Annotated in this window: 53 protein-coding genes and 1 riboswitch (1 of these 54 only partly in view); of the genes, 30 read left to right on the plus strand and 23 right to left on the minus strand. The window is 71.5% G+C overall.

Features of this window, described 5'->3' with window-relative positions; translation table 11 throughout:
• The 13 genes from Apa02nite_RS08580 to Apa02nite_RS08640 form a co-directional block, all read left to right on the plus strand.
• Window positions 1–741, plus strand: the 3' end of a protein-coding gene (locus tag Apa02nite_RS08580) for an AAA family ATPase (RefSeq protein ID WP_203824581.1). Its footprint begins 1,767 nt before the window's first position; only the last 741 of its 2,508 coding nucleotides appear in the window; its start codon lies beyond the left edge, outside the window; it ends in the stop codon at window positions 739–741.
• Window positions 738–1,706 (plus strand): hypothetical protein, encoded by a 969-nt coding sequence (locus Apa02nite_RS08585; RefSeq protein WP_203824582.1) that lies wholly within the window; start codon window positions 738–740, stop codon window positions 1,704–1,706. Before Apa02nite_RS08580 ends, Apa02nite_RS08585 begins: the two co-directional genes overlap by 4 nt.
• A gap of 599 nt (window positions 1,707–2,305) precedes the next feature.
• Complete coding sequence (locus tag Apa02nite_RS08590) at window positions 2,306–2,986, plus strand: sigma-70 family RNA polymerase sigma factor (RefSeq protein WP_067689633.1); 681 nt, start codon at window positions 2,306–2,308, stop codon at window positions 2,984–2,986.
• A complete protein-coding gene (locus Apa02nite_RS08595; protein WP_203824583.1) occupies window positions 2,983–3,765 on the plus strand; it encodes a zf-HC2 domain-containing protein in 783 nt (260 codons plus the stop codon). The genes Apa02nite_RS08590 and Apa02nite_RS08595 overlap by 4 nt, the downstream gene beginning before the upstream one ends.
• 226 nt (window positions 3,766–3,991) lie before the next feature.
• Window positions 3,992–4,678, plus strand: coding sequence for a COG4315 family predicted lipoprotein (locus Apa02nite_RS08600; RefSeq protein ID WP_067689625.1), 687 nt, complete (start codon window positions 3,992–3,994; stop codon window positions 4,676–4,678).
• A 13-nt stretch (window positions 4,679–4,691) separates the two neighbouring features.
• Complete coding sequence (locus Apa02nite_RS08605) at window positions 4,692–5,462, plus strand: DUF4142 domain-containing protein (protein WP_203824584.1); 771 nt, start codon at window positions 4,692–4,694, stop codon at window positions 5,460–5,462.
• A gap of 46 nt (window positions 5,463–5,508) precedes the next feature.
• On the plus strand, window positions 5,509–6,684 hold the full coding sequence (locus Apa02nite_RS08610) for a Pecanex-like protein 1 (protein ID WP_203824585.1): 1,176 nt from the start codon (window positions 5,509–5,511) through the stop codon (window positions 6,682–6,684).
• 321 nt (window positions 6,685–7,005) lie between these two features.
• Complete coding sequence (locus Apa02nite_RS08615; RefSeq protein ID WP_203824586.1) at window positions 7,006–7,902, plus strand: DNA-3-methyladenine glycosylase family protein; 897 nt, start codon at window positions 7,006–7,008, stop codon at window positions 7,900–7,902.
• Between the two features lie 18 nt (window positions 7,903–7,920).
• Entirely contained in the window at window positions 7,921–9,192 is a 1,272-nt protein-coding gene (locus Apa02nite_RS08620) for a hemolysin family protein (RefSeq protein ID WP_203824587.1), read from the plus strand.
• Window positions 9,193–9,202: 10 nt separating this feature from the next.
• Window positions 9,203–9,769 (plus strand): GAF domain-containing protein, encoded by a 567-nt coding sequence (locus tag Apa02nite_RS08625; RefSeq protein ID WP_067689610.1) that lies wholly within the window; start codon window positions 9,203–9,205, stop codon window positions 9,767–9,769.
• A gap of 58 nt (window positions 9,770–9,827) precedes the next feature.
• The gene (locus Apa02nite_RS08630; RefSeq protein WP_067689607.1) at window positions 9,828–10,721 is read left to right on the plus strand and encodes a diacylglycerol/lipid kinase family protein; all 894 of its coding nucleotides are present in this window, start codon (window positions 9,828–9,830) and stop codon (window positions 10,719–10,721) included.
• Window positions 10,722–10,857: 136 nt separating this feature from the next.
• On the plus strand, window positions 10,858–11,079 hold the full coding sequence (locus Apa02nite_RS08635) for a hypothetical protein (RefSeq protein WP_203824623.1): 222 nt from the start codon (window positions 10,858–10,860) through the stop codon (window positions 11,077–11,079).
• A 17-nt stretch (window positions 11,080–11,096) separates the two neighbouring features.
• On the plus strand, window positions 11,097–11,642 hold the full coding sequence (locus Apa02nite_RS08640; protein ID WP_239164198.1) for a nucleotidyltransferase domain-containing protein: 546 nt from the start codon (window positions 11,097–11,099) through the stop codon (window positions 11,640–11,642).
• A 384-nt stretch (window positions 11,643–12,026) separates the two neighbouring features.
• On the opposite strand, the gene Apa02nite_RS08645 is transcribed toward Apa02nite_RS08640, so the two are convergent.
• A complete protein-coding gene (locus Apa02nite_RS08645) occupies window positions 12,027–13,127 on the minus strand; it encodes an MBL fold metallo-hydrolase (RefSeq protein ID WP_203824588.1) in 1,101 nt (366 codons plus the stop codon).
• Between the two features lie 149 nt (window positions 13,128–13,276).
• On the opposite strand from Apa02nite_RS08645, the gene Apa02nite_RS08650 reads away from it, so the two are divergent.
• Both Apa02nite_RS08650 and Apa02nite_RS08655 read left to right on the plus strand, forming a co-directional pair.
• Window positions 13,277–13,795: an LURP-one-related family protein gene (locus Apa02nite_RS08650; protein ID WP_373872874.1), complete on the plus strand. Its 519-nt coding sequence runs from the start codon at window positions 13,277–13,279 to the stop codon at window positions 13,793–13,795.
• Between the two features lie 10 nt (window positions 13,796–13,805).
• On the plus strand, window positions 13,806–15,272 hold the full coding sequence (locus tag Apa02nite_RS08655; protein WP_203824590.1) for a deoxyguanosinetriphosphate triphosphohydrolase family protein: 1,467 nt from the start codon (window positions 13,806–13,808) through the stop codon (window positions 15,270–15,272).
• 22 nt (window positions 15,273–15,294) lie between these two features.
• Here Apa02nite_RS08655 and Apa02nite_RS08660 read toward each other — a convergent pair whose 3' ends face one another.
• Entirely contained in the window at window positions 15,295–15,924 is a 630-nt protein-coding gene (locus Apa02nite_RS08660) for a TetR/AcrR family transcriptional regulator (protein ID WP_203824591.1), read from the minus strand.
• 161 nt (window positions 15,925–16,085) lie between these two features.
• Here Apa02nite_RS08660 and abmR point away from each other — a divergent pair, with 161 nt between their 5' ends.
• From abmR to Apa02nite_RS08675, 3 genes are read left to right on the plus strand one after another with little or no spacing between them, the layout of a single operon-like run.
• Window positions 16,086–16,640 (plus strand): ATP-binding transcription factor AbmR, encoded by a 555-nt coding sequence (gene abmR / locus Apa02nite_RS08665; protein WP_067689593.1) that lies wholly within the window; start codon window positions 16,086–16,088, stop codon window positions 16,638–16,640.
• A gap of 56 nt (window positions 16,641–16,696) precedes the next feature.
• Window positions 16,697–17,419, plus strand: coding sequence for a HipA family kinase (locus tag Apa02nite_RS08670; RefSeq protein WP_067689590.1), 723 nt, complete (start codon window positions 16,697–16,699; stop codon window positions 17,417–17,419).
• Window positions 17,416–17,784 carry a DUF3037 domain-containing protein gene (locus Apa02nite_RS08675; protein WP_083971241.1) on the plus strand — a complete coding sequence of 123 codons (369 nt, stop codon included), beginning with the start codon at window positions 17,416–17,418 and terminating at the stop codon, window positions 17,782–17,784. Before Apa02nite_RS08670 ends, Apa02nite_RS08675 begins: the two co-directional genes overlap by 4 nt.
• Here Apa02nite_RS08675 and Apa02nite_RS08680 read toward each other — a convergent pair.
• Both Apa02nite_RS08680 and Apa02nite_RS08685 read right to left on the minus strand, forming a co-directional pair.
• Window positions 17,781–17,921: a hypothetical protein gene (locus tag Apa02nite_RS08680; RefSeq protein WP_203824592.1), complete on the minus strand. Its 141-nt coding sequence runs from the start codon at window positions 17,919–17,921 to the stop codon at window positions 17,781–17,783. The two genes, Apa02nite_RS08675 and Apa02nite_RS08680, sit on opposite strands and share 4 nt — an antisense overlap.
• Window positions 17,896–18,708, minus strand: a complete 813-nt coding sequence (locus Apa02nite_RS08685; protein WP_239164199.1) for a MerR family transcriptional regulator — start codon at window positions 18,706–18,708, stop codon at window positions 17,896–17,898. Before Apa02nite_RS08685 ends, Apa02nite_RS08680 begins: the two co-directional genes overlap by 26 nt.
• A 76-nt stretch (window positions 18,709–18,784) precedes the next feature.
• Between Apa02nite_RS08685 and Apa02nite_RS08690 the strand changes: the two genes are divergently transcribed.
• The 3 genes from Apa02nite_RS08690 to Apa02nite_RS08700 all read left to right on the plus strand — a co-directional run bounded on the left by Apa02nite_RS08690 (window position 18,785) and on the right by Apa02nite_RS08700 (window position 21,954).
• Window positions 18,785–19,852, plus strand: a complete 1,068-nt coding sequence (locus Apa02nite_RS08690) for an ATP-dependent DNA ligase (RefSeq protein WP_203824593.1) — start codon at window positions 18,785–18,787, stop codon at window positions 19,850–19,852.
• Between the two features lie 111 nt (window positions 19,853–19,963).
• A complete protein-coding gene (locus tag Apa02nite_RS08695) occupies window positions 19,964–21,502 on the plus strand; it encodes an alpha/beta hydrolase (protein WP_203824620.1) in 1,539 nt (512 codons plus the stop codon).
• The gene (locus Apa02nite_RS08700) at window positions 21,487–21,954 is read left to right on the plus strand and encodes a GNAT family N-acetyltransferase (protein WP_239164200.1); all 468 of its coding nucleotides are present in this window, start codon (window positions 21,487–21,489) and stop codon (window positions 21,952–21,954) included. Before Apa02nite_RS08695 ends, Apa02nite_RS08700 begins: the two co-directional genes overlap by 16 nt.
• Here the strand turns inward: Apa02nite_RS08700 and ligD are convergent.
• The 3 genes from ligD to Apa02nite_RS08715 form a co-directional block, all read right to left on the minus strand.
• The gene (gene ligD / locus Apa02nite_RS08705) at window positions 21,951–22,979 is read right to left on the minus strand and encodes a non-homologous end-joining DNA ligase (RefSeq protein ID WP_203824594.1); all 1,029 of its coding nucleotides are present in this window, start codon (window positions 22,977–22,979) and stop codon (window positions 21,951–21,953) included. The two genes, Apa02nite_RS08700 and ligD, sit on opposite strands and share 4 nt — an antisense overlap.
• 123 nt (window positions 22,980–23,102) lie before the next feature.
• A complete protein-coding gene (locus Apa02nite_RS08710; protein ID WP_203824595.1) occupies window positions 23,103–23,651 on the minus strand; it encodes a hypothetical protein in 549 nt (182 codons plus the stop codon).
• 100 nt (window positions 23,652–23,751) lie between these two features.
• Window positions 23,752–24,240, minus strand: coding sequence for a hypothetical protein (locus Apa02nite_RS08715; RefSeq protein WP_067689570.1), 489 nt, complete (start codon window positions 24,238–24,240; stop codon window positions 23,752–23,754).
• 73 nt (window positions 24,241–24,313) lie between these two features.
• Between Apa02nite_RS08715 and msrB the strand changes: the two genes are divergently transcribed.
• A complete protein-coding gene (gene msrB / locus Apa02nite_RS08720) occupies window positions 24,314–24,718 on the plus strand; it encodes a peptide-methionine (R)-S-oxide reductase MsrB (protein ID WP_203824596.1) in 405 nt (134 codons plus the stop codon).
• On the opposite strand, the gene Apa02nite_RS08725 is transcribed toward msrB, so the two are convergent.
• The 5 genes from Apa02nite_RS08725 to Apa02nite_RS08745 form a co-directional block, all read right to left on the minus strand.
• Complete coding sequence (locus Apa02nite_RS08725; RefSeq protein ID WP_203824597.1) at window positions 24,699–25,670, minus strand: glycosyltransferase family 2 protein; 972 nt, start codon at window positions 25,668–25,670, stop codon at window positions 24,699–24,701. The two genes, msrB and Apa02nite_RS08725, sit on opposite strands and share 20 nt — an antisense overlap.
• A gap of 67 nt (window positions 25,671–25,737) precedes the next feature.
• The gene (locus tag Apa02nite_RS08730; RefSeq protein WP_203824621.1) at window positions 25,738–26,217 is read right to left on the minus strand and encodes a dihydrofolate reductase; all 480 of its coding nucleotides are present in this window, start codon (window positions 26,215–26,217) and stop codon (window positions 25,738–25,740) included.
• Window positions 26,218–26,314: 97 nt separating this feature from the next.
• Window positions 26,315–27,112: a thymidylate synthase gene (locus tag Apa02nite_RS08735; RefSeq protein ID WP_067689561.1), complete on the minus strand. Its 798-nt coding sequence runs from the start codon at window positions 27,110–27,112 to the stop codon at window positions 26,315–26,317.
• Between the two features lie 12 nt (window positions 27,113–27,124).
• On the minus strand, window positions 27,125–27,730 hold the full coding sequence (gene wrbA, locus Apa02nite_RS08740) for an NAD(P)H:quinone oxidoreductase (protein ID WP_203824598.1): 606 nt from the start codon (window positions 27,728–27,730) through the stop codon (window positions 27,125–27,127).
• A 65-nt stretch (window positions 27,731–27,795) separates the two neighbouring features.
• Entirely contained in the window at window positions 27,796–28,050 is a 255-nt protein-coding gene (locus tag Apa02nite_RS08745) for an isoamylase early set domain-containing protein (RefSeq protein ID WP_203824599.1), read from the minus strand.
• Window positions 28,051–28,132: 82 nt separating this feature from the next.
• On the opposite strand from Apa02nite_RS08745, the gene Apa02nite_RS08750 reads away from it, so the two are divergent.
• Entirely contained in the window at window positions 28,133–28,588 is a 456-nt protein-coding gene (locus Apa02nite_RS08750; RefSeq protein WP_203824600.1) for a GNAT family N-acetyltransferase, read from the plus strand.
• A gap of 133 nt (window positions 28,589–28,721) precedes the next feature.
• Here Apa02nite_RS08750 and hemQ read toward each other — a convergent pair whose 3' ends face one another.
• From hemQ to hemE, 3 genes are all read right to left on the minus strand, one after another.
• Window positions 28,722–29,423 (minus strand): hydrogen peroxide-dependent heme synthase, encoded by a 702-nt coding sequence (gene hemQ / locus Apa02nite_RS08755; protein ID WP_203824601.1) that lies wholly within the window; start codon window positions 29,421–29,423, stop codon window positions 28,722–28,724.
• Entirely contained in the window at window positions 29,420–30,811 is a 1,392-nt protein-coding gene (gene hemG / locus Apa02nite_RS08760; RefSeq protein ID WP_203824602.1) for a protoporphyrinogen oxidase, read from the minus strand. Before hemG ends, hemQ begins: the two co-directional genes overlap by 4 nt.
• A gap of 175 nt (window positions 30,812–30,986) precedes the next feature.
• On the minus strand, window positions 30,987–32,105 hold the full coding sequence (gene hemE / locus Apa02nite_RS08765; protein WP_083971230.1) for a uroporphyrinogen decarboxylase: 1,119 nt from the start codon (window positions 32,103–32,105) through the stop codon (window positions 30,987–30,989).
• Here hemE and Apa02nite_RS08770 point away from each other — a divergent pair.
• On the plus strand, window positions 32,104–32,676 hold the full coding sequence (locus tag Apa02nite_RS08770; protein ID WP_203824603.1) for a DUF3000 domain-containing protein: 573 nt from the start codon (window positions 32,104–32,106) through the stop codon (window positions 32,674–32,676). The genes hemE and Apa02nite_RS08770 overlap by 2 nt on opposite strands.
• A gap of 380 nt (window positions 32,677–33,056) precedes the next feature.
• On the opposite strand, the gene Apa02nite_RS08775 is transcribed toward Apa02nite_RS08770, so the two are convergent.
• Window positions 33,057–34,256 carry a S1C family serine protease gene (locus Apa02nite_RS08775; protein WP_203824604.1) on the minus strand — a complete coding sequence of 400 codons (1,200 nt, stop codon included), beginning with the start codon at window positions 34,254–34,256 and terminating at the stop codon, window positions 33,057–33,059.
• Between the two features lie 147 nt (window positions 34,257–34,403).
• On the opposite strand from Apa02nite_RS08775, the gene Apa02nite_RS08780 reads away from it, so the two are divergent.
• Window positions 34,404–35,705: an HRDC domain-containing protein gene (locus Apa02nite_RS08780; protein ID WP_203824605.1), complete on the plus strand. Its 1,302-nt coding sequence runs from the start codon at window positions 34,404–34,406 to the stop codon at window positions 35,703–35,705.
• A 131-nt stretch (window positions 35,706–35,836) separates the two neighbouring features.
• Here Apa02nite_RS08780 and Apa02nite_RS08785 read toward each other — a convergent pair whose 3' ends face one another.
• Complete coding sequence (locus tag Apa02nite_RS08785) at window positions 35,837–35,983, minus strand: hypothetical protein (RefSeq protein WP_203824606.1); 147 nt, start codon at window positions 35,981–35,983, stop codon at window positions 35,837–35,839.
• Between the two features lie 327 nt (window positions 35,984–36,310).
• Here Apa02nite_RS08785 and Apa02nite_RS08790 point away from each other — a divergent pair, with 327 nt between their 5' ends.
• Both Apa02nite_RS08790 and Apa02nite_RS08795 read left to right on the plus strand, forming a co-directional pair.
• Window positions 36,311–37,507, plus strand: a complete 1,197-nt coding sequence (locus tag Apa02nite_RS08790; RefSeq protein ID WP_203824607.1) for a thiolase family protein — start codon at window positions 36,311–36,313, stop codon at window positions 37,505–37,507.
• The gene (locus tag Apa02nite_RS08795; protein WP_203824608.1) at window positions 37,504–39,567 is read left to right on the plus strand and encodes a 3-hydroxyacyl-CoA dehydrogenase NAD-binding domain-containing protein; all 2,064 of its coding nucleotides are present in this window, start codon (window positions 37,504–37,506) and stop codon (window positions 39,565–39,567) included. The genes Apa02nite_RS08790 and Apa02nite_RS08795 overlap by 4 nt, the downstream gene beginning before the upstream one ends.
• A 29-nt stretch (window positions 39,568–39,596) precedes the next feature.
• Here Apa02nite_RS08795 and Apa02nite_RS08800 read toward each other — a convergent pair whose 3' ends face one another.
• From Apa02nite_RS08800 to dxs, 5 genes are all read right to left on the minus strand, one after another.
• The gene (locus Apa02nite_RS08800; RefSeq protein ID WP_203824622.1) at window positions 39,597–40,790 is read right to left on the minus strand and encodes a sensor histidine kinase; all 1,194 of its coding nucleotides are present in this window, start codon (window positions 40,788–40,790) and stop codon (window positions 39,597–39,599) included.
• Between the two features lie 50 nt (window positions 40,791–40,840).
• Window positions 40,841–41,515: a response regulator transcription factor gene (locus Apa02nite_RS08805; RefSeq protein WP_067689518.1), complete on the minus strand. Its 675-nt coding sequence runs from the start codon at window positions 41,513–41,515 to the stop codon at window positions 40,841–40,843.
• 68 nt (window positions 41,516–41,583) lie between these two features.
• Entirely contained in the window at window positions 41,584–42,933 is a 1,350-nt protein-coding gene (locus tag Apa02nite_RS08810) for an outer membrane protein assembly factor BamB family protein (RefSeq protein ID WP_203824609.1), read from the minus strand.
• Window positions 42,934–42,972: 39 nt separating this feature from the next.
• Window positions 42,973–44,295 carry an outer membrane protein assembly factor BamB family protein gene (locus Apa02nite_RS08815; protein WP_203824610.1) on the minus strand — a complete coding sequence of 441 codons (1,323 nt, stop codon included), beginning with the start codon at window positions 44,293–44,295 and terminating at the stop codon, window positions 42,973–42,975.
• An 86-nt stretch (window positions 44,296–44,381) separates the two neighbouring features.
• The gene (dxs, locus tag Apa02nite_RS08820; RefSeq protein ID WP_203824611.1) at window positions 44,382–46,307 is read right to left on the minus strand and encodes a 1-deoxy-D-xylulose-5-phosphate synthase; all 1,926 of its coding nucleotides are present in this window, start codon (window positions 46,305–46,307) and stop codon (window positions 44,382–44,384) included.
• 138 nt (window positions 46,308–46,445) lie between these two features.
• Here dxs and Apa02nite_RS08825 point away from each other — a divergent pair, with 138 nt between their 5' ends.
• Both Apa02nite_RS08825 and Apa02nite_RS08830 read left to right on the plus strand, forming a co-directional pair.
• Window positions 46,446–47,810 (plus strand): cation:dicarboxylate symporter family transporter, encoded by a 1,365-nt coding sequence (locus Apa02nite_RS08825; RefSeq protein ID WP_203824612.1) that lies wholly within the window; start codon window positions 46,446–46,448, stop codon window positions 47,808–47,810.
• A 411-nt stretch (window positions 47,811–48,221) separates the two neighbouring features.
• Window positions 48,222–48,303, plus strand: a riboswitch (ZMP/ZTP riboswitch).
• An 18-nt stretch (window positions 48,304–48,321) separates the two neighbouring features.
• The gene (locus Apa02nite_RS08830) at window positions 48,322–49,194 is read left to right on the plus strand and encodes a bifunctional 5,10-methylenetetrahydrofolate dehydrogenase/5,10-methenyltetrahydrofolate cyclohydrolase (RefSeq protein WP_203824613.1); all 873 of its coding nucleotides are present in this window, start codon (window positions 48,322–48,324) and stop codon (window positions 49,192–49,194) included.
• A gap of 19 nt (window positions 49,195–49,213) precedes the next feature.
• Here Apa02nite_RS08830 and Apa02nite_RS08835 read toward each other — a convergent pair whose 3' ends face one another.
• Window positions 49,214–50,287, minus strand: a complete 1,074-nt coding sequence (locus tag Apa02nite_RS08835; protein WP_203824614.1) for an alkene reductase — start codon at window positions 50,285–50,287, stop codon at window positions 49,214–49,216.
• A 101-nt stretch (window positions 50,288–50,388) separates the two neighbouring features.
• Between Apa02nite_RS08835 and Apa02nite_RS08840 the strand changes: the two genes are divergently transcribed.
• Window positions 50,389–50,757: a MerR family transcriptional regulator gene (locus Apa02nite_RS08840; RefSeq protein WP_203824615.1), complete on the plus strand. Its 369-nt coding sequence runs from the start codon at window positions 50,389–50,391 to the stop codon at window positions 50,755–50,757.
• The last annotated feature ends 644 nt before the right edge of the window (window positions 50,758–51,401 follow it).

The raw sequence follows: 51,401 nt of genomic DNA on the forward strand, positions 1-51,401 counted from the left end.
ACCGCGGCGCACCAGGCCACCGCCGGGGCGCACGCGGCGATCGTGGCGCTGTTCACCGCGGCCGAGGTGCAGCCGCCGGCCACGCCACCGACGGTCACCGCCGACGCCGAGGCCACCCTGATCCGGGCGGCCGCGGTCACCGCGGAACGCGCCGAGGCGGCCTGGCAGCGGATGACCGAGCGGTTCGAGCAGGCTCGAGAGCAGCAGGACCAGCGGATGGTGCTGCAGCAGGAGAGCCGGGTGGCGAAGTCGCTCGCCGGGCACCTGCGGGCCAACAACTTCGAGCGCTGGCTGCTCGAGGAGGCCCTGGACCTGCTGGTCGACGGCGCGTCCGGGATCCTGCGCGAGCTCACCGGCGGGCAGTACGAGCTGATGCACGACAAGGGCGAGTTCTTCGTGGTCGACCACCACGACGCGGGCCTGCGCCGGGGCGTGCGCACGCTCTCCGGCGGCGAGACGTTCCAGGCGTCCCTGGCCCTCGCGCTGGCCCTCTCCGAGCAGCTCGCCGGGATGAGCACCACCGCGGCCAGCCTGGAGTCGATCGTGCTGGACGAGGGCTTCGGCACCCTGGACGCGGCGACGCTCGACGTGGTCGCGGCGACGCTGGAGAACCTGGCGGCCCGCGGCGACCGGATGGTCGGTCTGGTCACCCACGTGCACGCGCTGGCCGAGCGGGTGCCGGTCCGCTTCGAGGTGCACAAGGACGCGCGAACCGCGTACGTGGAGAGGGTCGGCCTGTGACACGGATGTTCGTCGACGCGTGGGACCCCTCCTACGGGACGTCGTTCGAGGGCGGTGACCCGGAGGGGCCGGCCTCGCCGTCGAGCGCCCAGGTGGACACGGATGTCGAGGTGCCGGCCGCCGAGTGGGCGCCGATCGGGGTGCCGCCCGGCGCCCGCCCGCCGGACGTGGTGTTCCTGGTCGACGGGGTGCGGCGCAACGACGCCGGACTGTGGACGGCCGAGGAGGACGGCACCTCCTATCCCGGGCTGGCCGCGTCGTACGCCGCCGGGGTGGTCCGCTGCGACCTGGCCCGGGGCGCCGCCGAGCTGGTCGGCGCCCGGGTCGGCCGGGGCCTGTTCACCGCCAGCCCGAGCGCCGGGGACCTGCAGGCCGGCACGGTCCGCTACCAGGTCCACCGGATCAGCGGGACCGGCGAGGCGAGCAAGCTGCCGCCCGCCGTGCAGGCGCCGCTCACCGCGCTGGAGATCGACATCTCGAGCGCGGCCCGGGACGGCGGCTCGGACGGCGCCGACCTGTTGATCGTGGACGGTCCGCTGCGCAACCGGCGGCAGCTGCCCCGCACCATCGGGTACATCAAGACCCAGCAGAAGCAGTACCTGCCGGCCGCGCTGACCACTGTGGTGACCACGCTGAAGCCCGGCGAGCGGACCCCGGTCTTCCACCTCGGCACGGTCTGGGGCGGCTGGTCGTGGTACCTGCGACTGCCCGGGGCGACCGGGGCGCCGTGGTCCGGGATCGTCCGGGTGGAGTGCTCGCCGGATCTGACCGTGGACCAGGCCGTCGAGCTGGCCGGGTTGTCGTCGGCGACGCTGCCGAGGTTCGCGTCGGCGTCGTACAAGGATCCGCGGGCGCCGCAGAACCTGGTGCCGATCGCCGGCCTGGAGCGCCGGTTGCGCGGAATGCTCGGCGACGCGCGGGTGCTGCACCGCGCGCTCGCTCTGGCGACCGCCCGCACGCGCTGACTCTTCCGGCATGCGGGCACCCATCTCACTTATCGGGACGGGTGCCCGTATACCGGAACAAGTGACCCGGTTGTGCGAATTTGATCGAATTCTGCGGTCACTCGATCGGGTCTTTCCCGAATGACCACACAGCGGGCGAACAGGTAAACAGCCGCTTACAAGACCGATAGGCGCGCGAGCAGCAAGATCAGAAAATGGGAGCGCTCCCCACCGGGTGTCGCCCGAAAGGGTCCAAGAGATAACCGGGCATCCTCCGAACGGCCCGCGGACCCCGTCATTCACCACACATTACTCATCCGTGCACACCCAGCGGAATCGGTTGTTCACGGAGCGAGATCACGCTCTCCCGGACCCCGAGAATTATTTCCAGAGGCATGTCTCGGGCCCGATGTCACTGAGTATCATTCCGCCTTACCTGGCGTCCGAATCGGCGTAGATCAATCCCCCCATGATCCGCGGCCCGGCACGCCCTCGATCGTCACCACCTGCGGAGGACCCTTGAGACCGAGTGTCCCGGAAATTCTCGAGCCAGCTTTGATCCCAGCCGGGCATCCCAGCCGTATCTCAGGCGACGGGGAAGTGTCCGGGTGGAGGTATCGATGCATGCGGTGGCCGAGAAGCGGCTCACGCCGGAGAGGGTGCGTGTGATGGCGCGACACTCCGGAAGTAGGTGGCAAGCACTCGACGGAGGCCGTGGTGATGCCCAGGATGACGGTTCGGTGATCCCCCGACAGTCGGCTCGGCACGAAGCGCCGAAGACCGGTGCGAGCCACGAGGACACTCTCGTCAAGCTGCTGTACGAGGAGCACGCCGGCCCCCTGCTGATGTTCGTCCTCCGGCTGACCGGCGGTGACCGCCAGCGGGCCGAGGACATCGTGCAGGAGACCCTGCTGCGGGCCTGGCGCAACGCCCACCGGCTCGGCGCACAGGGCCAGCAGTCGCTGCGCCCGTGGCTGGTCACGGTGGCCCGGCGGATCGCCATCGACGAGCACCGCAGCGCCAACGCCCGACCGGCCGAGACGTACGACCGCGAGCTGGAGAGCTTCCCCAGCACCGCGGACGACACCGATCGCGTGCTGCAGTCCATGACGGTGTCGGATGCGCTCCGCCAGCTGAGTCATTCCCACCGGGAGATCCTGATCGAGACGTACTTCCGGGGCCGTACCGTGCCCGAGGCGGCCGAGCAGCTCAACCTTCCGTTGGGTACCGCGAAGTCCCGGGTGTATTACGCTCTGCGTGCGCTGCGTACCGCTCTGCAGCAGCGGGGGGTGACATCATGACCCAGGAAGATCACTACGACGTCGCGTCGTACGCGCTGGGCGTGCTCGGCGACCACGACGCGTCACGCTTCGAGGACCACCTGATCGAGTGCCCGCAGTGCGCCTTCGAGCTGGAGTCCTTCGTACAGGTGGCGGACGTCCTCGCCGACGTCGACGCGGAAGCGCTGCTGGCCGCGGAGAAGGCGGAGCAGGACGGCGCGCTGCTGAACAAGATGATCCGCGAGGTGCGCACCGACCGGCGCAAGGCGAACAGCCGCCGGCTGTACTCGCTCGCCGCTGCGGTGGTCGTCTTCGCCATGCTGTCGATCGGCGCGCTCTTCGCCGGCGGCAAGTGGCTCGGCACCGACGCCACCACTCCGGGCAACGGCAACCAGGTCGCCCAGCGGGACAGCCGCCAGCTCGACCCGCTGCCGGACAGCGACGGCGTCGGCATCGGCGGCACCCAGCTTCCCGGCCAGAACTACGACGGCACCGACTCCCGGACCGGAGTGAGCGCCGCCGTGGGCCTGGAGAAGAAGGACTGGGGCACCCAGATCTCCTTCGCGGTCTCCAACCTCAAGGGACCGAAGACCTGTGGTCTGGTCCTGGTGCGCACCGACGGCACGTCCGAGCGGGTGGCCACCTGGACGATCGGCGACAAGGGCTGGGGCACCGCGGCCAACCCGGCCCCGCTGATGCTGCAGGCGGTGACCGGCACGGCACGGGAGGACATCGCCCACGTGCAGGTCCAGGAACTCACCGCCAACGGGACCGGCGAGACGCTTATCAGCGTTCCGTAATCGTACGAACACTAAAAGGGTCCAGCCGGTATCGGCTGGGCCCTTTTTCGCCGTGTGAGCCTTTCCCATACGTACGCGGCCGGGCGCAGGGTTCAAACAAAAATTCCCCAATTTGATCGAGCCGAATATTCATCCGCCACCGCACGGGTCCCGTACTACTGCGCGGAAATGGCAGAGGGTTTCGATCAGCTGGAGGGGCCACGTGGTTCCGGAGAAGCGTAAGTTGATGGTCGTCAGCGCAGCGCTGGCGGCAGTGTTTGCACTGCCCGGCTGCGCTCCCGCCGGATACGACCCGGCTGACTACGGCAACGCCGCTGAACCTGCCGCGGCCGACGTCGCCGCCACCCCGGGTGCGGAAGCGACCGACGGTGCGGTCGACCCGAACGTCGCACCGACCACCGAGGCCACCGGCCCGGCCGAGGCGGGTGACGCCAACGCCGCCGAGGTCAGCGACGACCTGGTGACCAAGTCACTCACCGGCACGTCGGTGGCGAAGATGGGCAAGGTCGTCGAGGACCAGGACGGCTTCGTGCTCTACCGGTTCGACAGCGACGGCGACGACCCGTCGAAGTCCAACTGCAACGGCGAGTGCGCGAAGATCTGGCCGCCCGCGACCACGAACGACGGCGAGCCGACCCTCAAGGGCGTCAGCGCCAGCCTGGTCGGCACGGTCACCCGCGCGGACGGCACGAAGCAGCTCACCCTCAAGGGCTGGCCGCTCTACCGCTACGTCGGCGACAAGAAGCCGGGGCAGTGGAAGGGCCAGAACGTCAACGGCAAGTGGTTCGTGATCACGCCGACCGGCACCAAGAACCTCACCTGCCTCCCCAAGATCTCGAAGCCGGTGGCTCCGCCCGCGGACGCGACCGGCGGCGACGCCGGTGGCGACTCCGGCAGCGACTACAGCTACTGAGGTTGGAGTAGAGATGAAGTCCGCCCCTATCCCCCGCTGGCTGATGGGTGCCGCGGCCGTGACGTTGGCCTTCATGCTGACGCCGGCCTCGGCCGCCCGAGCTGACGACGCGGTTCCGGTACCCCCGAACACCGGGCTCTCCGACTCCGCGAAGGGTTCGGTCAGCGCCGCTGACCAAGACTTCGTGATCAAGGTACGACTGGCCGGCCTCTGGGAGATCCCGGCCAGCAACATGGCCCAGGAGAAGTCGGACGACCCGAACGTCGTCAAGATCGGCAAGTCGATCGCGGCGCAGCACGTGGCTCTCGACAACCTGGACCGCGCGGCGGCCAAGAAACTCGGTATCGATCTCCCGGCCAAGCCCAATGACGATCAGCAGGGCTGGCTGAACGAGATGGAGAACGCCAAGGGCGCCCAGTTCGACCAGATCTTCATCGACCGGCTCCGTGCCGCGCACGGCAAGATCTTCCCGGCCATCGCCACGATCCGGGCGACGACCCGGAACGACACGGTCCGGAAGCTGGCCCAGCAGGCCAACCAGTTCGTCATGACCCACATGACGCTGCTGGAGAGCAGCGGGATCGTCGACTACGCCGCGCTGCCCACCGCGGCCGCCCCGGCGACCGGCCAGAAGGGCCCCGTCCCGATCGACAACCAGATGCTTGCCGCCGCGTCCACCGGTGGCGGGATCCCGGGACTCAGCAACACCGTAATCCTGCTCGTCCTTGCCGCCGCGCTGGTGGTCGGTGTCATCACGACCATGCGCATCTTCCGAGCGCGGTAGCCCGAGAGAACTCGCCCCGACGGCGACGAAGAAAGGTGTCACCCAAATGCGAAGGTCCAAGTACCGGCGCGCTAGTACCTCCACCTCCCCGTGGTTCAGCGGGCGTCGCCGCATCATCGCTGTCGCCGCCACTCTGGCTGCGTTCGGCGGCATCGTGACGGTCACGCAGATCTCGAGCGCCAGCACCAACGACAACACCAAGTCGGCGCTGGCCGCGTGCGACAACCTGAAGTCCGGCGGGCAGACCAAGCTCTCCACGAACACCCGGCGCACCACGTACACCACGAACAACGGCCAGGTCACCCAGCACCCGGACGACGGTTCGGCGGAAGTGGCGACCACCGAACAGGTCCGGGCCCGCTGCCGGGACTGGGTGATGAACAACGTCGCGGCCACCAACGCGCAGACCACCCGTCGCCGTGGCAACGGCAACAACAACGGTGGCAACAACAACGGCGGTAACAACAACGGTGGGAACAACGGCGGTGCCGCGAGCAGCGCGCCGACCGCCGCTCCGTCCGGCGACCAGAGCAGTGCTCCGGCCGACGACCAGAGCAGCGCCCCCGCCGAGGAGCAGACCAGCGCGCCGGCCGACGACCAGAACAACGGCGGCGGTAACAACAACGGCGGCGACAACGGCGGTGCCACCACGGCGCCGGCCACCCCGCCGCCCGGCGCCGGCCTCGGCATCCTGACGAACAGCTGCGACACCTCCAACCTGGAGGCGCACGACGGCTTCCAGAAGGGTGACCGCTGCGTCTCCACCGAGTTCGGTGAGGTCGGTTCGGCCGCCAACAACCCGTCGCTGCTGATCACCGCGGCGCCGCGGCAGGTCAACCGGAACACCCCGTTCACCCTGCAGATCAGCACCCGCAACCTGATCCGGGACCGCTTCCTCGCGGCCGGCCAGGGCGGGTACTACGTGGAGTCCAGCGTCCTGCAGAACGGCCTGGTCCGCGGTCACTTCCACACCGCCTGCCGGATGCTCGCCAACCTCAACGAGGCTCCGGCCCCGGAGCCGGTGCCGGCGTTCTTCGTGGCGACCGAGGACAGCAAGGGTGGCGCCACCCCGGACACCGTCGCCATCCAGGTGCCGGGTCTGCCGCAGGCCGGTACCGCACAGTGCGCCTCGTGGGCCGGTGACGGCTCGCACCGCATCCCGATGATGGAGCGCGCCAACCAGACCCCGGCGTTCGACGTGGTCAAGATCCGGGTGCGCTGAAAGACAGCGCCGCCCCTACGGCGCTGAGTACTACTGCTCGCGGAGCACAGCCGCTCGGCGGGCCCGAACCGGAGAGTCGCAAGCTCACCGGGACCCCCCTTCGGGCCCGCCGTCCGTCCTTCCCCCTGCCGGACGCGAACCGCGGCTGCCCGGCCTCCACCCGGGGCACCTGCTCCGCACCCGGGTGATCGAGCCTTCTCGGGTGTTCGATCACCGCCCGATGGCCCTGACCCCAGCACCGGGGACAGGGCCATCGGCTTGTCCCCGCCCTGTTCAGGTGGCACAGTTCCACCGGTGACCGCTTCACCGGCGACTGCCGAGGTGAGACGCGTTCTGACGCCGCCCGAGCGGTATCAGTTCGGCGCCTCGGTGCGACCGCTGCTGGTCCCCGGGCACGATCCCTGCGGGCACTTCCGGAACGACGAGCTGTGGCTGGCGCTGCGTACCCCGGAGGGTCCTGCGACCCTGCATCTGGCCCGCTCCGGCGGGGAGCTGCTGGCCACCGGCCACGGGCCCGGGGCGGCCTGGGTCGCCGAGCGGGCGGACGCGATCGCCGGGCTCCGCGACGACCTCACCGCGTTCGCCGAGCTGGCCGCGGGGCATCCGGTGGTCGCCCGGCTGGCCAGGACGTTCGCCGGGGTGCGGATGCCGGCCACCGGGCAGGTCTTCCCGCGCCTGCTGCGGGCGATCCTCGAGCAGAAGGTGACCGGCAAGGAAGCGCACCGGTCGTACCGGGAGATCTGCCGCCGTTTCGGCGAGCCGGCGCCCGGGCCGGCCGGTCTGGTCCTGCCGCCCGACCCGGCCGCCGTGGCGGCCACCCCCTACTGGGAGTTCCATCCGTTCGGCGTGGAGCAGCGCCGCACCCAGACCCTGGTGCGCGCCGCACAGGTGGCCGGCCGTCTGGAGCGGTGCGCCGGCTCGGCCGAGGCGGTCCGGCGGATGACCGCGCTGCCCGGGATCGGACCGTGGACCGCGGCCGAGGTGGTCCGGGTCGCCTACGGCGACGCCGACGCGGTGAGTGTCGGCGATTTTCACATTCCCAACACCGTGGCGTACGCCCTGGCCGGCGAGCCCCGCGGCACCGACGAGCGGATGCTCACCCTGCTCGCGCCGTTCCCGGGGCACCGCGGCCGGGTCTGTGACCTGCTCGCCATGGGCGGGCTGACCGCGCCCAAATACGGTCCCCGGATGCCCGTGCGGTCCTTCGCCCGCTTCTGAAACCGCTACCGTGTCCGGGTGGATGGTACGGGCGGTGAAATCCTTCTCGTCCTGATTCTGGTGCTGATCAACGCCGTGTTCTCGGGCAGCGAGATGGCCCTGGTCTCGCTGCGGGACAGCCAGGTGCAGCGGCTGGAGCGGCAGACCCGCCGCGGCCGGGTGCTGGCCCGGCTCGCCCGTGACCCGAACCGGTTCCTCGGCACCATCCAGATCGGCATCACCCTGGCCGGGTTCCTGGCCTCGGCGACCGCCGCGGTGGCGCTCTCCGCGCCGCTGATCGAGCCGCTCGGCTTCCTCGGCCCGGCCGCCCGGCCGGTCGCGGTCATGCTGGTCACCGTGGCGCTGGCGTTCGTCACGCTGGTCCTCGGCGAGCTGGCGCCGAAACGGATCGCGATGCAGCGCGCCGAGAGCTGGTCGCTGGCCGTGGCCCGGCCGATCGACCTGCTCTCCACCGCGTCCCGGCCGCTGGTGTGGCTGCTCGGCAAGGCCACCGACGGGGTGGTCCGGCTGGCCGGTGGCGACCCGGACGCGCAGCGCGAGGAGGTCACCACCGAGGAGATCCGCGAGCTGGTCGCCGCACAGCAGGACTTCTCCGCCGAGCAGCGGAGCATCATCTCCGGCGCCTTCGAGATCGCCGACCGGAGCCTCCGGGAGATCATGGTCCCCCGCCGGGACGTGCTCACCCTGCCCAGCGGCACGCCGGCGGCCGTGGCGCTGCGGCTGCTGATCGACGGCGGGCACTCCCGGGCGCCGGTGACCGGGCCGGCCGGGCTGGACGACGCGACCGGCGTGGTGCACCTGCGCGACCTGATCGGCACCGACGCGCCGCTGGACGAGCTGGCCCGGCAGTGTGTCTACCTGCCGGACACGCTGCGGGTGTCGGACGCGCTGCGCCAGCTCCGGGCCGAACGCCGGCAGCTGGCCCTGGTCGTCGACGAGCGGGGTTCGGTGGACGGCATCGTGACCATGGAGGACCTGGTCGAGGAGATCGTCGGGGAGATCTACGACGAGACCGACCGGGACGCGGCCGCGGCGGTCCGGGAACCGGACGGCGCCCTGCTGGTGCCGGGCTCGCACCCGCTGCACGCGCTCGGGCTGGAGGGGCACGGCGACTACACCACGATCGCCGGGATGGTGCTGGCCTCGCTCGGGCACATCCCGACCGCGCCCGGCGAGGTGGTGACGCTGCCCAGCCTCACCGCGGAGGTGGTCGAGGTGACCGGCCGGGCGATAACCAAGGTGCGGCTGACTGACCGGTTGTGTGACGCCGACCACCCCGGACCGGCATAGGCTCGCATCCATGACAGTGGAATCGCAGGCCTATGAATACCTGGACAATGTGGACCCGCAGGAGCAGGCCCGGCTCGCGGCGGTGCGCCGCTACCGGCTGGTGGACCAACCGGTCGAGGATGCGTACGACCGGATCGCGTTCGTGGCCGGCGCCATCTTCGACACTCCGATCGCGACGGTGTCGCTGGTCGAGCAGGATCGGGTCTGGCTGGCCGCCTGCCAGGGCCTGACCGGGGTACGCCAGCTCGGCAAGGAACCCGGCCTGTGCGCGTCGGTGATCGCCCAGGACGACGTCTACGTGATCAACAACGCCGCGGTCGACCCGCGCACGCTGGAGCATCCGCTGGTCCGGGGCGAGCTGGGGCTGCGCTTCTACGCCGCGGCGCCGATCCGCACCCACGACGGGTACCGCCTGGGCACGGTCAACGTGATCGACAGCCGGCCCCGGGAGGCCTCGGCTCGCCAGCTCAAGGCCCTGGAACACCTGGCCGCGCTGGTCTCCGACGAGCTGGAACTGCGGCTCATGGTGGTCCGCAGCGCGGTCGCCGAGCAACGGATGCGGGAAACCGTCAATTGATCCCGGCCGCTGGGCGACCAGTGGTTGGAAGCGCGCCGGTCCGGGTAACGGCGGCGATATGCGAACCCCCCGCACGATCGCCGTCGTTGCCCACCAAGGAAAGACCCTCGGCGGTGGACTCGACGAGCTCCGCCGCCGGCTCACCGACCGCGAGATCAAAAACCTGATCTGGTACGAGGTGCCGAAGAGCCGCAAGGCACCCGCCAAGATACGCAAGGCGCTCGCCGAGAAGCCGGACCTGCTCGTGGTCTGGGGCGGTGACGGGATGGTGCAGCGCGCCCTGGACGTGGTGGCCACCGACGGCGCGAAGGTCCCCGTCGCGATCATGCCGGCCGGCACCGGCAACCTGCTCGCCGGCAACCTGGGCATCCCCACCGATCTGGAGAAGGCCGTGGAGATCGCGTTCGAGGGCTCGCGGCGCCGGCTCGACCTGGGCCTGGTGAACGACGAGCACTTCGCGGTGATGGCCGGGGTCGGCTTCGACGGCGCGATGATCAAAGACGCGGACGGCGCGCTGAAGGACCGGCTGGGCAAGCTCGCCTACGTCTGGACCGGCATCCGGCACGTCGAGGGCGAGGCACCGCGCACGAAGATCAAGGTGGACGGCACGACCTGGTTCGACGACGACGCGACCTGCGTGCTGATCGGCAACGTCGGGACGATCACCGGCGGGATCCAGGCGTTCGACGACGCGTCGCCGGACGACGGCTGGCTCGACGTCGGGGTGACGACCGCGCAGGGCGCGCTGCAGTGGGCGCGGGCGCTGGGCACGATGGCGGTGGGCCGGTCGGACAGCTCACCGTTCGTCCGGATGACCAGGGCCCGGAAGGTCGACGTCAAGCTCGGCTCGAAGCTGGAGTACGAGCTGGACGGCGGCGCCCGGAACCGGACGAAGAAGTTCTCGGTGTCGGTCGTGCCCGGTGCGGTCGAGGTGTGCGTCCCGGCGAGCTGACCGGAATACGACAGAAAAGTTCGTCACGGTCCGTGCCGGGGCGGCGGGTTGTCCGCCCTATTCACCCGAGTATCCCCTGGATTGCGCCGGTCGGTGACGTACAGACTGGCGGCTCACCCAACCGAGGGGAACCGCCATGACACCGCAGATCGTCGGCACCCTGCTGGCCGCCGGGGCCGTCCCGGTGATCGCCTACCGCGTCGGCCGCGCCCAGGCGGCCTGGCGGGACGTCCGCGACGCCCGGCGCTCGGCACGCCGCAACCGCCGCATCGCCTGGGCACACACGCTCCGATTAGCCGTCGGCGCGCTCGTCGCCCTGATCAGCCTGACCGTCGCCGCCTACGACCTGGCCCGCTGATCGGGTTAGCTGGCCCGGTGGACCAACACATCAGTACGGCTGCGGACGTCGTGACAGTGCTCGACGCGCTGGAGGCGCGCGGGGTGACGGTGTGCCTCAGCGGGGGCTGGGCGGTGGACGCGTTGCTCGGCGAGCAGACCCGGGAGCACTCCGACCTGGATCTGTGGCTGCCGGCCGCGGAACTGGGCGCGGCGTTCCAGGGGTTCACCGGGCTCGGCGTCGACCGGGTGTTCCCGTGGCCGGGCGACCGGCCGTGGAACTTCGTCCTGCACGACGGCGGACGGCTCCGCGTCGACCTGCACCTCTACGAGGTACGGGCGGACGGTCAGATCCACTACGGCTCGGTGCTGGGCGGGCACACGTTCCCGGCGGAGGCGCTGGCCGGCCGGGGCGAGATCGCGGGGCGCCCGGTCCGCTGCGAGGCGGCGGCCTGGTCGGTGCGCTGGCACACCGGGTACCCGCCCCGCGCGGCCGACCACCACGACGTGCCGCTGCTCTGCGCCCGCTTCCACCTCCCCCTGCCCGACACCTTCACCCCGCAAAGCCCCCACCCAAGCGTGTGAAGTTACGGCGCGCACCGCACCCAAACTCCCCACGCAACCCGGGGTGACCCCGAGCGTGGGGACTTTCGGCGCGCACCGCACCCAAACTTCACACGCAACCCGGGGGGACTCCGAGCGTGGGGACTTTCGGTGCGGAGCGCGCCCGAACTTCACACGCAACCCGGGGGGACTCCGAGTGTGGGGACTTTTGGTCCGGAACTTCACGCGCGGGGTTGGGGTGACCGGGACCAGACGCGGACGTCGCCCCGGAGGGCTTGGCGTTCTGGACGCGTAGCGGCCAGCCGAGCCCGGAGGGGTCCCGGCGGGAGCGGCGGTCTGTACCCCGGCGGACGCACGACATCTTGATCTTGAATTTGATCTTCGTGCGTGCGTCGCCGGGGACGATCACGCGATCTGCTGCCACCAGCCGTCGACCGGGGGCGGGTTGTCGACGTCGACGCGCTCGCCCGGGCGCGGGATCGCCAGGCGCACGTCGCGGGCCTTCGCCTCGCGCCAGGTGCGGTCGGCGGGCTCCGGCCAGTCGTGCAGGGCCAGGTTGAACGTCGCCCAGTGCACCGGGATCATCAGCCCGCCGCGGACGTCGAGGTGGACCGAGACGCCGTCCTCCGGGAACATGTGGATGTCGGGCCAGGCGTCGCCATACGCCCCGACCTGCACCAACGTCACGTCGAACGGGCCGTGCTGGGCGCCGATCTCGGCGAAGCCGGGGAAATAGCCGGTGTCGCCGGAGTAGAACGCCCGGCGGGTCGGGCCCTTGATCACCCAGCTGGCCCAGAGGGTCTCGTCGCGGTTGAAGCCGCGGCCGGAGAAGTGCCGGGCCGGGGTCGCGATCAGCTCGAGCGTGCCGATCGTGTGGGACTCGTTCCAGTCCAGCTCGACGATCCGGGACTCCGGGACGCCCCAGCGCTCCAGGTGGGCGCCGACGCCGAGCGGCACCAGGAACGGCGCGGCCTGCAGGTCGACCAGGTTCTGGATGCTGACCATGTCGAGGTGGTCGTAGTGGTCGTGGGAGATCACGATCGCGTCCAGCGGGGGCAGCTCGCGCAGCGGGACCGGCGGCTCGTGCAGCCGGCGCGGGCCGGCCAGCCGGGACGGGGAGCAGCGGTCGCTCCAGACCGGGTCGAGCAGCACCCGGCGGCCCTCGATCTCGACCAGGGCGGACGAGTGGCCGTACCAGGTGACGTGCAGGCCGTCGGCCGAGGCCGGGCCGGGGTTGACCACCGGGACCGGCAGGTGCGGCTTGCGGGACTCGGTGTCGGTGACCGCGGAGATGAACAGCCGCGGCATGGAGGCAGCGGCCACCTCGGTGGCCGGCACGGTATTGCGGAACTTTCCGCCGGAGAACTGCGGTGAGGACTCCATCCGGGCGCGGCGTGCGCCGCGCGCTCTCGCGCCGATCTGCGCGGGCAGGTCGCGAGCGGCCCAGACCGCCGCGGCCCCGAGAGCCAGAGCCATCACCGTACGGGTACGAACACGCTTCGCCATGCCCCCCAGTCTGACCCGATCCGGCTCTTCTCGCCCACCGCCTCCCTGAGCTGGCACTCAGCAAGTGACGCGTATGACACACTGCCGCCGTGACGATCGATATCCTTCAGGCGCAGCAACAGCTCATCGTGCGCCAGCGCATCCGTTTGATGGTCAACCAGTACGAGGTACACGGTGTCACGCCGGACGGCCAGGAGGCCGGTGTCCTCGCCTTCGCCCAGCAGAAGCGGCTGGCGTTCAAAGAGCAGGTCACGCTCTACACCGACGACACCAAGCAGGTGCCGGTCCTGGGCTTCAAGGCCCGTCAGGTGATCGACCTGGGCGCGACCTACGACATCTTCGACGCGATCGGCAACCCGATCGGCCTGTTCCGCAAGAAGTTCGGCGCCTCGCTGCTCCGCTCCACCTGGGTGCTCGAGCAGCCCGGCTACTACGAGGCCGTCGGCCAGGAGCGGAACCTGTTCGTGGCCCTGCTGCGCCGGTTCGTGGACTACCTGTCCTGGCTGCCGTACCACTTCGACTTCCAGGTCAACGGCAACACGGTGTTCTCGGTGGAGCGCAAGTGGGGCCTGCGGGACACCTACAACGTCACCATCCTGGACCCGAACCTGGACCGTCGCCTGGTCATCGCCATGGCCGTCGCGCTGGACGCTCTGCAGTCCCGGTAACCTCCGGTGGATGGACGATCCACGGGCCCGACGGCTCTTCGGCGACAGCACCGTCGCACCAGGTGACCTAGCGTTCAGCCCGTTCCGGGTGGACCGGGACCGGATCGTCAGTTCACCCTTCTTCGCCCGCCTCGCCGGGGTCACCCAGGTGATCAGCCCCGGCGGGGCCGGACTGCTGGTGCACAACCGGCTCACCCACAGCCTCAAGGTCGCCCAGGTGGCCCGGGCCATCGCCGAGCGGATCCAGGCCCGTGAGCCGGATCTGAGCGAGAAGCTGGGCGGCTGCGACCCGGACGTGGTCGAGGCCGCGGCGCTCGCCCACGACCTCGGCCACCCGCCGTTCGGCCACCTCGGCGAGCGGGTGCTGGACCGGCTGGCCCGGCAGCGGCTCGGCCTGGCGGACGGCTTCGAGGGCAACGCCCAGTCGTACCGGATCGTGACCAGCACCGAGATCCGCGGGCAGGCCACCATCGGGCTGAACCTGACGAACGCCACCCGCGCCGCGATCCTGAAGTACCCGTGGACCCGGCACGGGCACCCGGAGCCGCACCCCCGGTTCATGGACCCGCCGCCACGCGGGGCGGCCGCGCACGCCGACGACGAGGAGGGCGGCTCGGCGAAGTTCGGGGCGTACTCCACCGAGGTCGCCGACGTACGGGCAGCCCGGGCGCCGTTCGCCGGCCGGGTCGCCGACTGGCAGCAGACCGTCGAGGCCTCGGTGATGGACACCGCTGACGACATCGCGTACGCCATCCACGACCTCGAGGACGTGCACCGGGTCGGCGTGCTCCAGCAGGGCGCGGTCGCCGCCGAGCTGCTCGCCTGGCAGCGCTGGGGCCCCACCACCGACCTGAAGCGGGCCGGCGGGGCGATCGAGTCGCTGCGCCTGAGCCTGCACCGCAAGGAGGACTGGATCGCCGACGACAGCGCGTTCGCCGACGCGGTCGAGCTGGTCCGGGCCGAGCTGGTGGACGGGTTGCTGGCCCAGCCGTTCGACGGGTCGGTGGCCGCCGAGGCGCGGGTCGCGGCGTTCTCGGCGACCTGGACCCGGCGGCTCGTCGACTCGGTGGGGCTGACCGAGCAGGCGGCGATCCGCAGCGGGCACGCGCAGCTGGCCGTGGCCCAGTGGCACGAGGTGCAGGTCCTCAAGTTCGTGCAGAACCGGTTCGTGCTGGCCCGGCCGGACCTGGCCCTGCACCAGCGCGGTCAGGGCCGGCTGCTGTCGTCGCTGGTCGAGGCGCTGCTGAGCTGGCTCGGCGACCCGGACGAGGAGGACCGGCTGCCGCGGCGGCTGCGGGACCTGGTCGAGCTGGCCGAGGCGGAGCTGCCGGACGGCACGCCACAACGGCTGAGCCGGGCACGCGGGCGCGCGGTGATCGACTTCGTGGCCGGGCTGACCGACGGGCAGGCGGTCGGGCTGATGGAGGCGCTGTCCGGGCGGTCGCGGCAGCTGTGGACGGACGCGTTCGTGCTCTGAGTTTCTCCTTCTTGCCGCTTTTCTACTTCTTGCCGACTTTCTTGATTCTCGAGCGCAGCACCCGGGTGGCCAGCGGGCCCAGCTCGTCGAGCACCTCGACCAGCACCGCGAGCTGGTCGATGGCGTCCAGCGCGCGCTGCCCGCCGACCGGGTCGATGCCCTCGAACAGCTCCAGGCCGACGAACGCCGAGGAGATCGCCTGGGCCAGGCCGGGCAGGTCGGCGACCTCGGCGATCGGCGAGCCGGCCAGCACCCGGCGCAGCACCGCCTCGATCTCGCCGGTCCAGAGCTGGAACGTCGCCCGGATCGGCTCGGCCAGCCGCTCGTTGTTCTGTGCCGCGGCGAGGGTCTGCGCGAGCACCGAGACGTTGCCCTCGGCCAGCTCGGCGGTGTGCAGGTCGCGGCCCACCTGGAGCAGGTCGCGCAGCGAGGTGACCGCGGCGAACCGGCCGGCGTAGAGCGCCACCCGCTGCTCGGTGGCCTGCCGGCAGGCCGCGCCGAGCAGCTCGTCGACCGAGCCGAAGTGGTAGAAGACCAGCGCCTGGTTCACTCCGGCGGCGGCCGCGATGGTCCGGGCCGAGGTGCCGGTCACGCCGTGTTCGCGGACGGCGGCCAGGGCGCCGTCGAGCAGGCGCTGCTTGGTGTCGCTCACCGATTTCCTCTCGCGGACGCCAATGTTCGGGAGCGGTCACCCCCCGTTTGAGCGACCGCTCAAACAGCACCTTAGCCGGAAGATCGTGGAGATGTCGACCACTGGCCACTTACGCGATTGCGGTGTAAGCATGTAATCACTGCAAGACCGAGGAGGTCGTCATGCGTTTCCGACCCGCCCCGCCCGGGGCACGCACCGAACCGCCGCCCGCTGACGACGCTGCCGCCTGGATCACCGGGGCGGTGCCGGACGGGTGGTTCATCGAGCCGCCCGAGGTCGTCGTGGACCGCGACGAGATCATCATCTGGGGCCGGCTGCCCGAGCCGGACCTGGCCGCCGAGTCCACCGAGGCGGACCGGGCCGCCGCGCACGGCGGGCGGATCACCCAGTTCCGGGAGAACACCCGCGACGACCGGATCCGGGTCGCCCGGCAGGTCGAGCACCGCTATCAGCGCAAGGTCGCCTGGGGTGCCCGCTGCGGGGACACCGCGGAGCTCTACACGCACCTGGCCGCACCGGTGATGACCCGGCTGCGCCAGCCCGAGCGGCAGGTGCTGGACACCCTGGTGGACGCGGGGGTGGCCCGGTCCCGCTCGGACGCGCTGGCCTGGTGCGTCCGGCTGGTCGGCCAGCACACCGAGGACTGGCTGTCCGAGCTGCGCACGGCGATGACGAAGGTCGACGAACTGCGCCGCCAGGGCCCGCCCACCACGTGATGCGCACGGCGGATGCCGGGGCGGGACCCCGGCATCCGCTGGCCTAGGCTCGGGGCGTGCTGCGTCAGGTCACCGCCATTCGTTATGTCACCCCACTGCGCGAGGGCGGGTCGCTGCCCGGCGTGGTCGAGGCCGACGATTTCGGTACGTACGTGGTGAAGTTCCGCGGCGCCGGCCAGGGCCCGAAAGCGCTCGTCGCCGAGGTGATCTCCGGGGAGCTCGCGCGGCGGCTCGGGCTCCCGATGCCGGAGCTGGCCCGGGTCGAACTCGACCCGGTGGTGGCCCGCGCCGAGCCGGACGAAGAGGTCCAGGAGCTGATCAAGGCGAGCGCCGGCGGCAACCTGGGAATGGACTTCCTGCCCGGTGCGCTGGGCTACGACCCGAACGCGCACCCGGTCGAGGCCGGGCTGGCCAGCCGGGTGCTGGCCTTCGACGCGTTCGTGGAGAACGTGGACCGCAGCTGGCGCAACCCGAACCTGCTGATCTGGCACGGCGGCCTGTGGCTGATCGACCACGGCGCCACGCTCTACTTCCACCACGACTGGGCCCGGGCCGAGAAGGTCGTGCACCGCGCGTACCGCTGGGACGATCACGTGCTGAAGCCCTACGCCACCGCGCTCGCCGCCGAGGGTCCGGCGCTGGCCGCCCGGCTCACCCCGGAGCTGCTCGCCGAGGTGGTCGCGCTGGTGCCGGAGGACTGGCTGGACGACGGGGACCGCAACGCCTATCTCGACCACCTCACCCGCCGGGCCGCGAAGCCGGAGGCGTGGCTGCCGTGAGGGTTCCCTACGAGTACGCCGTCATCCAGGCCGTCCCCCGGATCGAACGCGGCGAGCTGATCAACGTCGGGGTGCTGCTCTACTGCCACCGCCACGACTTCCTGGCCGCCCGCACCCACCTCGACGAGACCCGGCTGCTCGCCCTGGACCCGGCCGCCGACGTGCCCGCCGTCCAGGGGTCGCTGGACTCCTGGGAGGCGACCTGCCTCGGCGGCGGCGCGTCGGCCGGGATGAAACTGGGCGAGCGTTTCCGCTGGCTGGTCGCCCCGCGCAGCACGATCCTGCGGGCGAGCCCGGTCCACATGGGCCTGGCCGTCGACCCGGGCGCCGAGCTGGACCGGCTCGTGGGACTCCTGGTCCGCTAGAGCTGCACGGCATACCGCAGGCCCCGCGGCGAGACGCAGACGACGGACTCGCCGGGGTGCAGGCGGGCGTCCTCCGCATACCGGAGGGCCAGCTTGTCCTCGGCGGCCGGGTCACCGGCGTCCGCGGCGACCAGCAACTCGGCGATCTCGTCCAGGTGCCCGAGGTCGTCCGGCAGACCGGCGGGCAGGTCGGCCCAGGGCAGGCTCGCGTACGGGATGCCCTGCCCGAAGATGTCCCAGAGCAGCAGTTCGTCGCCCGTCGCGCAGCACCGTGGCGAGCGCCACGAGATGCTCCGGCTCGCGGCGCAGCGTGATGTCCCGGATCGGCTCGACCACCCCGGAACACGGCACGCAGACCTCGACGGTCGCCGCGGTGTCCGGGGTGACCACGCCGTGGTAGATCACCCAGTGCTCCGGGCCGTGCGTGGCGCCCTGCTCGTCGAGGTGCGCCCGGATCGCCCACTGCGCGGCGCCGATCGCCGGCACCAGGGCCTGCTGATCGACGACCGTGCGGATGGTGGCGACCTTGCGCTCCGGGCGCCGCTCCACGCGTACGGAATAGGGCTTTTCTGGCTCGTCGCCGTGAGCGAGCGCGGTCCGCAACCAGAGGTAACCGGAGCGGCGGGCCGCCGTGGCCGCGTCCTCCCCCGCCCACCAGCGGTCCAGACGGGTCACCGCCTCGGCGTCGGGCAGCGCGAGCATCTCGCCGATCACCGCGAGCGGCGCCCCGAGCCTGCGCAGCACACCGATCCGGCGGGCCCGGTCGAGTTGCCCGGCGGTGTAGCGGCGATAACCGCTGAGGTCATCGACCTCGGCGGGCGGCAGCAGGCCGGAGACGTCGTAGAGCCGGAGCGCCTTGATCGAGAGCCCGGTCAGGCGGCCGAACTCCCCGATGGACATGCTCACCGCGGGCTGCGATCCCATGAGTCAGATCGTGGAGTCTGCCCCAGGGGCAGAGTAAAGGGCTTCCTTGTACGTTTTTTCGCGGCAGACTGGGCGGATGCAGCTGCCGATCCATCCGCCGGTCAAGCCGATGCTCGCCAAGCCCGTCCCGGAGATCCCACCGGGGCAGATCTACGAGCCGAAGTGGGACGGCTTCCGGTCGATCATCTTCCGGGACGGCGACGAGGTGGAGATCGGCAGCCGCAACGAGAAGCCGATGACGCGGTACTTCCCCGAGGTGGTCGCGGCGGTGCTGGCCAACTTCCCGGAGCGGGCGGTGATCGACGGCGAGATCATCGTGGCCGACACCGGGCGCAACACCCTCGACTTCGAGGCGCTGCAGCAGCGGATCCACCCCGCGGCCAGCCGGGTCGCGCTGCTCGCCGAGCAGACCCCGGCCAGTTTCGTCGCCTTCGACCTGCTGGCGCTCGGCGACGAGGACCTCACCGAGCTGCCCTTCGCGCAGCGGCGGGACCGCCTGGTCCAGGCCCTTTCCCAGGCAAAACCTCCGGTGTACGTCACGCCGGCCACCGATGACGTCACCACCGCGCAACGGTGGTTCGAGGAGTTCGAGGGCGCCGGGCTGGACGGGCTGATCGCCAAGCCCCGGGACATCACCTACCTGCCGGACAAGCGGGTGATGTTCAAGATCAAGCACAAGCGCACCGCGGACTGCGTGGTGGCCGGCTACCGGGTGCACAAGTCGGCCGAGAACCGGATCGGCTCGCTGCTGCTCGGCCTCTACGACGAGCGCGAGGTGCTGGTCTCGGTCGGGGTGATCGGCTCGTTCCCGCTGACCGTCCGCGAGGAGCTGTTCCAGGAGCTGCAGCCGCTGGTCACCGAGTTCGAGGGCCACCCGTGGAACTGGGCGGCGCACCAGCAGGGCGAGCGCACCCCGCGCAAGAACGAGGTGAGCCGCTGGAACAACGGCAAGGACCTGTCGTTCATCCCGCTGCGCCCGGAGCGGGTGGTCGAGGTGCGCTACGACTACATGGAGGGGCTGCGCTTCCGGCACACCGCCCAGTTCGAGCGCTGGCGCACCGACCGCGAGCCCCGGACCTGCACGTACGAGCAGCTGGAGCACCCGGTCCGCTTCGACCTCGCCGAGGTGCTGACCAGCCGCTGATCGCGGGCGTCGTACCGACCGGCTAGCCTCGTGGCGGCAAAGGTCCCCGGAACTCGAAAGGGTCGCGTCGTGCGCCGTCGCTCGCGTTCGGTCATCGCTCTGCTCACCGCGATGGTCATGACCACCGGGGGCTGCACCCTGCCCGCGTTCGCGCCCGAGGGCGCCGCCGACCCGGCCAAGCCGGCCGACGGCGGTGGCGGGGTGCCCACCACCGGCTCCACGCCCGGCGCGGCCGCGCAGTGGTCCCCCTGCACCGACGTCCCGGAGAAGCTGGTCGGCCGGGCCGCCGCCGGGATGAGCTACGACTGCGCCACCGTCGCGGTGCCCCGGGACTGGTCCAAGCCGGTCGCCGGCGAGACGTACGACGTCGCGATGATCCGGATCCGGTCCGCGACGCAGAAGGACCGGATCGGCTCGCTGCTGCTCAACCCGGGCGGCCCGGGCGGCTCGGGCATCGACCTCGCGGTCTACCTCTCGTTCGGCGAGGCGCTCGGCGGCCTGCCCGAGGCGGTCACCGACAAGTTCGACCTGGTCGGCTTCGACCCGCGCGGGGTGAGCCGGTCCAGCCCGCTCAAGTGCATCAGCAACGACGACCAGGACGCCAGCTTCGCCGCCGACCCGGACCCGGTCAGCCAGGCCGAGTTCGACGAGGTCACCGCGCTGAACAAGAAGATCGCCGACGGTTGCGGCGCGAAGTACGGCGACCAGCTGCCGTATTTCTCCACAGTCCAGGCGGCCCGCGACATGGACGCGCTGCGCGCCGCGGTCGGCGACCCCAAGCTGACCTACCTGGGCTTCTCCTACGGCACGCTGCTCGGTGCGACGTACGCGCAGCTGTTCCCGCAGAACGTCCGGGCCCTGGTGCTCGACGGCGCGGTCGACCCGACGGAGAACTACGTGCAGGGCTCGGAGACCCAGGCCAAGGGCTTCGAGCGGGCGTTCACCAACTTCACCGCGTGGTGCAAGCAGAACGCCGCCGACTGCCCGATCGCGGCCGACCCGCGCGGCGCGGTGACCGACGCGATGGCCAAGGCGGAGAACTCCCCGGTGGCGTACAAGGACGGCAGGCAGGCCACCGCCGGCTGGATCTTCGTGGGGCTGATCTCGTCGCTCTACACCAAGACCGGCTGGACCAGCCTGGCCCAGGCGATCGACGAGCTGCAGGGCGGCGACGCCAAGGGCATCATGGACCTCGCCGACCAGTACGCCGAGCGCGAGACCACCGGCAGCTACTCCAACCTGTTCGACGCGAACCTCGCGGTGAACTGCGCGGACACCGACGACGCGCCGACCGTCGCGAAGGTGCGCGCCCTGCAGTCCGAGTGGCGCAAGAAGTACCCGCTGTTCGGGGCGCCGCTGGCGATGGGGATGCTGCCGTGCGCGTACTGGCCGGGCAAGCGGGACCCGTACCCGGCCGGCAAGGCGACCGGCGCGCCGCCGATCGTGGTGGTGGGCACCACCGGTGACCCGGCCACGCCGTACGAGAACACCGCGGACCTGGCGAAGATGCTCGGCACCGGGCACGTGGTGACCTGGGAGGGCGAGGGACACACCGCGTACCCGTCGACGCCCTGCATCGTGAGGGCGGTCGACAACTATCTGATCGACCTGACCGTCCCGCAGGAGGGCCTGCGGTGCCCGGCGAAGTGACGTTCCGGCTCGCCACCGCGGCCGACGTGCCGGCCGTGCTGGCGCTGCTGGCCGACGACGCGATCACCCACCAGCGCGGGTTCGGTGACGTGCCGGCCACGGTGGACCCGGCGGTCCGGGCGGCGTTCGCGGCGATCGAGGCCGACCCGAACAACGAGCTGATCGTCGCGGTCGCGGACGACGCGGTGATCGGGACCTGCCAGCTCACCTTCATCCCGGGGCTGAGCCGTGGCGGCGCGCTGCGGATGCTGGTCGAGGCGGTCCGGATCAGCTCGGACCGGCGTGGGCAGGGCCTGGGCGCCGAGCTGATGCGCTGGACGATCGAGCGGGCCCGCGGGCGGGGCTGCCGGATGGTCCAGCTCACCACGGACAAGCGGCGCACCGACGCGCACCGCTTCTACGAACGGCTCGGCTTCACCGCCTCGCACGAGGGCATGAAGCTGGCTCTTTAGGACCGCTGCGCTTTCCGGTCGCGGTCCTTCGACGGCTGGACCCGCTTCGGCTCGCCCGGCATCTTCGGGTGGTCCGGCGGGTAGGGCATGTCGCCCAAGCCGGCCTTCTCGTCCCGCTCCACCCACTCCAGCAGCACACCGAGGTCGTGCGCCACGTCGTCGATCGCGGCGTGCGGGTCACCGATCTCGGCGATCCGTTTCGGCACCGTCCGCAGGTCGAAGTCGTCCGGCTCGACCCGGGTCAGTTCCTCCCAGGTCACCGGCGTGGACACGGTGGCCCGGGCGTTGGCGCGCAACGAGTACGCGCACGCGATCGTCCGGTCCCGCGCCATCTGGTTGAAGTCGAGGAACACCTTGTCGCCGCGCTCCTCCTTCCACCACGCCGTGGTGATCGCGTCCGGGCGGCGGCGCTCCACCTCCCGGGCCAGCGCGATCGCGGCCCGGCGCACCTGCACGAAGTCCCACTGCGCGGCGATCCGGACGTAGACGTGCACGCCACGGCCACCGGACGTCTTCGGGTACCCGACCCAGCCCATGTCGTCGAGCACCTCGCGGACCACGCCGGCGGCCGCGACCACGTCGCCGAAACCGAGGCCGGGTTGCGGGTCGAGGTCGATGCGCAGCTCGTCGGGCTGGTCCGGCGCGGCGCCTCGGACCGGCCAGGGGTGGAACACCACGGTGCCCATCTGCGCGGCCCACGCGACGTGCGCGAGGTCGGCCGGGCAGAGCTCGTCCGCCGTACGCATGCTGGGGAACGTGATCTGCGCGGTCTGGATCCAGTCGGGCACACCGCGCCCGGGGATGCGTTTCTGGAAGAACGCCTCGCCGTCGAGGCCGTCCGGGAAGCGTTGCAGGGTGGTGGGCCGGTCGCGCAGCGCGCGCAGGATGCCGTCGCCGGCCGCGAGGTAATACTCGAAGACGTCGCGCTTGGTGAAGCCGCGCTCGGCGAAGACGACCTTGTCGGGGCTGCTCAGGCGCACGGTGTGGCCGGCGATCTGGTGTTCTTCCGCGGCGGCTTTCGGCATGCCCCGACGATATGACGGATCCGGCTGGGTGGCTGCCCGGTGGGCCACCCGATCAGCCCCGGAAAGGGCACGAGGGCCACCCGACAAACTTGGGTGACCCTCACAAATTGGACACAGGGTGCGTCAGGCGGTCTTCCGCTTACGCGCGTACCACATCGCGCCCGCACCACCGGCGACCAGAACGGCGCCGATGCCGATGGTCGCACCGACCGGCCCACCGGTCAGCGGCAGCGAGTCGTCGCTGACGCCGCTGCCCTTGGTGGTGACGGACCCGGACGGCGCCGGGGCGGTCTCCGAGCTGACGCCGCCCGGCGGCACCGACTGCACGTCGCCGGTCGGCTGGACCGAACTCGGGGTCGCGGTCGGGCTCTCGCCCCCGTAGCCGGAGTTTCCGCGGGTGCCGCCGGTGGCGTCCGGGCTGACCGTGGCCGCCGTGGTGGCGGTCGCGGTCACCGGCGGGCCGACCGTCGCGGTCGAGGTCGCGGTGGGCTCGGTGGTGGCCGGGAGCTCGGCGCCGTACCCGGCGCTCCCCCGGTCCGGACTCACCATGACGGCCGGGTACGCCGCCTGGGCAGCGTCAGCCGCGAGGGCCGGCGACGAGATGGCGAGCGCGGCGAAGGCGGTGACGCCGGCCGCGGGCAGCCCCAGGGCCAGCCGACGAACAAAGCTCATGAGGAGTATCCGTTCTGTTGCTGAAAGGTACGGTTGCATGGTCGCACGGGAGCTTAGCGGGAATTGCCCGTTTTACCCGAAATATTGTCCCGGCGCGTCATCAGCCCGGAAGTCCACCAAAACGGTGACTACGCCACAAATGGGACAAAGCGAACACCTTGAGCTCGAACTGCGGGTCGGCAGCGAACAGCCCCCCGCTGTACGGCGCCTGGAGCTGCACGCTGTCCCCGGAGTCCAGGTAGACCGAGACCACGTTGCGGCGACCACGGCGCTCGGCCCGCAGGTCGACCACCCGGCTCCAGGGCGCCTCGTCGTCGCCGAGCAGCGACGACGTACGCAGGCCGCCGGCCACCACCTCGACACCGGTCCGCCGGCCGGTCATGATCCCGACCGCGGTGCCGAGCAGCAGCGGCGCCAGCACGAGCACCACCCACGACCACAACGGCGGGCTGTCCGGACCGGGCCAGAAGATCGTGGCGATCACCCCCGTCGTGACACTCGCCACGGCGCTCAACGCGCCGAGGTAGAGGCCGTGGCCGAGAGCCTGCTGGAAGGTCGGCCGGAACGTCGGAGATGCAGCAGCTTCCATATAGGGCTCAACGGCCGGTCGGCGCGCATCGGCGCACCGGCGGTGCGACGGGAGCCGACGTACCGTTGTCGGCATGGCAACCGAAGAGACCACGCTGCCGACCACCGAGGACGAGTGGCGGATCCGGCTCGACCCGGACGAGTTCCGGGTGCTCCGTCAGGCCGGCACCGAGCCGGCCTGGAGCGGTGAGTACGTCAGCACCAAGGACGAGGGGATGTACCGGTGTCGCGGCTGCGGCACGGAGCTCTACCCCAGCGACACCAAGTTCGACAGCCACTGCGGCTGGCCGTCCTTCGACGACGCCATCCCGGGTGCGGTCAAGGAGATCGAGGACCGCAGCCACGGGATGACGCGCGTCGAGATCCGGTGCGCGAACTGTGACGGGCACCTGGGCCACGTGTTCAAGGGCGAGGGCTTCACCCCGAAGAACACCCGGCACTGCGTGAACAGCCTGTCGATCAGGCTCGACCCGAAGTAACGAGAGGCACGTCGACCTCACCGGTGGCGTCACCGGTGTCGAAGGCCACCAGATAGCGCGGCCGGCTCTGCGTCGAGGCGTAGATCCGGCCGACGTACTCGCCCAGCATCCCCAGACAGATCAGCTGGACCGCGCCGAGCAGCAGCATCGCCAGGTAGAGCGACGTCCAGCCGGGCACGACCACCCCGAACGCCCAGGCGGCCAGGCCGCTCACCACCAGGCCCAGGCAGATCACGAACGTGACGAGCCCCAGCCAGGTGGCGATCTTCAGCGGCGCCGCCGAGAAGCTGGTCACGCTGTCCAGGCTCAATTTGATCATCTTGCCGAGCGGGTACTTGGTCTCACCGGCCACCCGCTCGGCCCGGACGTAGGTGACCTCGCCGCTCGGGAACCCCAGCGACGGCACCACCAGGCGGTAGACCGGCTGCTGCTCGGGCAGGTCGTTGAGGGTGTCGACGACCGGACGGCTCATCAGCCGGAAGTCACCGGCCTGACCGCTCACCCACGGTCCGACCAGGCGCCGCATCAGCCAGTAGTAGACGCCCGCGGTCTTCCGTTTGAACGGCGTGTCGGTGCTGCGGTCGCTGCGGACCCCGTAGACCACGTCCAGGTCCTCGTCGCGGGCCTTGGCCAGCATCTCGCCGATCGCCTCGGGCGGATCCTGCAGATCGGCGTCGATGCTGACGACGTACGCGCCGCGGGCCGCGCGCAGGCCGGCCCCCAGCGCGGACTGGTGACCGACGTTGCGGCGCAGCTTCACCACCCGCAACTGGTCCCAGCCGTCCCGCAGCTCGAGCAGACGTGGCACGGTGCCGTCCGAGCTGCCGTCGTCGACGGCCACGACCTCGTAGGTGACGCCAAGGCCGTCGAGCACCGGGCGCAGCCGGGCGACGAAGTGGTCCACCGCCGCACGCTCGTTGAACATCGGCGTCACGACGGACAGAGTGACCATCAAGCGCCCCCAGGTAGCGATATGCACGAATGTGTCGGCAAACGACGCTAGTCACCGGGGGTGAATCTCACGTGTCCTGGTGTTGTGCCCCAACGGAACAGACGAGATCTTCGACGATGAATCGGACACCGTTGGTCGCGGTCCGCCACTCGGCGCCCGCGGTCACCGCCCATTCCGGGCCGAGCTGCGGCGCGAAGGTGTCGCCGGGCACGTCCAGGTCGATGGTGGTCCGGACCAGATGCCGGGCCCGGGGCAGGAAGGCCGCGTAGACCGCGGCGCCGCCGATCACCCAGAAATCGTCTTCGACGATCAGATCCGGATCGTGTACGACCTGAGCACCCTCCGCCGCCCAGGAACGATCGCGGGTGAGCACCACGTTGCGGCGGCCGGGCAGCGGGCGGCGGGGCAGCGACTCCCAGGTGGACCGGCCCATCACGATGGTGGCGCCCATCGTCCGTTCCTTGAAGATCTGCTGCTCGCCGGGGACCCGCCAGGGGATCTCTCCCCCGGCGCCGATCACCCGGTTCCGGGCCTCCGCCCAGATCATGTGCACCGTCACACCGTGCCTGCGTTCGGCATGCTCTCCTGGCCCTCGCCTACAACATCGTCTTCAGGTGCGGCTGGGTGCCGCTCGGTGCAGTCGCTCATACCGCTACCGGCGCCTTGATCGCCGGGTGGTGCTGGTAGTCCACCACCGAGAAGTCGGCGTACTCGTAGTCGAACAGGCTCGGCTTGGCGGCGAGCTCCAGCGACGGGAACGGGTACGCGTCCCGGGTCAGCTGCTCGCGCACCTGGTCGACGTGGTTGTCGTAGATGTGGCAGTCGCCGCCGACCCAGATGAAGTCACCCGGGAGCAGGCCGGCCTGGTCGGCGACCATCCGGGTGAGCAGGGCGTACGAGGCGATGTTGAACGGCACGCCGAGGAACAGGTCGGCACTGCGCTGGTAGAGCTGGCAGGAGAGCTTGCCGTCGGCCACGTAGAACTGGAACAGCGCGTGGCACGGCATCAACGCCATCTGGTCCAGCTCGCCCACGTTCCACGCCGAGACGATCATGCGGCGCGAGTCGGGGTTCTTCCGGAGCGTGTCCAGGATCTCGGCGATCTGGTCGACGTGACCGCCGGGCGTGGGCCAGGAGCGCCACTGGGAGCCGTAGACCGGGCCGAGCTCACCGGTCTCCGACGCCCACTCGTCCCAGATCGTCACGCCCTGATCGCGCAGCCACTGCACGTTCGTCTCGCCACGCAGGAACCAGAGCAGCTCCACCGCGATCGACTTGAAGTGCACCCGCTTCGTGGTGACCAGCGGAAAGCCCTGGGACAGGTCGTAGCGCAGGCGCTCGCCGAAGAGGCTGCGGGTGCCGGTCCCGGTCCGATCGCTCTTCGGGGTACCGGTCTCCAGCACCCGCCGGAGCAGCTCTTCATATTGGGTGTCAACGGCCATGCGAGAACCGTACTAGGCGGCCAGCTTCCCGCCGATGGTGACGATGCGGCGCGCCAGGTGGTCGAGCGCCGCGTACTGCACGTCGCCCAGCGGCGCGTCGTTGGTGCCACCGGTGACGTGCGAGACGCCGTACGGGTTGCCGTCGGCGAACTTCAGCGGGTCGGTGTATCCGGGCGCGACCACGACCCCGCCGAAGTGGTAGATCGTGTTGTAGAGCGCCAGCAGCGTCGACTCCTGGCCGCCGTGCTCGGTCATCGACGCGGTGAACCCGGCGTACGCCTTGTTCGCCAGCTGGCCCTGCGCCCACTGCGGGCCGAGCGTGTCGAGGAACTGCTTGAGCTGGCTGGTCACGTTGCCGTACCGGGTGGGTGTGCCGAACAGCACGGCGTCCGCCCAGACCACGTCGTCCGCCGAGGCGCGCGGCTCGGCCTTGGTGGCGTCGAAGTGCTGACTCCACGCCGCGTTCGACGCGATCGCCTCGGCCGGTGCCAGCTCGGCCACCTGACGCAGGCGTACTTCGGCGCCGGCCTTCTCCGCCGCTTCCTGCAGCCGGCGCGCCATCGCGTGCACGGTGCCGGTCGACGAGTAATAGACGATCGCCAGTTTGACGTCTGCCACGGTGCCTCCCTCAGAGATGCTGTTGCCAGCTCCAGCAGATCCCCTGAGCGGGTCCGGTGAAACGTTTATAGGCGGAGTTCACTGCCTTCGGGATCGTCGAACCAGACACCGCCGGTCGCCAGGTACCGGAACTGGTACTCGCCCGGCTCCAGCGGCACGCTGATCGTGCGGGTGCCGTTGCGGCGCACCTGGAGCTCGTGCGTGCCCGGCTGCCAGCCGTTGAAATCACCGACCACGCTGACGACACCGGACGGCTCGTCGGCCGGAAGACTGAAGGTCACCCGGGTCTTGGTGCCGAACAACTTACTGCGCTTGATCATGGGTCCTCCACAGGCCGTAGCCTCTTGACTACAACGGCGGGACCGGCGGCGGGGTGACGACGCGCCGCAATACGCTGTACTGATGCACCCGCAACCGCAGGACGAGCTGCGCGTGGCCTCGTTCCATGATCTTACCCCCGGCACCCTCTACGACCTGCTGCGTCTGCGCAGTGAGGTGTTCGTCGTGGAGCAGGAGTGCGTCTACCCCGACCTGGACGGCCGGGACGCCGAGCCCGGCACCCGGCACCTGTGGTTCGACCGCGGCGGGGAGGTCCGGGCGTATCTGCGGATCCTCGCCGACGAGGGCACCGCCCGGATCGGCCGCGTGGTGACCGCGAAGAGCGCCCGGGGCGCCGGCCTGGCCGGCCGCCTGATCGAGCGCGCCCTGGAAATCATCGGCGACGGCCCCGTGGTCCTGCACGCCCAGGCGTATCTGGTCGCCTTCTACGCCCGCTACGGCTTCGAGCCGACCGGCCCCGAGTACGTGGAGGACGGGATCCCCCACGTACCCATGGGGCGTTTGCCGTCGGCGAGTTGAGGCTCGGTTCTTCGACGGCCGCGGGGTTTGCCGGACGGCGGAAAATCGCGCCTCAACTCGCCGGCTCAAAGGCAAACGCCCGCGGAGCGAAGCGGAGCCAAGCCAGCTCAGCCGGCTCAGCCAGGTCCCTGAATCACGGCAGGGCGGTGACCAATTCGGTCACCGAGCGCCGGCGGCCGGTGTAGAACGGCACCTCTTCGCGCACGTGCCGGCGCGCCCCCGAGGCCCGCAGGTCGCGCATCAGGTCCACGATCCGGTGCAGCTCGTCGGCCTCGAACGCGAGCATCCACTCGTAGTCGCCCAGCGCGAACGACGCCACCGTGTTGGCCCGCACGTCCGGGTACCCGCGGGCCATCTTGCCGTGCTCGGCGAGCATCTCGCGGCGCTCGGCGTCGGGCAGCAGGTACCACTCGTAGGAGCGGACGAACGGGTACACGCAGATGTACGGCCGCGCCTCCTCACCGGCCAGGAACGCCGGCAGGTGGCTCTTGTTGAACTCGGCCGGCCGGTGCAGCGCCATCTGCGACCAGACCGGGGTCAGGTGCCGGCCCAGCCCGGTCCGCCGGAACAGCGAATACGCCTCCTGCAGGTCATCCGGGTTCTCGGCGTGCCACCACACCAGGATGTCCGCGTCGGCGCGCAGCCCGGACACGTCGTACGTGCCGCGGACCGTCACGTCCTTCGTCGCCAGCTGCGCGAACAGCTCGTCGACCTCACCGGCCAGCCCGTCCCGCAGGGCCGGCAGCGGGCTGGACGCCCGGAACACCGACCACATCGTGTACCGGATGGTGGCGTTCAGCTCGTTGATCCGGGCCGCGTTGCTCTGCTCGCTCATAGTTCCTCCAGATACTTGCTCACGTCGTCAGCCGCCCGCTCACCGCTCGCCACACAGACCGGGATGCCCACACCGTCCAGCGCGGCGCCGGCCAGCGCCAGGCCGGACGGGAGCGCGGCCCGCGCGGCCGCCACCCGGTCCGGGTGCCCCGGCGCGTACTGCGGCAGCCCGCCGCCCCAGCGCTGGATCCACGACGCGGCCGCCGGTGGCAGCTGCCCGCCGACCAGCTCGCCGAGCTCCCGGTGCGCGATCGCGAGCAGCGCCTGATCGCTGTGCTGCAGGCGCTCCTCCTCGCCGGCCCGGCCCAGTGAGGCCCGCACGATCACCGGGCCCCCGGGTCCGGTCAGGTGCGGCCATTTGCGGGTGAAGAAGGTGGCCGCCTTGACCAGGGTGCCCTCGCCCGGCGGCACCAGGAAGCCGGACAGCTCGGGCAGCGGGGTGCCGGGTGGCAGGGCCATCCCGGCCAGGGCGACACTCGCGTACTCCAGGTCGCCGATCGCCTGCGCGGACTCCGGCGCGGCGTCGGCGAGCAGCCGGGCGGCCGGGCGCGCGGGCACGGCCAGGATCACCGCGTCGACGTCGTCGGTCTGCGGTTCGGGCGCCGGCCCCAGCACCAGGTGCCAGCGGTTCCCGGCACGGATGATCTCCCGCACCGGCAGGCCGAGACTGATCCGCGCCCGGGCGGCCGTGGCAGCCGCGCCGATCAAGCGGCCCATCCCGCCGTCCACGGCCGCGAAGACCGGCTGGCCCGGTGCCCGCTTGCTCAGCGCCTGAGCGGCCCGGACCGCGCCGCGCAGGGTGTGCTCGGTCTCCGCGGTACGGGCCAGCTGCGGCATGGTGGCGCGCAGCGAGAGCCGGTCGGCGCGGCCCGCGTAGACGCCGCCGAGCATCGGGTCGACGAGCCGCTCGACCACCTCGGCGCCGTACCGGGACCGGACCAGCTCGCCGACCGCGATGTCCTGGCCCGGTGCGAGCAGCGGGTGGCCGGTGTCGAGGTCGGCGGACTCGTCGGGCAGCGCCACGCCGTCCAGCGTGGACAGGTCGCCGGGCACGCCGACCAGGGTGCCGGCCGGGATCCGGGCCAGCGCGCCGCCGATCGCCAGCGCCGCGGGCTGGGCGGCCGGGTGCACCAGGGCGTCACCGAGGCCGACCCGGTGGGCGAAGAGCACCGCCGCGGAGGCGCCACCGTCGGGCGCGCCGTTCAGGAACGACTCGGCGCCGCGCTCGACCCGCAGGCCGGCCAGCTCGCCGGTGCGCAGTTTGCCGCCCAGGGCGCCGCTCTGCTCGTACACGATGATCTCGGTGTCCGCCGGCGTCAGATCCCGCAGGCGCACGGCGGCCGCCAGGCCGGCGATGCCGCCGCCGATGACCGCGATCCGCTTCCGCACGTCTCCACCCTCCCAGGCCGCACCCGTGCCCGGCGACCGGGGTCCACCGCTGTGAGATCCCGGCTGGTCGTCAGGGGTGCCTCCGCGGCGCGGAGACACCCCTGACAGCCGGCCGGAAATCGGCCAGCCGGCAGACTGCCCGACCGGCGGGCCCTGCGGACAGGGCCGAAGGTCCTCAGCGAGCGGAGATCTCGTGCACCAGCGCCACCAGGCGGGTGAGGATCTCCGGGTCGGTCTCCGGCATGACGCCGTGACCGAGATTGAACACGTGCCCCGGCGCCGACTGTCCCTGCGCCACCACCCGGCGCGCCTCCCGCTCGACGACGTCCCAGCCGGCGAACAGGATCGCCGGGTCCAGGTTGCCCTGCACCGCCCGGTCCGGGCCGATCCGCTTGGTGGCCACGTCCAGCGGGGTACGCCAGTCGACACCGACCACGTCCGCGCCGGCCTCGCCCATCGCCTCCAGCAGCACCCCGGTGCCCACCCCGAAGTGGATCCGCGGCACACCGGCGTCGAGCAGCCCGCGCAGCACCGCTGCCGAGTGCGGCATCACGTACTGCCGGTAGTCCGCCTCGGAGAGCGCGCCGGCCCACGAGTCGAACAGCTGCACCGCGCTCACCCCGGCCTCCACCTGCACCCGCAGGAAGGTCAGGGTGATCTGGGCGAGGCGGGAGAGCAGCGCGTTCCACAGGTCGGGAGCGCCGTACATCATCGCCTTGGTCTTCAGGTAGGTCCGCGACGGGCCACCCTCGATCAGGTAGCTGGCCAGCGTGAACGGCGCTCCGGCGAACCCGATCAGCGGGGTGCTGCCGAGCTCGGCGACCAGCAGGCGCACCGCCTCGGCGACGAAGTCCACGTCGCCGGCGGCGAGCGGGCGCAGCCGCTCCAGATCCGCGGCGGTGCGCAACGGTTCGGCCACCACCGGGCCGGTGCCGGCCACGATGTCCAGGTCGATGCCGGCCGCGGCGATCGGCACCACGATGTCGCTGAACAGGATCGCCGCGTCCACGTGGTGCCGGCGGACCGGCTGCAGCGTGATCTCGGTGACCAGGTCCGGGCGGCGGCACGAGTCGAGCATGCCGATCCCCTCGCGGATCTTGCGGTATTCCGGCAGCGAGCGCCCGGCCTGCCGCATGAACCACACGGGCGTGTGCGGAACCGTCAGGCCTCGGCACGCACGCACGAACGGGGAATCGTTGAGAACGGTCACCGCGCCATCGTGCCACGTGAGTGAAGACGCCCGGCGGCGCGGCGGACGGCTCTCCGGGCGTAGATCGGCATACTCTTCCCCCATGGCGTCCCCCTCCGCTGTTCCCGATGTGTTCACCCGCGCGGTGGCCGGGTTGCGCGCGGACTCGCCACGGCCGGAGATCCTGCTGGAGGAGATCGCCGCGCCGCAGCGGCTCGCGCCGTACTCGTTCGCGCTCAGCGCCACCGTCCTGCGCTCCGGCGAGGAGGTGGCGAGCGGACGGCTGATCCTGCTGCACGACCCGGCCGGTCACGACCAGTGGCGCGGCGACCTGCGCCTGGTCACCCTGGTCACCGCGGAACTCGAGTCCGACCTGGCCACCGACCCGCTGCTCCCGGCGGTCTCCTGGACCTGGCTCACCGACGCGCTGGACATGCACGCGGCGTCCTACACGGCGATCGGCGGCACGGTCACCCAGACCGCCTCGACCCGCTTCGGCGAGCTGGCCGGCCCGCAGCCGACCGCGGATCTCGAGGTCCGCGCGTCCTGGACCCCGCTCTCCGACGACTTCGGCGCCCACCTGCGCGGCTGGTGCGACATGCTGGCCTCGACCGCGGGCCTGCCGCCGCCCGGCGTCTCCTCGCTCGCCGACCACCACCGGGCCACCGCGACCTAGCCCGCTGCCGCCGGCACCGCCGATCCCCTCCAGGCATTCCTTCGGTACGCATACCGCGTCCCGTCCGTAGGCTACGAGCCACGTCCCCGCCAGGGGGCGACGCGACACCGCGCCACCCCCGGCCGCCCCCGCGCCTCACCACCGAGCGTGTGAAGTAACGGTCCGCTCCGCACCCAAAGTCCCCACACAGCGCCCGGCACCACCTAGCGTGTGAAGTTACGGTGCGGAGCGCACCCAAAGTCCCCACACAGCACCCGGCACCACCCAGCGTGTGAAGTTACGGTGCGGAGCGCACCCAAAGTCCCCACACAGCGCCCGGCACCACCGAGCGTGTGAAGTTGCGGTGCGGAGCGCACCCGAACTTCACACGCTGGGTGGGGTCAGCAGACGTTGAACGTGGCGCAGGCGGTGGCGATCGGGATGGCCAGGCCGATGCCCTCGGCGTCGCGGGCCTTGGCGGTGGCCAGGCCGACCACCTGCTTGCTCGTGTTGACCACCGGGCCGCCGGAGTTGCCCGGGTTGATCGGCGCGTCGAACTGGATCGTCGGGCCGTCGCTGTCGTCCTCGCGGAACGCGCTGATCACGCCGGTGGTGACGGTGTCGTCGAGGCCGAGCGGGGCGCCCACCACTACCACCTGCTGGCCCGGCTTGACCTGGCCGGGAGCGACGGCGATCGGCTTGATCTCCTGCTTGGCGCGGAGCAGCGCGAGGTCCTTGGCCTGGTTGACCTTGATGATCGTCGCGGAGATCCGGGTCGAGCCGCGCTCCAGCGTGACGGTGCGGGCGCCGGTCTTGAAGAGTTCCTCGACGACGTGGAAGTTGGTGAACAGGTTCGCGGTGCCGTCGGCGGCCTTGGTGCCGACCGAGAACGCGGTGCCGGTGAAGTCACCGGCCCGGACCCGGAAGACGCTGGGCAGCGTCGCGGACGAGATGCCCTCCGGGTCGAAGACGTTGGTGAGCGCCTTCTCCAGCTCCGCGCTGCGGTCCTGCTCGCCGGCGACCGCCGAGGCCAGGTCGTTGCTGCTCTTGATCATGGTTTCGATCCGGTACGCCTGCCAGCCGGTCACGCCCAGCAGCAGCAACACCAGCACCATGATCAGCGGCTTGGCGCGGCCGGCGACGGCGAGCCCGGACATCCGGGAGCCGCGGGGCTCGGGCGCCGCCATCGGCGTCTCGTAGGCCGCGGCCGGATATCCGGCCGGCGGGTATCCCGGGTTCGAGTAACCGGTGGTCGCGTATCCGGGGGCCGGGTAGGACGCCGGGCCCGGCGCCGCGTAGCCCGGCACGGGTGCGGAAGGCGCGGGGTAACCCGGTGCCGGCGAGGCGGGCGCCGCGTAGGCAGGAGCGGGTGAGGAGGGCGGCGTCTGCGGCTCGGCCCAGCGCGGTTCGGCGAAGCTCGTCTCCGCCCAGACCGGGCCCGGCTCCTCCCAGGAACGCTGCTGCTGCCCTGCCCAGGGGTCCTCCGGGCGGCGCAGGCCGTCATCCGCGTACCGGTCGTCGTAACGATCGGTGTAGCGATCCTGACCCCGGCGGGGCTCTGGCGAACCAGCAGGGGTGAAGGGCTCGTATGTGGCGGTCATCCGGCACGGCCTCCCAAAGGTGTCGGCGTGGCACCCGGGTATACGGAGCAAACCGCGCAATGGTTGAAACCTAAGAAGTCGATCGAGAATCGGCGCGCCGGGACCCGGCTGCGCACAGCAGGGGTGTGACCCCCGTACGGTTACGGAGTGACCGACGAAGCACCCCTGCGCCGTCGGGACGCGCCGGAGTCAGCAGGGGACGGACCGCACGCCGTGCCGCCCGACCCAAGTTCTGGCGGTTCCGAGGCAGTTCCCCTGACGTCGCCCCGCGATGGCACCCCGGCTCCCGTGGAGAGCGCCACCGACCTGGCCGAGGTCGTCGCCCGCATGTCCACCGGCACCGGGCCGGTCGCCGTGGACGCCGAACGCGCGTCCGGCTACCGCTACACCCAGCGGGCCTACCTGGTGCAGCTGCGCCGGGCCGGCGCCGGCACCGTGCTGATCGACCCGCTCCCGCTCGACGATCTGCGCACCCTGGACACGGCTCTGGCCGACACCGAGTGGGTGCTGCACGCCGCCAGCCAGGACCTGCCCTGCCTGGCCGAGCTCGGGATGAAACCGCGCCGGCTGTTCGACACCGAGCTGGCCGCCCGGCTGGCCGGGTTCGAACGGGTCGGGCTGGCCGCGCTCACCGAGCAGCTGCTCGGTTTCTCGCTGGAGAAACACCACTCGGCGGCGGACTGGTCCACCCGGCCGCTGCCGGACTCCTGGCTGACCTATGCCGCGCTGGACGTGGAACTGCTCACCGACCTGCGTGACCTGCTCGCCGCGGAGCTGGACCGGCAGGGCAAGGCGGCCTGGGCGGCGGAGGAGTTCGCCGCGCTGGTGGCCGGCGCCGACCGGCCGCCGCGGGTCCGCGCCGATCCGTGGCGCCGCACGTCCGGCATCCACCGGGTGCGGGGCGCCCGGGCACAGTCCCGGGTCCGCGCGCTCTGGTACGCCCGGGACGGCATCGCCGCCCGCCGTGACTCGGCGCCCGGCCGGGTGCTGCCCGACTCGGCGATCGTCGCCGCGGCCGAGGCCGACCCGAAGGACGAGCGCACCCTGCTCGCCATCCCCGGGTTCGGTGGCCGTTCGGTGCGCCGGCTCGCCAAGATCTGGCTGGACGCGCTGGACCAGGCCCGGGCGCTGCCCGACGACGCGCTGCCGGTGAACGTGCCGGTGGAGGGTCCGCCGCCGCCGCACCGCTGGGCCGAACGTGACCCGGTCGCCGCGGCCCGGCTGGCCCGGTGCCGTCAGGTCGTGGTGGGCACCGCGGAGACCCATCGGCTGCCCCCGGAGAACCTGATCAGCCCGGACTTCATCCGCCGGCTGGCCTGGTCACCGCCGGACGACATCAGCGCGCAGACGGTGAGCGACACGCTGCGCGGCTTCGGCGCCCGCAACTGGCAGGTAGGCCTGATCGCCGGCCAACTCGCCACGGTGCTCCCCGCTCCGGAACTGAGCTAGCTGGCTCCGCTTCGCTCCGCAGGCAAAAACGCCTTTTGAGCCGATGACTTTGGCAGCTGAGTTCCCGCCGACCGCAAAACCCGCGGGCGTCGGGAACTCAGTTGTCAAGTCATCGGCGGCGTTTTTGCAGATCAGAGGGAGAGGTTGGAGCCCGGCTGGGGGCGGAGACCGTCGTGGTCCTTGCCGCAGCGGACGCACTGCTTGTAGGTGCCGCCGTCCTCGGTGGCGCGGCGGACCCATCGGTGCCGGCCCAGCCGGCAGGTGAGCGGCTTACCCATGAATCGACGCTACGCCCGGCCCTGGGTTCTCCGGCAGAGCCCGCCGGAGGGTTTTATGGTTTAACCGCGACCGCCCACGGGCGTCGCCCGGGGTGGGGAGTGTTTTGGACGCGTAGCGGCCAGCGAGTCGCCCCGGGTCCCGGCGGGAGCGGCGATCTGTACCCCGGCGGACGCACGACAAAAAGCTCTTGATCTGCGGTTTTGTAATCTTCAAGATCGTCACCGGAAACAAAGCTGTGACGTTTAGGCAAGGCCCTGGCACCCACTAGTTACCGGCGAGTAGCATTCTTCACACGCTTAGGGTTCACGCCCGCAAGGAGGCTTGCTGTGCCCCGTGAAGTACGCGAGGTCGTCTTCGTCGACGGCGTCCGCACCCCGTTCGGCAAGGCGGGCGGCATGTATGCCGAGACCCGCGCCGACGACCTGGTGATCCGCTGCATCCGAGAGCTGGTCAAGCGCAACCCGCAACTCCCGCCGGAGCGGGTGGACGAGGTCGCGATCGCGGCCACCACGCAGACCGGTGACCAGGGCCTGACCATCGGCCGGACCGCGGCCCTGCTGGCCGGCCTGCCCAAGACGGTGCCCGGTTATGCCATCGACCGGATGTGCGCCGGTGCGATGACCGCGGTGACCAACGTCGCCGGCGGCATCGCCATGGGCGCCTACGACATCGCCGTCGCCGGCGGCGTCGAGCACATGGGCCGGCACCCGATGGGCGAGGGCGCCGACCCGAACCCGCGGATCCTGACCGAGAAGCTGGTCGACCCGTCCGCCCTGGTGATGGGCTCGACCGCGGAGAACCTGCACGACCGGCTCCCGGCCATCACCAAGGAGCGCACCGACCGCTTCGCGCTGAACTCGCAGCTGAAGACGGCCAAGGCGTATGCCGACGGCAAGCTGCAGCCCGACCTGGTCCCGGTCGCGACCCGCAGCGCCGAGCTGGGCTGGGGCCTGGCCACCGTGGACGAGGCGCCGCGCGAGACCTCGATGGAGAAGCTCGCCACGCTGAAGACCCCGTTCCGCCCGCACGGCCGGGTCACCGCGGGCAACGCGGCCGGCCTGAACGACGGCGCCACCGCCGCCCTGCTGGCCGACGAGGCGACCGCCCGCGAGCTGGGGCTGCCGGTCGCGATGCGGATGGTCTCGTTCGCGTACGCCGGCGTCGAGCCGGAGATCATGGGCTACGGCCCGATCCCGTCGACCGAGAAGGCCCTGAAGAAGGCCGGCCTGACCATCGACGACATCGGCCTGTTCGAGCTGAACGAGGCGTTCGCGGTGCAGGTGCTGGCGCTGCTGGACCACTACGGCATCGCCGACGACGACCCGCGGGTCAACCCGTGGGGCGGCGCGATCGCGATCGGTCACCCCCTCGCGTCCTCCGGCGTGCGCCTGATGACGCAGCTGGCCCGGCACTTCGCGGAGCACCCCGAGGTCCGGTACGGCATCAACGCCATGTGCATCGGTATCGGCATGGGTGGCACCGTGATCTGGGAGAACCCCAACTGGGAAGGTTTCGCGAAGTGATCGAGAACCCCAATGAGGTAGTCACCAAGGCTCTCGTCCGCTCCGTGAAGGTCCCCGGCCTGGACAAGCCGGTCGCGCTGATCACGCTGGACAACGGCTTCGACCACAAGAAGCCGAACAGCTTCGGACCGGCCGGGCTGACGTCGCTCGACGAGGCGATCACCGCGGCCACCGCGGCCGACCCGGCGTTCATCGCGATCACCGGCAAGCCGTACATCTTCTGCGTCGGCGCGGACATCACCGGCATGCCGCTGCTCTCCTCGCACGAGCAGGCCGCCGAGCTGGGCGAGCTGGGTCACCGGGTCTTCGCCCGGCTGAAGAACAGCACCATCCCGACGTTCGCGTTCGTGAACGGCGCGGCGCTCGGCGGTGGCCTCGAGGTCGCCCTGCACTGCCACTACCGCACCGTCTCCACCGGCGCGGCCGCGCTCGGCCTGCCCGAGGTCGCGATCGGCCTGGTGCCCGGCTGGGGCGGCAGCCAGCTGCTGCCGAACCTGATCGGCATCGCCGGCGCGGCGCAGGTCATCCTGCAGAACCCGCTGACCCAGAAGGTGCTGCGCCCGAAGCAGGCCAAGGAGCTGGGCGTCGCCGACGCTCTCTTCCAGGCCGCCGACTTCCTGGAGGACTCGCTGGCCTGGGCCGCGGGCGTCGTCAAGGGCGACGTCACGGTCGAGCGCCCGGAGATCGACCGGGAGATGTGGGACGGCGTGCTCTGGTTCGCCAAGAACCAGCTGGACGAGAAGCTGCACGGCGCGGTCCCGTCGGCCAACAAGGCCCTCGAGCTGCTCGCCCTGGCCAAGGAGGCGTCGTTCGAGGACGGCACCGCGGCCGAGACCGAGGCCCTGGCCGGCCTGATCATGGGTGACGAGGCGCGCGCCAGCCTGTACGCGTTCGACCTGGTCCAGCGCCGCGCCAAGCGCCCGGTCGGCGTCCCGGACGCCTCGCTGGCCCGCAAGGTCACCAAGGTCGGCATCGTCGGCGCCGGTCTGATGGCGTCCCAGCTGGCCCTGCTCTTCCTGCGCCGCCTCCAGGTCCCGGTGGTCCTCACCGACCTGGACCAGGCCCGGGTGGACAAGGGCGTCGGCTACGTCACCGAGCAGATCGACAAGCTGGTCGCCAAGCGCCGGCTCGACGAGGGCACGGCGGCCAAGCTGCGCGGCCTGATCAGCGGCTCGGTGGACCGTTCGGTCTTCGCCGACGCCGACTTCGTGATCGAGGCGGTCTTCGAGAACCTCGAGCTCAAGAAGCAGATCTGGGCCGAGTTCGAGAAGATCGTCAAGCCGGAGGCGATCCTGGCGACGAACACCAGCTCGCTCTCGCTGACCGAGATGGCCGCCGACCTCGAGCACCCCGAGCGGGTCGTCGGCTTCCACTTCTTCAACCCGGTCGCGGTCCTCCCGCTCCTCGAGATCATCAAGGGCGAGAAGACCGACGACGCCACGCTGGCCACCGCGTTCGCGGTCGGCAAGGAGCTGAAGAAGTCCTCGGTGCTGGTCAAGGACGCCCCGGCGTTCGTGGTCAACCGGGTGCTGACCCGCTTCACCAGCGAGGTGTTCAAGGCGATCGACGCCGGCACCCCGCTGGACGTGGTGAACGAGGCGTTCGACCCGCTGGGCCTGCCGATGCGCCCGATCGCGCTGCTGCAGCTCGTCGGGCCGGCCGTGGCGTACCACGTGGGCGAGACGCTGCACACCGCGTTCCCGGACCGGTACGTGGACAGCCCCAACCTCAAGAAGATCGTCGACGCCGGCCTGCCGCTGCTGGTCGACGACGAGATCAACGTCGAGGTCGTGAAGCTGCTCGACGCCGGCGACGCTCCGCTGACCGCCGACGAGGTCCGGGTCAAGGCCCTCACCGCGCTGGCCGAGGAGATCCGGATCATGCTCGACGAGGGCGTGGTCGCGCAGGCGCAGGACATCGACCTGTGCATGATCCTCGGCGCCGGGTACCCGTTCCACCTCGGTGGGATCACGCCGTACCTGGACCGCAGCGGCATCGCGGAGCAGGTCACCGGCAAGCGGTTCCTGCCGGACGGCGCGGCGAACGTCCGCCGCGCCTGATCAGCTCGTCCGCAGAAGCCCCGTCCGGGTCACCGGGCGGGGCTTTTCGGCACCGCGGCGGTCGCGGCGACCACCGGCGTGGTCTCGGCGGCCGGCAGCGACACGGTGACCTCCAGCCCGCCGTCGGGCAGGGCCACCGCGGAGACCGTCCCGCCGTGCGCGTCGCACACCGCCCGCACGATGGACAGCCCCAAGCCGGACCCGCGCGAGCCGGTACGTTCCCAGCCACCCCGCCGGAACGGCTCGAACAGCCCGGGCACCTCGAACTGCTCGACCTCGTGACCGGTGTTCCCGACGATCAGCCGGGCCTGCCCGTCCACCGACTCGGTACGCAGCCACAGCCGGCCCATCAGGTGGTTGTACCGGATCGCGTTCTCGATCAGGTTGCCGGCCAGCCGGTCCAGCAGGCTCGGGTCGCCGACCACCGGCGCGGCCGCCAGCTCCGTGCTCACCTCGAGCTTCATCCGGTCGGCCTCGGGCTTCACCGCGGACAGCGCGTTGGCGACGCTGGCCGCCAGGTCACCCGGGACCTTCCGAACCAGCCGCCGGCCGGACTGCGCCTCCGAACGGGCCAGCACCAGCAGCGCGTCGACGAGCCCGTTCGCCCGGCTCGAGGCGTCGCGCACCACCCGGGCCATCCGGCGGTATTCCGCCACGTCCGCCTCGGGGTCGCTGAGCGTCACGTCGATCTCGGTCCGCATCACCGCGAGCGGGGTCCGCAGCTCGTGCGACGCGTTCGCCACGAACCGTTTCTGCGACTCGAACGCGCCGGCCAGCCGGTCCAGCATGGCATCGAACGTCCGGGCCAGCTCGGCCACCTCGTCGTCGGCGCCGGAATACCGGATCCGCTGGTCCAGGGTCTCCTCACCGAGCCGCTGCGCGGTCTGCGTCACGGTGTGCAGCGGCCGCAGCGCCCGCCGGGTGACCAGGTATCCCCCGGCGATGCCGATGATGCCGATCGCGACGAGCGCGCTCAACCCCTTGATCAGCAGCTGGTCGGAGGCCTGGTCGATCATCTCGTTCTGCCAGGCCCGGGCCTCCCGGAACGTGCCGTCGTTGAGCGTCACGTCCGAACCGGCGCGCAGCTCGTCGGCCGGGTGCAGCGACTCGTCGACGAGCAGCCAGGCCAGCACCACCAGGACCGCGCCCGCCGCGACCAGCAGGATCCCGTTCAGCAGGGTCAGCCGCAGCCGCAGGGTGGGCCGGGTCAGCCGGCGCAGCAGACCGGCGGGCCGGCTCAGCTGGCCGTGGCTCTGCTGACCCTGGTAGACGGTCACGTGGTCACGACCGGTTCGGGCACCCGGTAACCGGCGCCGACCACGGTCTCGATCAGCGGCGGATCGCCGAGCTTCTTGCGCAGGGTCATCACGGTCACCCGGACCGTGGTGGTGAACGGATCGGTGTTCGCGTCCCAGACCCGTTCCAGCAGCTCCTCGCTGGAGACCACCGCGCCGCGCGCCTTGAGCAGCACCTCCAGCACGCCGAACTCCTTGTTGGTCAGGTCGACCGGCACACCGCCCCGGGTCACCGCCCGGCGGGCCGGGTCGAGGACCAGGTTGCCGACGCTGAACACCGGCGGGGCGGGCGGCGTGGCCCGCCGGCCCAGCGCCTGCACCCGGGCCACCAGCTCGTCGAAGGCGAACGGCTTGGGCAGGTAGTCGTCCGCACCGAGCTGCAGGCCCTCCACCCGGTCGGCGACCGAACCGCTGGCGGTCAGCATCAGCACCCGGGTCAGCGCGCCGGACTCGACGAGGGCGGCGCAGATCTCGTCGCCGTGCATGCCGGGCAGGTCACGGTCCAGGACCACCACGTCGTACCGGGTCACGTAGGCCATCTCGTGGCCCTGCAGACCGTCGTACGCGACGTCGACGGCCATCCCGTGCCGCCGCAGTCCGCGGGCGATCGCGTCGGCCATCGTCCGCTCGTCCTCCACCACCAGCACGCGCACCGCAGACTCCTGACGTCAACACCCTGACCGGGTGTAGCTGCAGGCTACCCATCGCGCGCGACAGGTGGTCAGCTCCGGTACGCCCAGATCCGCAGCCCGTCGGCGGCCCGGCAGACCAGGAACCGCCCGTCCGCGTCGCAGTCGCCGAGCCCGGTACCGGCCACACCGAGCCGGCGGATCTCGGCGTGCCCGGGCACCACCGTGGCGAACGCCTGCGCGCCGCGCCCCTCCCGGCGCCGCAGCACCAGCGGCTGGCCCGCCGACCCGGCCACCTCACCGGTCCAGCCGGCCAGGTCCACCCGGGTCGCCCCGGTGTGCGGGTCGGTCAGCCGGACCGGTTCGCCGGTGGCCGCGTCGGTCTCCAGCACGTACCCGGCGCGGATCGCCAGGTCGACGTCCTCCTGCACCCGCCACCGGGCCAGACCGGTGCCCGGGTCGAGAACCCGCAGGTCACCGTGCCCGCCATCGCAGAGCACCCCCTGGCAGTCGGCCGGGTCGGCGACCATCTCCGGCACGTCGCGCTCCCACAGCCGCCGCAGGGTGCGTGCCTCGAACGCGACCTGCCGGCCGGGCTCCTGATAGCTGATCAGGGCGACGTCGCCGATCAGCGACCCACTGGCCGGCCCGTGCCCGGCCAGCTGTGGCAGCTCGGCCTCGCGCAGCAGCCGGCCGGTGCGCCCGGCGACCAGGGTGAGCCGCTGGGACGAGGTGATCAGCACGGCCGGGTCGTCGCCGGGCACCACGTCGACGGTCACCGCGCCACCTGGTGACGTCGTCCACAGGGTCCGGCCGTCGGCCAGGTCGAGGCCGCGGACGTCGGTGCGCAGCGGCGGCTCGGTGTGCGGCTCGCCGGAGGCGGAGAAGTAGAGCGGGCCCGGGTCGCCGGACTCCTGGTCGTACTCGGTGCCGGGGCGGAACACCCGGTCGACGGTGACGCCGGCGCCGCTGCCGTCCAGCACACCCACCGTGACCGGCGCGGACCAGCGGACCTGGCCGGTCGCGGCGTCCACCGCGGTGGTGGCGGCGCCGGCGGTCAGCAACGCCACCTCACCGGCCTGCCGCACGGTCACCGAGGCGACCGGGATCACGCCCGGCTCACCACCGACCGGCACCCGGGTGGTCCACAGCCGGACCGGCGGGCGGGCCGGGCGCCAGGCGGTCACCGACGGCTCGGCCCCGGTGGTGTCGACCGTGTAGACCTGCCCGCCGGCCAGCGTGATCGGGCCGTCCGGTGCCGCCGCCGGGGTGATCACGCCGAGGTAGCGCCACCGGATCCCGGAGGCCGGCGCCGCGCCGCCCAGGGCGGCGAGCAGGATCAGCGCCACCACCAGGGCGGTCCGGCGATCGGCCGCGAGCGGTCGGCGCGAGGTGGGCGGCGGCTCGAGCGGGGCGTCGCGGTCCAGCTCGATCAGCGTCACGACACACCCTTTTTTCCGTACGCCTACGTCAGCCGACGATCAGCTCACGCCGGCCGCCTCGTCATACGCCCACACCACCAGCTCGCCGGACGCGGATCGGCAGACCAGCCGATCGGGTGCCGCCTCGCAGTCGCTCGTCCCGGCGGGCAGCTCGGCGATCGGGCGCAGCCGGCCACGGTCCTGGTCGACGACCGCGACCATGGTACGCGCGCCGGCCGGGACCACCCGGGTGACCAGCAGCCCACCGGACCGGTTCGCCCCGGCGACCGGCCGCCACCCGGCCAGGTCCGCCAGCACCCGGCCGGTCGCGGAGTCCACCAGCGCGGCCGGTCCCGTGGCGTCGTCGCCGGTCGGGTACGCCACCAGGGTGGTGCCGCGCTCCTCGACGGTCTGCCACCCGGGCCGGGTCCAGCGCTCGTCGCCGGTGGCCGGGTCGACGGCCCGGATGCCGTGCTCGCCGAGGAAACACGCGAGCAGCCCGCAGGCGCGGACCTCGACGGTGCCGTCGGCCGGCTCGGTCCACACCGGGCGCAGCGTCACCGGGTCGTACGCGGAGACCTCCATGCCGAACGCGCCGGGGTGCCGCAGCACCACCAGGCCACCGGCCACCACCGGGTTGTCCGGGCCGTAGTTGGCCGACGGCAGCTCCCGGCCGGCCAGCTGCCGGCCGTCGGTCAGGTCGAACAGGGCGGCCGTCCGGTCGTCGCGGATCAGCAGCAGCCGGGACCCGGTGTCGGCCGGGCCGGGCACACCCAGCACCACCCCGGTCGACGGCACCCGGAGCTGCCAGCGGGCCATCCCGGTGACCGGGTCGAGCACCTCGACAGCGCCCTGCACCCGGCGGCCGGTGCCGGACAGGCTGCGCGGGGTGCTCACCGCCAGCAGCGCGTCACTGCCGGCGAAAGTGATCACGGAGCGGGCGTTGCGCCACTCCAGCGCCCCGGTGGCCACCGAGATCGCGGTGGTGCCGGGCTCGGTGCCGCTGGTGGTCCACGGCCGCATCAGCAGCAGCCCGCCGCCGGTGCGCAGCCGGTAGACCGGGATCGGCTGCCCGGCACGCCAGCGCAGCGCCCCGGAATCCAGGTCATACGCCGTGAGCAGGCCGAACGTCTGGGTGAGCAGCTGGCCGCCGGTCACCAGATAGGGGTCGGACGGGCTCATCGCGATCCGCAGCAGCGTGGTCAGCGGCGGCTTCGGCGGGGCGGCCGAGGCGCCCGAGCTGACCAGCAGCAGCACCACGAGCAGGACCGGGGCGAACCAGGGCGGGGCGGTGGACCGCCGGGGCCGCTCGTAGGTCTCCGGGACACCCCGGTCGAGGCCCAGCTCGATGAGGACTGGCTCGACGAACGTCTCCGCACCCATCCGTTAAAAGTAACGGTTGAATAACGGAAACGCTCGTCGATCATGCGGGGCGTCCTCGATCGGTCATCTCCACCCCGGACCGGCGGTCACAGGGCGGGCTCGGCCACCTCGTCGGCGGCGTCGAGGCGCGACACCCACTCGGTCACGTCCCGGGCGATGTCCTGCGCGGTCAGCCCGAGCGACGCGAGGATCTCGGCCCGGGTGCCGTGCGGGTGGAAGCCGGCCGGCACGCCGAAGTCACGCAGCGGCACGGGCACGGCCGCGTCCCGCAGCGCGGCGGCGATCGCGTCGCCGACGCCACCGGTGCGGATGCCGTCCTCCAGGGTGACCACCAGGCGGTGCCCGGCGGCCAGCTCGACCAGCTCGGCCGGCACCGGGCGGACCCAGCGCGGGTCGGCGACGGTCACGGCGTACCCCTGCTCGGCGAGCCGCTCGGCGGCGTCCAGCCCCAGGCCGGCGAACGAACCGACCGCGACCAGCAGGATGTCCTTGCGGCCCTCGGTCTCGCGCAGCACGTCCACCGGGCCGACCCGGCGCAGCGCCGGCGTGTCCGCGGCGACCGCGCCGGTCGGGAACCGCACGATGGTCGGGCCGTCGCCGACCGCGAGCGCCTCGCGCAGCTCCTCGCGCAGGGTGGCGGCGTCCCGCGGCGCGGCGATCCGCAGGCCCGGGACCACCCCGAAGACGCTCATGTCCCAGATGCCGTAGTGGCTCGGGCCGTCCGGACCGGTGATGCCGGCCCGGTCGAGCACAAACGTGACGGGCAGCTTGTGCATCGCGATGTCCAGCAGGACCTGGTCGAACGCGCGGTTCAGGAACGTCGCGTAGACCGCGACCACCGGGTGCAGACCACCCATCGCCAGACCGGCGGCGCTCGTCGCGGCGTGCTGCTCGGCGATGCCGACGTCGTACGTCCGCTCCGGGTACTTCTGGCCCAGCGCGGCGATACCGGTCGGCTCGGCCATCGCGGCGGTGATGCCGACCACGTCCGGACGCTCGTCGGCGATCGCGACGAGTTCCTCGGCGAAGACCTTCGTCCACTTCAGCGACGGCTTCGCGGTCAGCGCGCCGGTCTCCGGGTCGAACGCGCCCGGGCCGTGGAACCGGTCCGCCTCGTCCTGCTCGGCCGGGCGGTAGCCATAACCCTTGACGGTCACCGCGTGCACGATCACCGGCGCGTTGAAGCCCTTGGCCCGGCGCAGCGCGGACTCCATCGCCTGCTGGTCGTGGCCGTCGACCGGCCCGATGTACTTCAGGCCCAGGTCCTCGAACATCGGCTGCGGGCTGATCGCGTCCTTGATGCCGCGCTTGACCGCGTGCAGCACCTCGAAGACCGGCTTGCCGACCAGCGGTGTCGAGCCGAGCGCGTTCTTGACCAGGTCGAGCACCTTCTCGTACCCCGGGTTGAGCCGCAGGGTGGAGAGGTGGTCGGCCAGGCCGCCGATGGTCGGCGCGTACGACCGGCCGTTGTCGTTGACGACGATGACCAGCTTGTTCTTCGTGGCGGCGATGTTGTTGATCGCCTCCCAGCACATGCCGCCGGTCAGCGCGCCGTCGCCGACCACCGCGACCACGTGCCGGTCCTCGCCGCGCAGCGTGAACGCCTTGGCCAGGCCGTCGGCGTAGGAGAGCGCGGTGGAGGCGTGCGAATTCTCGATCAGGTCGTGCTCGCTCTCCGCCTGGCTCGGGTACCCGGTGAGGCCACCCCGCTGGCGGAGCTCGTCGAAGCCGGCCTGCCGACCGGTGACGATCTTGTGGACGTACGCCTGATGGCCGGTGTCGAAGAGGATCTTGTCGCTCGGCGAGTCGAAGACCCGGTGCATGGCGAGGGTCATCTCGACCACGCCGAGGTTCGGCCCGAGGTGGCCACCGGTCCGCGACACCTTCGCCACGAGGAAGTCTCGAATCTCGGCCGCGAGCAGGGTCAACTGCTCCGCGGACAGTCGCTTCAGGTCACCCGGAGAGGTGATGGTCGTCAGCAGGCCGGCCGGGGTCGAGGGGGAGTCGCTCATAGGGTCGGAGTCTATCCGGGTGACGCCCGGACGCGACCTGGCGCGAACGGCCAGGGTGGTGTCCTCCACAGCATCTCCACATTCCCCGATCCGGATGATGGGGGTGATACAGATCACAGGCCTGTGCGAAACTGAAGCATGTCCGTCGATGCCGAAGCTCCGCAGCGCCGCGACCGCAGCCACTTCCTCTACCTCGCCGTGCTCATCGCGATGGCTCTCGGCATCGCCCTCGGATTCCTCTTCCCCGACGTCGCGGTGAAGCTCAAACCGCTCGGCACCGGGTTCGTCGACCTGATCCGGATGATGATCGCCCCGGTGATCTTCTGCACCCTGGTGCTCGGCGTCGGCTCGATCCGGCGCGCCGCCCAGGTCGGCCGGGTCGGCGGGCTGGCGCTCGGCTACTTCCTGATCATGTCGACGGTGGCCCTGGCGATCGGCCTGGTGGTCGGCAACATCCTGCACCCCGGCGCCGGGCTGCACCTCAGCGAGGAGCTCGCGAAGACCGGCGCGGCGCAGGTCAGCGAGCAGGCCGAGGGCGGCGTCGCGTTCGTCCTCGGGATCATCCCGGACACCCTGGTCTCCGCGCTGACCAGCACCCAGGTGCTGCAGACGCTGCTGGTGTCGCTGCTTGTCGGGTTCGCCGTGCAGTCGCTGGGCGACCGCGGCGAGCCGGTGATCCGGGCGATCGGGCTGATCCAGCGGGTGGTCTTCAAGATCCTCGCGATGATCATGTGGCTGGCGCCGGTCGGCGCGTTCGGGGCGATGGCCGCCCTCGTCGGCGCGACCGGTTTCGACGCGCTGAAGAGCCTGGCCGCCATCATGGCCGGGTTCTACGTCACCTGCGCGATCTTCGTGTTCGTGGTGCTCGGGCTGCTGCTCCGGCTGGCCGCCGGGATGTCGATCTTCAGGCTGCTGCGGTACCTGGCCCGGGAGTTCCTGCTGATCCTGTCCACCTCGTCGTCCGAGTCGGCACTCCCCCGGCTGATCGCCAAGATGGGTCACCTCGGGGTGAGCCGCCCGGTGGTCGGCATCGTGGTGCCCACCGGGTATTCGTTCAACCTGGACGGCACCGCGATCTACCTGACCATGGCGTCGCTGTTCATCGCGGACGCCATGGACCAGCCGCTCTCCGTCGGCCAGCAGATCGGCCTGCTGCTCTTCATGATCGTGGCGTCCAAGGGCGCGGCCGGCGTCACCGGCGCCGGGCTGGCCACTCTGGCCGGCGGCCTGCAGAGCCACCGCCCCGACCTGGTACCCGGCGTCGGCATGATCGTCGGCATCGACCGGCTGATGTCCGAGGCCCGCGCGCTGACCAACTTCGCCGGCAACGCGGTGGCGACCGTCCTGGTCGGCACGTGGACCCACGAGATCGACCGCGCCCAGGCCGACCGCGTCCTGGCCGGCCAGTCCCCCTTCGACGAGTCCACCTTCGACGACGACCCCCACGACGACACCCCCACCCCCACCACCCCCGCCCGGGAAACGCCCCCACCCACCGCGTGACCAGCTGGCACCGCGCCGCGATCCGGCGCCGGGACACCGGCTGGCGCCCAGGGGTGCCTCGACCGCCTCGACACACCCCTCAGAACCAGCCGGGGACCGGGAACCGCGCCGCGCGACCCGGTGCCGGGTGACCGGCTGGCGCCCAGGGGTGCCTCGACCGCCTTGACACACCCCTGAGAACCAGCCGACGACGGGGGGCCGCGCTGCGGTCCGGGGGTGGGCGGTGTCGCGGGGCCTCATGGGCGGGACTTGGCTTGTAGCCTGCGGGCGGGCGCTCCGTATTCGTACCGAATAATGGCGAATCTGGAGCCGCAGCCGGCAGGGACGGAGCAACGGTCTGGAGTGATATTTCGGGTATTCCTGGAGGCGGACCCCCGCTGAGCCGGCGCGCGGCCACGTCCGGCATCCTGGGAGGCAAGCAGCGACTGGCGGCACGAGGATGGTCCAACCATCGGGGAGCTCGTCACGGGAGTCGACCGCCTGGGCTCCCCGGCTTCAGGAGCAGACAGACATGACCACCGAAACCACCGGCGCCCGTCTCCTGCCCGGCGCACCGGTCGCCGAGGCCGTGCTGGCCGACGTCCGGGACCGGGTCGCCCGCCTCAAGGAGCGCGGTGTCCGGCCCAGCCTGGCCACCATTCTGGTCGGCGACGACGACGCCAGCGCCGGGTACATCCGGATCAAGCAGAAGCAGGCCGCCGAGCTGGGCTTCGAGTCGCCGCACGAGCACCTCAGCGGCGACCTCAGCCAGGCCGACCTGCTCAAGGTGATCGCCGGGTTCAACGACGACAAGAACGTGCACGGCGTGCTGATCCAGTACCCGATCCCGGCGCACCTCGACTATGACGCCGCGCTGCAGACCCTCGACCCCGACAAGGACGTCGACGGGATGCACCCGCTCAACATGGGCCGGCTCGCGGTCGGCCTGCCCGGCCCGCTGCCCTGCACCCCGGCCGGCATCGAGGCACTGCTGGCGCACCACGGCATCGAGATCTCCGGTCGTGAGGTGGTCATTCTCGGTCGGGGCGCCACGCTCGGCCGGCCGCTCGCGATGCTGCTCGCGCAGAAGCGCCCGACCGCGAACGCCGCCGTCACCGTCGTGCACACCGGGGTGAAGGACTGGCCGCGGTACACGCAGCGCGCCGAGATCCTGATCGCCGCGGCCGGCGTGCCCGGCATCATCCAGCCGGAACACGTCAAGCCGGGCGCCGTGGTGATCGGCGCGGGTGTCCGCTACGAGGGCCGGCGTCTGCTGCCGGACGTGGACGAGTCGTGCGCCGAGGTGGCCGGGGCGATCACGCCGCGGGTCGGCGGGGTCGGGCCGACCACCGTCGCCATGCTGTTCCGCAACGCCGTCTCCGCCGCGGAGCGCGCCAACCCGTGACGGCCGGCTCGCTGATCACCTACCCGGCGTACTGATACGCCGGGTAGGTGAGGTAGCCCGCGTCCCCGCCCTGATAGAACGTCGCCTCGTCGACCGGCGCCAGCGGGACGCCGGTCCGCAGCCGCTCCACCAGATCAGGGTTGGCGATGAACCCCCGGCCGAAACTGATCAGCTCGGCGCCGAGCCCCAGCCACTCCTCGGCCTCCTCCCGCCCGGTCTGCTTCGGCCCCATCGGCAGCACCGGGTTCATGATCAGAACCCCGGGCCAGATGCGGCGCAAGGTGGTCAGCACCTCCCGGTCCGCTGTCGCTTCCAGGTGTACGTACGCGATGCGCAGCCGCGCCAGCTCCGGCAGCAGCGCGGCGTACAGCGCCGGGACGTCGTCCTCCTGCACACCCCAGAACCCGCCGCCGGGCGACAGCCGGATCCCGACCCGGCCGGCGCCGATCGCGTCCACGGTGGCCTCGACCGCCTCCACGGCGAACCGGATCCGCCCGGTCACCGACCCGCCGTACCCGTCGGTGCGCAGGTTCGCGTTCGACGACAGGAACTGCGAGATCAGGTACCCGTTCGCCCCGTGCAGCTCGACCCCGTCGAACCCGGCCTCGATCGCCCGGCGGCCGGCGCCGGCATAGGAGAGCGCGTGTTCGGCGATCTCCGGCAGGGCCAGCGCTCGGGGCACCGGCGCGGGCTGCGGCCCGGTCGGCGTGAACACGTCCCCGACCGCGGCGACCGCCGACGGCCCGACCGGCTGGTGCCCGGTGGTGTCCGGATGTGACACCCGGCCGCCGTGCATCAGCTGCGCGAAGATCCGCCCGCCGTTGGTGTGCACCGCCGCGGTCACCGGCCGCCACGAGGCGACCTGCTCGTCGGTGTGCAGCCCCGGGGTGCCCGGGTTGGACTGCCCGATCAGGCTCGGCTGCACCCCTTCGCTGACGATCAGCCCGGCCGTGGCCCGCTGCGCGTAATAGCCGGCCATCGAGGGGGTGGCCAGGCCGCCGGCTGCCGCGCGTACCCGGGTCATCGGCGCCATCACCAGGCGGTTCGGCAGGCTCAGGCCGCCGAGCTGGAAACCGCTGAACAGTTCGGTCATCTCAGGTCCTCCGTAGGTCCCTCGGATCAGGGGGCTACGCTAAAACCTGACATTGACGTCAGAGGCAAGGTTTGCGCGCCAGGTCACACCCAGGAGGCGACGTGCGCATCGGAGATCTCGCGGCCCGGGCCGGGGTCAGCGTCCGCTCGGTCCGGTACTACGAGGAGCAGGGCCTGCTCGTCAGCGTGCGCAGCCCCAGCGGGCAGCGGCACTACACCGAGCAGGAGGTGGAGCGGGTCACCTTCATCCAGCGGCTGTACACGGCCGGGCTGTCCAGCCGGACCATCGCCGAGCTGCTGCCCTGCGTGGACACGCCGAGCCTGGAGAACTCGGACGCCGCGATGGACCGGATGAGCGAGGAACGCGACCGGTTGTCGGCCCACATCGACGACCTGATCCGCACCCGGGACGCCCTGGACCACCTGATGAGCGTCGCCTCCGCACACCGGACGACACTGACCGCAAAATAAACCCCCATTTGGTACGGATACCGAGCGCACGTCCGCAGGCTACGAGCCGAGTCCCGCCCGTGAGGCCGCGCGACACCGCACCACCCCGGACCGCCACGCGCCGCACCGTCCATCGGTGCTGAACCGGGCGTGACACGACGACGGGCGCTCTCCAGGTCGACCGGGCGAGCACCGATGGTTGCCAGCCCCTGCTCCCCCGAGCCGCCCGGCTGGCCCTGAGGGCTGTCACAACGGACCCGACACGGCCAGCCCGATTGCCTGAGCTGGTCCTGGCGGCCGTTAAACGGACCTAATAGCGGCCACCGGGACCAGCCCGACCTCCCCGAATACCGCTCCGCTTAAGTTGATCTTGGTGGGGCGGTGGCGGCCGGAACCGTCTGGCCCGCGAGGGCATCACGGTCGGGGCGGTGGCGCGGGTGGCCGGGTGCCGGCGAGTACCCGGCCGTGCGCTCGCGGCCGGGATGTAACCGGCCCCGGCCGGGGGTGAACACGGTGTTTGCCCGGGGAACGTCGAGCACGATGATCGTCGGCTGGTCGCCCCTCGATCACTTTGTGGGCGGCGGGGGTGCACGTGCCCGCTCGGATGTGTCTGTCGCTGCTGGGCGGGGCGGTGAGAGTCCGCAATGCCAGATCGCGTGCGGCTA

This window comes from Actinoplanes palleronii, assembly GCF_016862315.1.
Classification (GTDB): domain Bacteria; phylum Actinomycetota; class Actinomycetes; order Mycobacteriales; family Micromonosporaceae; genus Actinoplanes; species Actinoplanes palleronii.

Coding starts and splice junctions, on each gene's coding strand:
- Apa02nite_RS08590 (WP_067689633.1), top strand. CDS start 2,306: ATGCATGCGGTGGCCGAGAAGCGGCTCACGCCGGAGAGGGTGCGTGTG.
- Apa02nite_RS08595 (WP_203824583.1), top strand. CDS start 2,983: ATGACCCAGGAAGATCACTACGACGTCGCGTCGTACGCGCTGGGCGTG.
- Apa02nite_RS08600 (WP_067689625.1), top strand. CDS start 3,992: ATGGTCGTCAGCGCAGCGCTGGCGGCAGTGTTTGCACTGCCCGGCTGC.
- Apa02nite_RS08605 (WP_203824584.1), top strand. CDS start 4,692: ATGAAGTCCGCCCCTATCCCCCGCTGGCTGATGGGTGCCGCGGCCGTG.
- Apa02nite_RS08610 (WP_203824585.1), top strand. CDS start 5,509: ATGCGAAGGTCCAAGTACCGGCGCGCTAGTACCTCCACCTCCCCGTGG.
- Apa02nite_RS08625 (WP_067689610.1), top strand. CDS start 9,203: ATGACAGTGGAATCGCAGGCCTATGAATACCTGGACAATGTGGACCCG.
- Apa02nite_RS08630 (WP_067689607.1), top strand. CDS start 9,828: ATGCGAACCCCCCGCACGATCGCCGTCGTTGCCCACCAAGGAAAGACC.
- Apa02nite_RS08635 (WP_203824623.1), top strand. CDS start 10,858: ATGACACCGCAGATCGTCGGCACCCTGCTGGCCGCCGGGGCCGTCCCG.
- Apa02nite_RS08645 (WP_203824588.1), bottom strand. CDS start 13,127: ATGGCGAAGCGTGTTCGTACCCGTACGGTGATGGCTCTGGCTCTCGGG.
- Apa02nite_RS08650 (WP_373872874.1), top strand. CDS start 13,277: ATGGTCAACCAGTACGAGGTACACGGTGTCACGCCGGACGGCCAGGAG.
- Apa02nite_RS08655 (WP_203824590.1), top strand. CDS start 13,806: ATGGACGATCCACGGGCCCGACGGCTCTTCGGCGACAGCACCGTCGCA.
- abmR (WP_067689593.1), top strand. CDS start 16,086: ATGCGTTTCCGACCCGCCCCGCCCGGGGCACGCACCGAACCGCCGCCC.
- Apa02nite_RS08685 (WP_239164199.1), bottom strand. CDS start 18,708: ATGGGATCGCAGCCCGCGGTGAGCATGTCCATCGGGGAGTTCGGCCGC.
- Apa02nite_RS08690 (WP_203824593.1), top strand. CDS start 18,785: ATGCAGCTGCCGATCCATCCGCCGGTCAAGCCGATGCTCGCCAAGCCC.
- Apa02nite_RS08695 (WP_203824620.1), top strand. CDS start 19,964: ATGGTCATGACCACCGGGGGCTGCACCCTGCCCGCGTTCGCGCCCGAG.
- ligD (WP_203824594.1), bottom strand. CDS start 22,979: ATGCCGAAAGCCGCCGCGGAAGAACACCAGATCGCCGGCCACACCGTG.
- Apa02nite_RS08710 (WP_203824595.1), bottom strand. CDS start 23,651: ATGAGCTTTGTTCGTCGGCTGGCCCTGGGGCTGCCCGCGGCCGGCGTC.
- Apa02nite_RS08715 (WP_067689570.1), bottom strand. CDS start 24,240: ATGGAAGCTGCTGCATCTCCGACGTTCCGGCCGACCTTCCAGCAGGCT.
- msrB (WP_203824596.1), top strand. CDS start 24,314: ATGGCAACCGAAGAGACCACGCTGCCGACCACCGAGGACGAGTGGCGG.
- Apa02nite_RS08725 (WP_203824597.1), bottom strand. CDS start 25,670: ATGGTCACTCTGTCCGTCGTGACGCCGATGTTCAACGAGCGTGCGGCG.
- Apa02nite_RS08730 (WP_203824621.1), bottom strand. CDS start 26,217: ATGATCTGGGCGGAGGCCCGGAACCGGGTGATCGGCGCCGGGGGAGAG.
- Apa02nite_RS08735 (WP_067689561.1), bottom strand. CDS start 27,112: ATGGCCGTTGACACCCAATATGAAGAGCTGCTCCGGCGGGTGCTGGAG.
- Apa02nite_RS08745 (WP_203824599.1), bottom strand. CDS start 28,050: ATGATCAAGCGCAGTAAGTTGTTCGGCACCAAGACCCGGGTGACCTTC.
- Apa02nite_RS08750 (WP_203824600.1), top strand. CDS start 28,133: ATGCACCCGCAACCGCAGGACGAGCTGCGCGTGGCCTCGTTCCATGAT.
- hemQ (WP_203824601.1), bottom strand. CDS start 29,423: ATGAGCGAGCAGAGCAACGCGGCCCGGATCAACGAGCTGAACGCCACC.
- Apa02nite_RS08770 (WP_203824603.1), top strand. CDS start 32,104: ATGGCGTCCCCCTCCGCTGTTCCCGATGTGTTCACCCGCGCGGTGGCC.
- hemE (WP_083971230.1), bottom strand. CDS start 32,105: ATGGGGGAAGAGTATGCCGATCTACGCCCGGAGAGCCGTCCGCCGCGC.
- Apa02nite_RS08775 (WP_203824604.1), bottom strand. CDS start 34,256: ATGACCGCCACATACGAGCCCTTCACCCCTGCTGGTTCGCCAGAGCCC.
- Apa02nite_RS08785 (WP_203824606.1), bottom strand. CDS start 35,983: ATGGGTAAGCCGCTCACCTGCCGGCTGGGCCGGCACCGATGGGTCCGC.
- Apa02nite_RS08815 (WP_203824610.1), bottom strand. CDS start 44,295: ATGGGTGCGGAGACGTTCGTCGAGCCAGTCCTCATCGAGCTGGGCCTC.
- dxs (WP_203824611.1), bottom strand. CDS start 46,307: ATGAGCGACTCCCCCTCGACCCCGGCCGGCCTGCTGACGACCATCACC.
- Apa02nite_RS08825 (WP_203824612.1), top strand. CDS start 46,446: ATGTCCGTCGATGCCGAAGCTCCGCAGCGCCGCGACCGCAGCCACTTC.
- Apa02nite_RS08830 (WP_203824613.1), top strand. CDS start 48,322: ATGACCACCGAAACCACCGGCGCCCGTCTCCTGCCCGGCGCACCGGTC.
- Apa02nite_RS08835 (WP_203824614.1), bottom strand. CDS start 50,287: ATGACCGAACTGTTCAGCGGTTTCCAGCTCGGCGGCCTGAGCCTGCCG.